This window comes from Paenibacillus sp. 2TAF8 (assembly GCF_052114825.1).
In the GTDB taxonomy this organism is placed as follows: domain Bacteria; phylum Bacillota; class Bacilli; order Paenibacillales; family Paenibacillaceae; genus Paenibacillus.
Genome location: NZ_JBFRFN010000002.1, coordinates 57,672 through 115,342 on the forward strand (window position 1 = coordinate 57,672; position 57,671 = coordinate 115,342).

Genomic DNA, 57,671 nt, shown 5'->3' on the forward strand with positions numbered 1-57,671 from the left:
TCGTTCAAGGCCCTGCTCTAGCTCATAAAGCTTCCTATGAAGCAAAAATTGCAGCAGAGGCTATCGCGGGGAAACCCTCTATCATCGACTATAAGGCGATTCCGCTAGTTGTGTTTTCCCATCCGGAGATCACTAGCGTTGGTCTTAGCGAGACGGAATGTAAGCAAAAATCCATTCCCATTGTTGTTGGAAAATCTGTTTTTTCCATCAATGGCCGTGCACTCGCTTTAAAGGAAACGGAAGGTTTTGTGAAAATTGTAGCTCACGCTACGACGGGTCTTGTATTAGGTGCACAGATTGTCGGGGCTGAAGCTTCTACGCTAATCTCCGAGTTGTCTCTTGCTATTGAAATGGGAGCAACGGTGGAAGATTTGGCCATGACCATTCACCCTCACCCGACGCTGGGGGAAATCATTATGGAGGCCGCAGAACAAGCTTGTGGGAAAATAGACAAAATGAAAACTAGGGAGAAAACATCATGAGATCTAAATGGGGCTTGTATATCTTAATCATGTTGATCATAGGTATGGCTTCATTAGGCATCGGATTCGTTCTCTGGCGAGAGTCGCGTAGGACTGCGGTGAACCTTGAAGTAGAAGCTGCATAGAATGAATAATCGCCGCAAACCTGTTTAAACAATAGGTTGCGGCGATTTGTACTGTGAATTTGTGTAGGATCTGTAACAACTTAAGCGCTCTAATTCAATGATCGAACCTGACTATTGTCACTTCGCTTCTCAGTTCTTTTGCGGTTCATTACCCTTATGAGTTTCTACAGCTTTTCCCCCCATGTTTATGGATAACTGTACACTAATCATTAGCATTACAATGACCAGCATGGCAACAATGGATACGTTAAAGCGTCCGCTGAGATCGAAGATCCATCCAATAATAAGCGGACCGAAGGCACCCATGATATAACCTCCCATCTGTGACATCGCTGACCACGAGCCTGCTTCCTCGGCCGTATTTGTTGCCATAATGGGTAGCATCAGCGCTAGCGGAAACAATCCACCAGCCCCGATACCGAGAAAAATAACGGCAAGTAGCATGGGCACAGGCGACAAGAGTAACACTAAACCGATGAGTTCAGAAACACTGCACAAGACAAGCCATAGTTTGATCTTGCCTGAGCGGTTTACAAGATTCGGTATCAGTAATGCGACAGGAACTTGAATTAATGTAAACACAGTCAGAAGCATCGCTGCGTTTGGTGAACTGTATCCAAAGCTAAGAGCGATCGGCGAAATCCAAGCTGTCAAGCTATAGAACATACTGGCCATGAAGCCAAAAAACAAAGTGAATTGAATCGCTTTTTTATTACCCAGCGGCAGTTTAACGCGCTGTGATCTGCTGCTGGAGGGTTTGTTTTTTCGAATGAGTAAGGTCCAAAAGATCACAGCAATGAAGCCAAAAGCGGCCCAACAGGACAAGGCTAGTGAAAGATTGTGTTGATTTTGATTATAAATCGGAATGGTTAACCCAGATGCCAGCGCTGCCCCAATCGTCATCGATACGGAGTAAATACTCACTATGCCTGGACTTGCCGGGAAGTACTTTTTAATAAAACTTGATAGTAGCGGTCCCGCGAAGCTGATGCCGATCCCTCCGACTAAAGCGGTAGCAAGTAGTACGGCAACAGATTGATCTACACTGCGAAGTGCAGTGGCGATTGTGATCAGAAGAAGCGAGATAAATATAGTGCGCTCCAAACCGATCCGCTGACTTAACGTTGTGGCGACGGGAGCAAATAATCCCATGCACAGGACAGGCAGTGTGGTCAGAAGGCTTGCTGTTAACGCGCTTATACCTAGCTCGGTTTGAATCATGCTCATCATGGATGCCACGGAAGTAATGATGGGTCGCAGGTTCAATGCCGCAATAAATAGTGCGAATAAATATAATAATTTTTTCATCGTTCTTTTCCTCCTGGTTCTTCTTGAAGTCACTTTGAGTATACGTCCGCTCTGTTCATTGATCAATCCAATAATTCGTATTATTATGATAGTAAAATACTATTATTGAACAAGGAGAAGAGATGGATACCCGAAATATAACGTATTTTATGGCCGTCTTTGAGCATCTTCACTTCACGAAGGCCGCAGAGATTCTCGGAATTTCACAGCCAACATTGAGTCAACAGATCCGTCTGCTGGAGGCTGAAGTAGGCATGCCACTTTTCGATCGGATTGGCAAAAAAGTAGTTGCGACAGAGGCTGGCAGGCTGCTCCATCAATACGGAATGAAAATGATTCAGGCTGAAATGGATGCAAAAAGTGCAATTCAAGAACTGGTATCGGAGAAGCGTGGAACGGTCCGGCTTGCTGTGTTACCCTCTGATCTTGATTTTCAACTTGTTCCGCTGTTTGTTGAATTCAAGACCCGGTACCCTCATACGAAGCTGCAGGCTTTTTCAACCATATTTGTGCGAGACGAAGTACTAACACACAAAGTGGACCTTGGCATTGGGCTACGTGGTTCTAAGGACAAGCGGCTCGTGCAGATTCCACTGGGAAGTGAGCCTTATGAACTGTTTGTTCATGCATCTAGTGATCTTGCGAAAAAACACGAAATAACCTTGGACGAATTGACACGGCTCGCGCTGGTCATGTATCCCAAAGGGTATATTGGCAGAGATTTGGTGGATGAAGTTTTTCGGGAGCAAGGCCTAGAGTTAACGACGGTGATGGAAGCAGGTTCTGCATCTTCCCTGTTGCAGCTAGTAGCTGCCGGCATTGGTGCAACGATTCAGCCAAGAGAACTATTAAAACAGCATTCAGGCTGGGAAGATATCGTAACAATCCCCATTGTAGGGCCTGCACCTGTTCGGCATATGGAGTTGACTTACTATGCGGATCGATTCATTAGCAAAGCGCAACACCAGCTAGCGGAGTGGTTAATTGAATTTTTTAAATCGAAAACGAACTAGTGAAAAGCGAAAATCCAAAGAGATGAGGTTTTTTAAAATGAAGAAATCGGACGAAGTATTTGCCGTTTCGGAGCGTCTCGTGATTCGAAAGTTCGGTATGCAAGATGTGCAGTCCTTCTATCAATACCGCTCTAATCCCGATATAGCTCGTTTTCAATCGTGGGAAAATTATACGCTTCAAGATGCAGAATCATTTGTCAGCCGTCAATTAGCAAATTCCCCTGATCAGCCAGGGACGTGGTTTCAATACGCGGTTGCTTTAGCTGGGTCTGATCAGATCATCGGGGATTGCGCGATTCATACACTTGGAGCCGAACCCAGAATTGTCGAGCTTGGATTTACGCTTGCGCCTGAGCATCAGGGGAAAGGATATATGCACGAAGCACTTTGTGCCCTGCTTGATTATGTTTTCGGTACACTGAACAAGCATAAACTGATCGCTTTTTCCGATGTACGAAACACAAAGTCCATCCACGCTCTGGAACGTTTAGGTATGAGACGCGAAGGACATTTGCTCGAAAATTACATGTCCAAGGGTCATTGGGTCGATGATTATCAATACGCGATTTTGCAATCGGAATGGTTAAATATGCGTAAGTAATCTGTTATAAAGATATTCCTCTTTTCAATATAAAGAAAGAGTCTGATGGTTATTGTTTTAATGGGGTGATGACTATATTGGGTACCCACCCCTTCTCACCTTCAGTCGTGTGCACAAAGCTCCATTCGTTTAACTCACGCTCTTTATGAACAATAGTACCCGGTATCACGTTCAGTTCGAGTGCGGAGTAATCCTCTTGTACTTCGGATTGTTGTTCTTCATTCGGTGTGCTCAGTATTTGCTTTGGCACCCAACCACGCTTTTTAGACTGAGCAGCTTCGCAAAAAATCCAGTTCGGAAATTCAGTATCTTCCTCTCCGTAATGAACAACATCTCCCTTAGCCAGAACAATAGGGTCTGGATAATTTGACTGATGCGGGTGAATCACTTTGTATTGCTTCATATGTACTCCCTCCAGAATGTGGTTCTTTAAAAAGTGAAACAATGATCAGGACAATTCTTCATTTTTATAATAAATGGTACGTTGTCCATAGGCACGAAGGAAGACACGTACCCCTTCAGTGATGATTCGCTTGGTTTGTTCATCTTGAGAATTCCCGATTTTTTTGGGTTGATTAAATACCATTAAAAACGTTAATGCGGCGAAATGCTTTGTAGCAAGTTCAGGATCGGGCACATGAAGCAGTCCGTTTTCTCCAAACTCGGTAAACCTCCTGATCAGCCCCTCTTCTGTTGCATTGTCTAACTTTTCTAAAAAAGAGATGGGTAGGTTGGCTTCTTCCTTTGTAATCAGACGGATCAAAGCACTGTAATCAGAAGAACCGTTCGCAGAAGCCACGAATTGTTCACAAAACAAAATAAGCGTCTGCTCCAAATCCTCGAATTCCGAGAGATAGTCTGTTATTCCTTGTTTGATCATGTCCAAAACCGCCCTACTGGTTTCTTCTATAACAGCAAGCAGTAAGTTCTGCTTGTCACCATAATAATCATAAACTGTTCGTTTCGAAACACCTGCTTTAGCTGCGACCGCATCGACGCTGGAACGATCAAACCCATCTGAGAGAAACAAATCACGTGCCGCCGCAATAATTTTCACTCTTTTGTCAGAAGAGCCTCTTCGTACTTTTTTGTTTTCCGTAGTATTCATCCTTAAGCTTCCCCCCTATAACTATACTATCAAAAAGGAGTTCCACTTTACAAATTACACTGCACGGTGTAGTTTAGTTAATGTAACCTATCCAAACCCATGATTAAGGAGGAATTTACTTATGAACATGCCACAGTCTTTTGTAGATGTTCTAATTGTTGGGGCTGGACCTACAGGGCTGACACTTGCCTGTGACCTTGCCCGTCGAAACGTAGACCATCGGATTATCGAACGAAGCACTTCTTATAACGCAGCATCCCGTGCCAAAGGAATTCAGCCCCGTTCACTTGAAGTCGTTGATGATTTGGAAGCCGTTCGTTACATTATGGACACAGGAGTCGTTGATTTGCCTGTTCGATATTACACCGAGGATGGCAGAAGTATGGTTAAGCCTTCTATTACCGTTGCGGCCAGCGCTGAACTGGGATCACCCTATCCAGATCCGGTCTGGATTGCTCAATTTGATGTGGAGAAGGCATTACGTGACCGATATGAGATGTTTGGAGGTAAAGTGGAGTTGGGTGTGGAAGCTGTAGAACTTGTTCAAGACTTGGACGGTGTACAGGTAACGGTGAATACAACAGAAGGAAAAGAGCAAATTCATGCCCGTTATGTGGTTGGCGCTGATGGTGGGAAAAGTAGTATTCGCAAGTTCATCCATCTTCCGTTAATTGGGAATACACACGATCATGAACGGTGGTATCTTGGCGATGTGCGTTTGGAAGGACTGGATCGTGATCATATCCATATCTGGACTTCTCCGGAGGGGATGGTCGGATTAACGCCATTACCGAAATCCGACATTTGGCAACTTCAAGCTACCATTCCGTCAGAAATTAAGGAACCGGAAAAGCCGTCGTTAGAAGTGTATCAGGATATGTTTAACCGACGAGCAGGTGCTGGGTATGTTCGGCTTATGGATGCCTCCTGGCTATCTATCTACCGGATCAACGTGCGAATGGTCGAGTCTTACCGCAACGGTCGGGTTTTTCTTGCTGGCGACGCTGCGCATGTTCACTCGCCAGCCGGAGGGCAAGGCATGAATACCGGGATGCAGGACGCCTACAACCTAGGATGGAAACTGGAATCCGTCATACGCGGAGCAAACACCACCCTGCTTGACACCTATGATGAAGAACGTCGTCCCGTAGCTCAAGCGGTGCTTGAGGATAGCACCAAAAAAATGGAAGCCATTTTAGGAACAGCGACTGAACGTGGAGCATTATCCCAATCCTTAAGCACCGTATCTGATGATCTAACGAGCGGACTTCTTATTTCCTATCGTTCAAGTTCACTTACCCACTCCACATCTCAAGCCAATGTTACCTGTTCTTTGCCTGGAGATCGTGCTCCTAATGCAGAGGGCCTGCAAGGTGCTGAGTTCACGGGAGATGTCTTTGACCTGTTGCGTGGCCCACACTGGACTCTTTTAGCTTTTGTAAACCGTACAGAYCACTTTTCTCTACAGAACTTCACTTTGGATGAACTCCATACGCACTGCATTGTGCCATCACATGTCGAAGGAGAAGAATGCATCATTGACACAGCAGGTAATGCCTATCAAATGTACGATGTTACAAGCGAAACGCTTATATTGATTCGTCCCGACGGGTACATCGCATTACGTACTTCCATTGAGGACAGTGCCTTGATTCTACAATACCTGAACTCTATGTATCGCGAAAACTAATTAAAACTAGGTTACACGTTGTAAGCTTCTGTCGCTCAACCTAAAGATGGCCCCGAGAAAACAGGAGCCATCTTCTTCATTATTTATGATGTCGAATAACGAAAATAATCAAAATCAGCATGTTTACGAGTTCCGCCGAGATCCTGCACACAGAGACCGATATAGGTTCCCGTGAACCGGATATATTCCGGGGATTCATCACACAGATGAGTGATATCCGTCCAATCACCAACCTGAATCCATGAATCTACATGATCTCCTAACGCATAGTAAAAGCAAGCACGATCATGCTGTACTATAGTCTTCAGCCGAATTTGACTCCCCGATAACATTGGGATATCCTCGACAAGTTCATCATATACCCCGTACATAGACTGGATGATGCCAAGAGACAGTCCCTTATCTTCATGAACCGTTACTCTAAGGTAGAGATAGTCCTGTGTATCGTAATAAAGAATCAGTCCTGCCATCTGCTGTGGATGATCCGGCGCAAATTCCAGGCATGTTTCGGCTTCACACTCAAAAGCTTGCAGTCTGCGAGCAACCATGCTTTGTCTATGGGTTGAACTCATGGATTCCATCCCATACAGGCGTAAATAGCCAGGACGTTCAGTCAGTGTAAGCCAAGTTGCGTCTGGTGGGATACGAAGGGTGTTCCAGTCGTTACGAAGCTCGGCTTGATCAAAGTGATCCGTCTCATCTAGTAGTTCAAACGGTTGCGGTTTAATTTTTGGTGCCTTCACTTGAAGCTCTGGATATCGATCTCCGCTGGCAAGCCTCAGCCATCCGTCCTCACTCCAGATGCAATGCTGCAGAGCCGTTTCACGTCCAAGGATGCAGTGTTTCTCCTGAACAGGTCTGCCCACCAGATGTGCCATATACCATTCGCCCGTGTGGGTCTCAACGAGACTTCCGTGCCCTGCCTTTTGCAACGTTAAATCCGGCTTGCCTGCTGAAGTGAGCATCGGATTACTCGGATCAACTTCATACGGGCCTTGTAATGTACGTGCACGTGCAACCGTCACCGCATGCTCATAACCAGTTCCGCCTTCAGCGGTGACTAAGTAATAATAACCGTTGCGTTTATACAGATGTGGCGCTTCTGTCAGTCCCAGTTCCGTTCCCTTAAAAATATTGACGGCAGTTCCGACCAGTTTTTGCTCCTGAAGCGAATATTCCTGAAGTACGATGCCTGCAAAGTGGTTTTTACCTTTTCGGTGATCCCAGATCATATTGACCAGCCACTTGCGCCCATCTTCATCATGAAACAGAGAAGGATCGAAGCCGCTGCTGTTCAGGTAGATTGGCTCTGACCATGGGCCTTCAATATCCGTTGTGGTCACAAGATAATTGTGAGTGTCTTTAAAAGCACCCACCCTGCTTTTCACATCGGTAAATATCAGATAAAACACACCGTTATCATAGCTTAGACAAGGCGCCCATACGCCTCCAGAGTTAATATTGCCCTCCATGTTTAACTGGGATATCCGAGTCAATGGTGAAGGTAACGCACGCCAGTGAACCAAGTCTCTGGAGTGGTGAATGCGTACACCCGGAAACCATTCAAAGGTGGATGTAGCGATATAATAATCTTCTCCAGCCCGGCATATGGAAGGATCGGGATGAAAGCCGGTGAGGATCGGATTGGTAACCATGGTTGTGGTTGTATTCATGAAAGCAACCTCCGGTAAAAAGTAATAGCTATAAAACATGACTGGCTAACATCGTAAAAGAATAGGTGGATTTCAGAGCCTCAGTTCCAACCGAGCGCCTTTTTGCCAGCCTCAAGTGCAGTTATGATGCGGTCTACATCATATACATTCCCTCTCCAGGTGCTTCCACTTACTGATTGTAGTGCTGCCCATAAACGTGTATCGTCTGGTAGAGCTTCATCTGGTCGCATACTCGGATGAAAGGGCCTCTGTGCCAGGATCAGTGCTCCTTCTTCGGGAGAAACCTCACGTCCTGCTTCTCCGACAAAATTAACACTTCCCTCCAGCGTGTTCCGATCCACGACAATGTTAATCAAATCCCCGTCTTGCAGCTTGCCAATCGGACCGCCAGCTAGCGCTTCGGGCCCAACATGACCAATACAGGCACCGGTGGATACACCGGAGAAGCGAGCATCAGTAATGAGCGAAACATATTTTCCAAAAGACAAATGTTTAAGCGCAGAGGTAAGCTGATACGTTTCCTCCATTCCCGTCCCGGATGGTCCACGTCCTAGGAGAACGATGATGTCACCCGCGAGAATTCCTCCAGTTTTGATTGCCTTAATCGCTTCACGTTCGGTGGTAAACACTTTTGCTGTGCCCTTATGACGGTAGACACCTTGCTCATCAAGTACATCCGGATCAATGGATGTAGATTTGATAACAGAGCCTTCGGGAGCGATATTGCCCGTTGGAAATGTCACGGTAGAGGAAATGCCCAGACGCTGGGAGTGTTCCGCACTCATAATAACACTGTCCGGATCGATACCATCCACCTCTTGCAATTGTTTCCGCATCACATGCCGTCGTTCAGATGCTTCCCACCAATCCAGTACATGACCGATAGAGGTACCCGTAACCGTCTGTACATTCTCATCTAATAAACCAAGACGTCTGAGGTGAAGCATGACTTCTGGCACACCGCCTGCCTGAAAAACCCGAATGGTTGGGTAAAAGATGGGTCCATTTGGCAATGCACTCACGAGTCTCGGAACATTTTTATTGACCTGAATCCAATCTTGTACATTGGGCAGTGTTAAGCCAGCCGCATGTGCAATGGCAGGGATGTGAAGCAGCAGATTGGTAGATCCGCCAAAGGCTGCATGCACGACCATGGCATTGCGAATCGACGCATCGGTGAGTATGTCCGCCATTTTCATCCCTTGAGTCTCCATCTGGATCAGTGCCCGTGAGGATTGCCGAGCCATCTCAAGCCAGATCGGTTGCCCTGAAGGGGCTAGAGCGGCATGAGGCACAGTCATTCCCATCGCCTCAGCTACAACTTGAGCCGTGGCTGCTGTCCCTAAAAATTGACAGCCTCCTCCCGGGGTAGCACAAGCCCGGCACCCTAACTCTGATGCCATCTCCAGTGAAAGCTCTCCGTTCGAGTATCTTGCGCCGATCGTCTGAATTTTTCCGGCGTCTTCTCCATCCGTAGGCGGCAGAGTAACACCGCCAGGAACAATAACACCCGGGAGTTGTGGCATACCCGCTAGAGCAAGCATCATCGCGGGTAGTCCTTTATCGCATGTTGCCACGCCTAACACACCTTTGCGTGTGGGCAACGACCGAATCAATCTGCGGAAAACCATTGCCGCATCGTTTCTGTACGGTAACGAGTCGAACATACCGGTTGTTCCTTGCGATCTTCCGTCGCAGGGGTCGCTGACATAACCAGCAAATGGGATTCCACCGCGGCTGGATAATTCATCCGCCGCTGCTTTCATCAGCAGTCCAACCTCCCAGTGCCCCGTATGATAACCGAGTGCTGTAGGACTGCCATCCTCATTCCGGATACCGCCTTGCGTACTTAAGATCAGGTACTGTTTTCCGTTTAAATCTCCAGGCTTCCAGCCCATACCTACATTCTGAGACATACCGAACAAGTCGCCACTTGGTGCGTTTCGCAGTAAATCATCGGTTAGAGGCAGACGTCCTTCTACCCCAGGAGCATGGGCTTGAATTTTGTAGAGATCAGACTGCCTTTTCCCATAATCAGAAGTCCATTCCTTCGGATCAGCTATCTCATCCCCTGATGTAGACTCTTTATTATTTTTATCAGGCGAATTTTCACCCATAATGGTTCGAATCTGTTCGTACATGATACCCTCCCCGCAGTTTATGACTTCACGAAGACTGTTTTGATTGCGGTGAAAAATTCAATAGCTGCCTGTCCTTGCTCTCTGGAATGGGAACTGGACATCTTCATCCCGCCAAACGGAGCTTGTAGCTCGACACCCGCTGTTTCCGCATTAATTCTTACAAGTCCGGCGTCCATATCACGGATAAACGAAAGCATAGACCCAACGTTCTGCGTATAGATTGAAGCACTTAATCCGTAGTCACTATCATTGGCCAGAGCTATAGCTTCTTCGATGGAATCTACAGGCATCAAGGCCAGTACTGGGCCAAATATTTCCTCTCTGGCGATCGCCATATGGGGTTCGACGCCTTCAAATACCGTTGGCTGTACATAAAATCCATCTGCAAGCTCAGGACTGTCCGGTCTATTCCCTCCGGTTAGCAGCACTGCGCCTTCGTCTTGCCCTTTTTGAATGTAACTCAGTACCGTATTAAGCTGTCCTTCACTAGCGCATGGACCCATCCAGCTCCCAGCAGACATCCCATCGGCCAAGCGAATTTCCTGAACCTGTGACAAGAGCTTTTCTTTGAAAGCATCGTATACTTTTCGTTCAATAATAACGCGGCTGGTCGCCGTACATTTTTGTCCGGTTGATTTCAGACCACCGCTGATCGTTCCCTCAACAGCCAGATCTAAGTCAGCATCCGCTGCAATAATGACCGGATTTTTCCCGCCCATTTCAAGCTGATATTTGGCCCCCCGAGCAAGTACGGCAGCACCGACACGTTTACCAACCTCATTAGAGCCTGTAAACGTAATTCCGTTAACATCCGGATGCTCCGCCAGTGCCGAACCGATTACCGAGCCTTTGCCGCATACAAGATTGAGAACCCCAGCCGGGAGACCTGCTTCCTCAAAACATTCTAGTACTTTGGCTGCCGTAACCGCTGTCTCCTGTGCAGGTTTCAAAACAACAGTGTTACCGTAGATTAGTGCAGGTGCTGCTTTCCAGATCGGAATAGCGACCGGGAAGTTCCACGGTGCAATAACCCCAACTACACCAAGGGGTACACGGGTCGTAAACATTAAAGCTTCACTGTCCGTTGACGGAATGACATCACCCGTTTTGCGCATGCCTTCACCTGCGTAATATCTCAAGATGGCAACGCCGCGCATCGTCTCTCCTTTGGCTTCGGGGAACGTTTTCCCCATTTCTCTCGTCATGGCTTCTGCGACTTCACTAGCTCTTCGTTCCAGCACGTTTGCTGCCTGAAAAAGAAAATTGCCTCGTTCAGCGCCGGTTAACTTGCGCCAAGTTTTCGCAGCTGCTTTTGCTGCAGCTACTGCTTGATTCAGGTCTTCTACGCCAGAGGAAGGAACATGCCCTACGATCTCGTTCCGATTGGCTGGATTGATGCTGGGTTCTGTTTTCCCAGACTCGGGCTTCACCCATTCTCCATTAATAAAATTGTTATAGGTCTGCTCTAACTGAAAAGTGCTCATCGTCTTCATCCTCTCTAATGAAATCGTTGGAACATATAATCAGACATGCCCTAATTCGATATAACAGGATTCATCAGTGTCCCGATCCCGCTGATAGATATTTCAATATGGTCACCTGGCTCCAGTGTAAAATCATTCGGTGGTACAATATTGGTACCCGTCAGGAGTACGGTTCCGTCAAACAAATCATTATCTCTTGCCAAAAAGGAAACCAAGTCATCCAGCTTACGATTCAAATCACTTGTGCTGGCATCACTTCTCACAACGACCTCTCCATTACGGTATATTTCGCAGACAATGTTAAGGTCATACGGATTCTTCACCGTTTCCGCCAGTCGAATCGCTGGTCCGATAGAGCAGGAATTGCGCCATATTTTGGCTTGCGGCAGATACAGCGGGTTTTCCCCTTCGATATCCCGGCAACTCATGTCATTGCCCGCAATATATCCTACAATGCTGCCATCTGATGCAAGTACAAGCCCAAGCTCGGGCTCTGGAATTTGCCATGTGGAATCACTACGGAGCGTGACTGCTTCATTTGGTCCAATCGTACGTGCAGCTGTGGATTTGAAGAAAATCTCCGGACGCTCTGCATCATAAACCTTATCGTAAAACGTATTTGCATCAAGCTTGCCATCCGTTGCTTCATAATTACGTGCTTCCCTGCTTCGCTGATACGTTACACCTGCTGCCCAGACTTCCGGTGCTTCGATGGGATTGACAATATGAAGGGTTGTCCAATCATCCGTTAGTTTGTTCACTGGTTTAAAAGCGCTTTCAATAAGTTGGACAGGCGTAACGCCTTGCTCCCTTGCTTGATAGATCAAAGTCATGAAATCTGCCTGTGGCAAACGATAGGCTTGTTCATCATCCGTCACGGCTGCCAGCCACTTCTGTTCTCCATCCAGAAATCGAATAATTCGCATGTAAGCGTGCCCCCTATTTCCCCTACCGGGTTGATAGTCTTACATTAGCATCAGCACTGTCTCATGACGATGTTCTAATCACTCCGACGATTTACCCTTTTCACGCATTTTTTTTCTGTTAAGATAAGTTTATACGTTTCACAAAAGGATGATTTACACGATTAGTTCAAACATAACCATCTTCAAAATTGTACAGGACAAGGGGGCTGAGCTGTTGTGACGAAGCATTCAGAAGAGATGTATTTAGGCCGTTTGCCCGACGTTCGTCTTTCGTTCCAACTCATGGGACTTCATGCTAGAAAGGCAGATTCGAATTGGACGTATCCATCTCATGAACATTCGATGTATGAAATTCACTGGATGATGGATGGTCAGATGGACATGGTCATCAATGGAAAGCTGCACCAGCAGTCCAAGGGAGACCTTTTGTTCATTCGTCCCGGGATAACGCATTCCTGTACAGGTGCCGGGCCGGAAGGATTCACGTATTTTTCGGTTCATTTCAGCGTACACGATACTTCCTTCTGTCGGGAACTTAATCGCTGCAAAGATACCTATTATCCGGCGGATTCGAATCTGGCACTGGCAATATCCCCTATCCTCTCTACCTTATATGAGCTGTCCAAAGAGAATTTGTCTGATTCATTGTCCTCCTCCAAACAAATGAAGGTGCATGCCGCCGTATTTGAGCTGCTCGGTTCGCTGGTAGGACAACTATCGCAGAACGCATCCGTTACTCTATCCAGAAAAGAGACGATTGCCCATCAGATCGCTGAGCACATTGAGGATTCGGTACGGTATATTCATTTACATAGTGAAATTCAGGATAATAACCGTACCTGGATTCAGGATATTGCGAAATCGTTAAGCTTGAGTACGTCACAGGTCAACCGGATTTTTCGAGAAGTATATGGTCAGGCACCACGCAAATATTTATCGGAAACTTTACTGAATGAAGCGCAGCGGCTATTAAAACAAACGGATCTGAACGTGGATCACATCGCGATGATGCTCGGGTACAAAACCAATGCGCATTTCAGTCGTCAGTTCAAACGGTGGACAGGTATCGCACCGAGCGAATTTCGCACTCATGCCCAGCAGAGCGTTACGAATGATGCACAAGATGGAGAAAAAGTGTAAAGTTTCCATTAAAATGCGATGGCAACATAAAAAGCAGCTCAGAGATGAGTGACCTCACCAGTGGCTGCTTGTTTTTTTTGCAGAAGGAATCTGATTTAATCCAATATAAATGAAGCCAGGCTCGCGCCTCCCGTTCCCCGGTATGTAAAATACAAAGCCTGCTTACCGTCTGGAATGCTTATTGTGGCTGTGTATGATTTCCATACATTGGTGAAGTGTACGGGAATTGTCCCCAGAACAGAGCCGTCCCATGAAGTTTTCACCTCAAAAGTTCCGTTGCAATATCCACGTACTCTAATCGTGACCTGCTTGATACCATTACAATCGAAGTATTTAAAACCGGCTGTCGCCGATTCAGTCATATTTGCAATATATCCGGGTTCTTTGTCACCGTCTCTGCCGTCCTGTGTGATTTTGGGAAAGCGGCTGTCCAGCCAAGCACCTGCACCGAAACCACCGGAATACATTTGATCATCTTGGGTAAAAAGGTTGCATGCAATATAAGCGGGGTACTCCCCTTTACCTTGTAGTAGTCCCCCATTCAGGCCCGAAGAAGTCATTTCGACTTGTGGGATGGAACCGTCTTTTTCAAATATAATCCTTTCGATACATCCCTGCCGGTTGAATGCATCTCCATTCGTATGTCTGTGATAGAAAATGTACCAGTCCATGTCGATTTCAACGATGCTGCCATGATTGTTGCCTCCATAATACATCGGCTTGCCAGCCGGCTTGTATGTATCGATATGAAGATCACAGTTGCTTATGATCACGCCTTGATATTCGAATCCTTGTGTTGGTGATGCACTCGTTGCATAGCACAGTTCATGCATTACGACGGAGGAGTATACCAGATAATAGAGCTCTCCTCTTTTGCGAATCGAAGGGGCTTCGAAAAATTCATGGCCTTCGTATCCGCTGCCATCGCTATACGGTTGACTTGGTGCCACAAAAACGGGTTCCTCTACAATAGTGAGCATGTCCGGGCCAAGCACTGTTGCCATTGCACCATGTCTGGAGCGGTCGCCTGGTGCACAGAAACCGGTATACAGATAAGTAACTTCTCCTTCGGTCATAACGCCAGGATCGAATTGCGGCTCATCCCCTTCTCGTTCGCCGAGCCGGGTACCGTCTGTATATTTTACATATCCATAGAATTCATATTTGCCCGCTGGTGTATCACATACTGCCACCGAAACTACCGGTACTTTATCGAGTACATAATATAAATAATAACGACCGTCTGGGCCCAATGTGACATCTGGGGCATAAAGACACATGTGGCCATCCGGGTTGAGTGGATCATCTGTTTTTTGGTAAATGACACCTTCATTGCGCCAATTCCCAAGGTCATCGACCGGTGCAGACCAGCATACGTAATCATTCAGGCAAAAAACATGTCCGTTAAAGCGGTCATGTGATCCATATACATAAACTCTGTCATTAAACACGTAAGGCTCTCCGTCAGGCACGTATTCCCAAGATGGAAGATATGGATTGAACCCTTGTTTTTTCATTCAAAATGCACTCCTTATCTAAAGTAATGTTCTATAAGAAAGGTGAAGAATGAACAATGAATACGATTTTTTACGTTGAATATGATGCCGTACATCACAGCCCGTTTATGTTTGATATTCCCGAAGGGCATGATTGCTGGTTGTTAGTTATTACGCATACTCCAGCACTGTTCTGGGTCAATGGTAAGCTGGAAGAATACCCCCCTCATTGTGCTGTTTTATATAAGCCATATCAGAAAATATACTACCGCGCTTGTACGGAACAATATGTGAACGACTGGATTCGTTTTGCCAGTGAAGAGCTGTATATAACGGAAACTTCTCTCCCACTAGGTGAGCCCTTTCCATTGGATGACCCCGAATACTGTCATAAGCTGTTTCAGTTACTTGTCGTGGAGCATTCTTTTCGGAATGGCTACAAGGAATCATCGATCAGTTATTTGCTTCGAACATTGTTTAACAAGCTGCTGGAATCTTGTGCTCAAGAGAACATTGGCCCACAGCACTATCCGCTCATGAAACTTCGGACAGCGATTCACAACAATCCGAGTCACGTATGGACGGTTGCTACAATGGCGGAAACCTTGAATATTAGCTCAGGGTACTTGCAACTAATATATAAAAAAGCTTTCGGATTATCCTGTATGGATGATGTCATTCATAGCCGAATTCGCTTGGCGAAAGAATTTCTCCGACATCATCGATATACGGTTGCAGAGATAGCTGACAGATGCGGATACCGCAATGTAGAGCATTTTTGCCGACAGTTCAAACAGATCACTGGTGTATCGCCTAAACAATTCAAGCAGCAGTTCTAACATGTATGCAATTTGGAAGTGAGTTGCCTATTTCAGGTTTTTCATAGATTGGTAGCGCTCTCTTATCATTAAAGTTAAAGTTTTGACCTATCGGATACAATGACTTATCCTGACCTGTTATTGATCAATCCTCATATGAGAAGTGGTTGTTGTGAAAAAAAGYCGCTAGTTAGCGGCTTCGGGTGGAGTGTTTCTCTTATGTTGATTCATCTGCTTTCTTTAAAAATATGTAGAATAACTCACAGTATATTTATTGTGTATAGCTATGGCTTGACATTCGTATCACGATACACAGGCTTAGACTTGCTAGGTTCATTCTTCCCGTTAAGCTTTTTTTGTTTTTGAATAGTCACATAGATCATAATAATTATAAACGCCGGAATTCCGATGTTAATCAGAATAAATAAAAAAATTGTTCCAAATACAAGAATGTAGCCAACCGAGGGGTCGCTATAAATACTGTTCTCCTCCTTACTAAATTGATCTTGTCTATGATACATATTATACAGACATTACATCTGAAATTCACTATTAATCAAGGGTGTTTCTCTGACCATTGCTATTGCTTTAATCCCTTTGATTCATAGGACAGTTTAGCTTCATCAGATATACATAGAATAATATAGTATGTAGAGGTTTCGGATCTTTTGAGATTTATGGTAAAATAAACAAAAAATGATACTTAATTAAAGGAGATATGACATGAACGAAAGACCTAATAAAGAAGAATATGCTGCTTTCTATGAAGGATATATCCATCTTGTTCCTGAAGGGAATGTCATTGAACTATTGCAAAAGCAAGCTGAACGAGTCGAGCTTTCGATGCGATCTCTGTCAGAAGAAAAAGCAAATTTTCGCTATAGTGATGAGAAATGGAGTGTTAAAGAAGTCTTTGGTCACCTCATTGATAATGAACGTATTATGAGTGGCCGTTTGCTTCGTATCGCGAGAGGGGATAAAACTTCTCTTCCAGGATATGATCAAGATACTTTTATGCAAAACAATCCTTTTAAAACGTATACTGTGGTTGATCTGGCTGAAGAATATGCAGCGGTAAGACACTCCACCCTTCTTCTGCTTCGCCGTCTGAGCCCCGAAGACTGGATGCGTACAGGATTAGTCAATGAGTATACGGCTTCTACGCGTTCTATCGCTTATGTAATTACAGGGCACGAGCTACACCACTTGGCTATACTCCGTGATCGCTACAATGTCCAAACATAATTCAGGGATGTGAAGTGAAATTGAAAGGATCTCCAGCCTATTTGAGGCAAATACAGCTTAAACGCAATCAAATTGCTACTTATGATGAGTATCCGTATGACTTGCCCGTTATTCGTAACCTGCATACGATGGATTTTCATCCCAAAGTTACGTACATTGTTGGCGAAAACGGGATGGGCAAGTCTACGTTAATGGAGTCCATTGCCGTGTCATGGGGATTCAATCCCGAAGGCGGCACCATGAACTTTACGTTTTCTACCCGAGCCACGCATTCAAACTTGTATGAGCATATTCAATTAGTCAAAGGCACACGGCGTCCCAAGGACGGTTTCTTTTTCAGGGCTGAAAGTTATTATAATCTGGCAACGACCATTGATGAGTTGGATCGTGAGCGTTCATGTGCCCCTCCAATCAAGGATTCGTATGGCGGAAAATCGCTGCATGAGCAATCCCATGGAGAGTCGTTTTTTTCCACGTTTGTTCATCGGTTTGGCGGTCATGGTCTTTATATTCTGGACGAGCCTGAGGCGGCATTATCGCCGCTTCGCCAGATGGCCATGCTTGCCCGAATTCATGAGCTAGTACAACAAAATTCACAATTCATTATTGCTACCCATTCTCCTATTCTGATGGCGTATCCAGACTCTCAGATCTTTAACCTGACACCCAATGGAATTGAGATTCAGACGTTGGAAGAAACGGATCATTATGTGATTATGAAGGAGTTTCTGAATAACAAGGATAAGATGATTCAGCAGTTATTTGAAGAAAACGATAGCTAAAAATGCAAATATGAATAGCTGTCAAAGCTTAGATTGACGGCTTTTTGGTTCCAATATCTCTATCTCTATTTCACATAATTAAGCATCTCTTCGGCAATCTTAACCAGATCCTCTTTACGTAGATTGCTGTCGGCATTATTAGATATTTCGTATAACACATGCTGTTGATTGTCTCTCCAACCAATCCGGTGGTAAGCAGCAGGATCCGTTTCGACATCTCTGGTATCGGATTTAATATAATATACCTCATGACCTTGAATGCTCAGCTTTTCAGATTGAGCTTCTTTTCCCTGAAATATAGTCACTTTTGAGTCAGGAAGCAGTCTGGTTGCCATAACAGTTATAGCATTTTTTCCTTGGACATAGCGTACCGAAGAGAAATCAGCTTTGTCCCATTTCAGCTTTTGCATAAATACTTTCTGTCCATCTGAAGAAGATTCCGCTTGACGTTTAAGATTTTCTGCTATCTTCAGGTATTCTGCATTTGCGAGATGCCGTGAAAACAGATCGGCAGGATATACATATCCATAATCAAATTGGTATCCTTGAGGAAGATGTGATAGTGATCCTAAAACCGGAGCCTTCGTCCGTGAGATCTCCGCTTGGAAACTTTTGAAATCAGTATATTTGATCCATTTATATTCGAATTTTACGGGGTTTAACGTATCAGCTTCGTTAATGAATTTATCTTTTACAAAGTAGGCTGCATAATCACCAGGCTGCAATTGACCTTTAATCTGATTCGTATACAAGGCCAGCCTGTCTGTATAGTGTGTAACAAAGTCAGTAGGTTCCTGAGCTGCGGCAGTATTCAGTACCACCTCGCCTTTGTTGTTAAGGAATTCAATATATTGGGAGGCTGCATAACCTGTCACCGATATACCAAGAATGAACATGGCTGTTAGTCCGGGAATAATGAACTTTTGACGCATGCGTGTATTACTACCTTTAATCCGCTTTTCAGCCGCCAGATTGTTTACCCGAGCCATGACTTTGTCCGTGACATCGATATCCTGAAACGCTTCTCCGTGCATAAGATCCATTTGTTTCAGATTTTCGTTTTGAGAAGGATGTTGTAATTTTGACATCGTTCTTCCTCCGTAGAATTCATCATTTTTTGAATTTTGATTTTGGTTCTGGCAAATTTCTTCTTGACAGCTTCCGGACTTTTGTTCAGTATTTCACCTATTTCTGCAAAAGATTTTTCTTCAAAAACACGAAGAACCAACAGGTTTCGTTCAGCTACATTCAATTTTTCAAGTGCCCGACTTAATGGTTCGTTAAACAGTCGCTGTTCCAGCATCTCTGCGGGACTGTTCATAGATTGATCTTGAGACAGCAAGCTGAATTTCCATTTCTGATGCATTTTCTTTCGACGGATGATATTTATGCAGTGATAATAAGCTATCTTGTACACCCATGAAGTGAAATTCACTTCAGGTTTGTACAGATTTATTTTCTCATAGGCTTTAACCAAGACATCCTGAACAGCATCTTCGGCCTCCTGTTTGCTTGAAAGAAGTCTCCAGCAGTACATAAAAATCTGTTTCTGATACTTCTGAACGATATAAACATAGTCTTGAATTTCACCTGCTTGAACTCTTCTAATTCGATATTCCGTTTCCTCATCCATTTCTCTTTAAGACACCTCCTGGTATTCGGCGTGAAGTTTATATATGTATAACAAACGAGAACACTAAAAAGGGACACTTTTCCCACTGTTACGAAAACTATTTTTATTAGAGTATATCTTTAAAATGTTTGTATGAGAAAAACAGCTAATTAACATCATCATTAGCTGCCTTCTCTGGTGTAACTGTATTTGCTTATATTATCATTCTTGCTTCTACATTAGCCTTTATAGTAAAAATCTGGTATGCTGGTCCAGCGTCTTTTAAGTTCATGTGCAATAGCTTTCGGTTTGCGATCCCGTGTGAAAATGCCTTTTTTATTGCCTTGTACACGAATAATTCCCTGACTGGTGGCAAAATCAGCAAAGTTCCATACTTGTTCACYGACAAAATGCTCGAATTCATCGAATACCTCATGGTTCGCTCTGTAAAATTCCACTTGGTATTCCTCCGTAAACATCACAGGTTCAACATCATGTAATCCGGCAACCGTGTCTGCCCCGTATTCGGTCATCATAAAAGGTTTGTTCGGGCATCGCTTTAGCCATCCATTGAATTCAGCACGAAGCTTTTCCTTGGCAGCGTCCAAATCCCCACCATCCACATACCATCCGTAGTATCGATTAAAAGTGAGAATATCCAACAGCTCCGCAATCTGATCCTTCTCAGGCGAGGATTCCATTTGAGTAACAATAGTCACCGGACGTTTCTGTGGATCTAATTCCCTCGTTAGATCAATCAACGGTTTAAAATATTCATAGGCTCCCTTTTCTTCAGAGGCAGGCTCGTTAGCTATATTCCACATGACCACACACGGGTGATTTTTGTCCCGCTCAATGAGTTCCCGAATGACGTCCTGATGATGTTCAAACGTATTAAGCTCTTCCCATGTGTTCTTCAGCACGCCCCCGCGATGCACAACCAGCATGTTCAGATGCATGCCAACTGCGGCTACCTCATCAATCACAACAAAACCTTCGCGATCTGCCAGTCTCATCACTTCTTCTGAATATGGATAGTGCGCAGTGCGGAAGGAGTTGGCTCCCGACCATTTCATCAGATTAAAATCAAGCACATTGGCGGCTTCATTAAAACCTCTGCCATGAATGGTCGTATCCTCATGTTTGCCATACCCTTTGAAGTAAAAGGGTTTATCATTAATCAGGAACTTGCCCTCCTTCACTTCGACACTTCTCACCCCGAATGGCTGTTCATAAACATCCATTGTTTCCCCTTCGGTTTCAAGTTCTACGCGCAACGTGTATAAATAGGCATTCAGCGGCTCCCAAAGACTAACATCTGAGATGATCATTGTGCCAGATTCGCCTTCAGATGTTGCAACCAAAGAGCCGGATTCATCGATAATTTTAGTTTTAACTGACGCAGTTCCAACCACATCAATGGAATACTGAACCTGTCCGTCCAATTTGGTTACGATCGTGACATCCTTAACATAGCTCGTTGGTGTCGTGTATATTTTTACAGGGCGATGCAGTCCGGCATAATTGAAAAAATCAAAGTTCGGCAGATTGTGCACCGTAGTGTTCCCGTTTGAATGATGTTTCTCAATGATGGAGCCAACGGGTAAAGTGGTTTCATCCACGATATTATTTACAGCGACGGTTAGGCGATTTTTCCCTTTGTGCAGGTAACAGTTTATTTCAGCTTCAAAAGGTAAAAAGCCGCCTTTGTGCTGTGCAACAAACTCCCCGTTCACATACACCTTGGCCAAATGAGTAACGGAGCCGAACCTTAATACAACTCTCTCTTCACTCAACACACTTGGCAAGGTGATCTCCCGCTCGTACCAGACCCAGCCGACATGGTCACGAATTTTGGCGCTTACTCCAATGTCGTTATATGAAGCTGGAACAGCCATGCGCATAGGATCTTGGAGTTTTGCCTTTTGCCAATTTTCCTGAAATCCCTCTCCGGTATCCAGCTTAAAATTCCAGATTCCATTCAGATCGATCAGATTACGTGTTTCGGTCAATATAGGGTATAACATATGAACATCTCCTTCATTCTCTATAAAATAGGCGCTTCCTCGACCTCCTGCCTTCTACACGTTGTGAAACGAGTCTCGGGTATCAGTTCATTCGTTTTGCTTTGATATCGCTTACAAGTTGTGCTGTACGTTTCTTGTTTAATGGATATAGGAAAGCAATGCAGATAAATACGAGAAACATACCCATAGCTGGAACAAGCGTTGCCAAGAAATAAATGCCTTCAAGTGTGCGTGGTGTTTGCACATGCAGTGCAGCATTATACCCGACAGCCGCCATGGCTACCCCGCCAATACCACCTGCAACGGCCTGCCCGACTTTACGTGAAAAGGAATAAATGGAGTAGATCGTCGCATCCTCTCGTAGTCCTGTAACATGTTCATGATAGTCAACCAGGTCTGTGATGAATGCCCAGCTGATCAGATTGAACAGAGCGTATCCTAATAAGCCAATGAACAAGATCGCCATGTATTGAACAGCGGAAAGATTCGGAATGAAATACAGCAGCAAGTAAACAAACGTTGAGAGTAAAAAGCCTGCAGCGGCGACTTCTTTTTTTCCAAATTTCGCTACGAGCGGTTTGATTAACGGCATTCCAATAAAAATCGGCGCAGCTTGCACCAGACTGAACACACTAAGTAATTGCGCATTACCAAAATAGTCTTTGAACAAATACGTATTAACCGTGCCAAGCAACATTAAATTGATTAAGAAAATGAGTGATCCGATCAGGAAGACGATGAGTGGTTTATTTTTCAAAAGGCCATATAATGTTTTTCTCAAATTGGTATTTGGTTTCCCATTCGTATCCGGGATAACACGTTCAAGCGATAATTTATAACACGCCAAATAAGAAGCAATGGACAATATTCCAAAAATAACAGCTCCCAGTAAAAAACGGCTTGCACTCGCTTCGTTATTTACAAACAGCAGCAATGGGCCCACCACGCCTACAAATAATTGCGCCAATGTTGCTCCGAGCGATCGCCATGTAGACAGTACGGTACGTTCTACTGGGTCAGCAGTAATGACCGAAGCCATGGAACCGTAAGGAATGTTAACCGTGCTGTAAAGCGTTCCCCAAAGAATATAAGTAACATAAGCGTATGCGAGATAAAATCCATTCGACATTCCGGGAATGTAAACAAACATGAGTACCCCAGAGATCACAAGCGGAAATGACATGCGATAAATCCATGGTTTGAATTTACCGTGTTTGCTTGCTTTCCGCGTATCAACAAAACGTCCCCACGTGACATCGGCTACGGCATCCCACAAACGGGCTAACAGGAATAATCCTCCGACCGCTGCAGGGTTAATGTGAAATACGTCGGTGTAATAAACCATTAAAAATGAGCCAACTAGCGCGAAAAAGAAATCGTTTCCAAAATCACCAAACAAATAGCCGAATTTATCCTTATATCCGAAAGGACGCATAAAAATACACCTCTTTATTCAAAATTTGAAATACTATTATCGAATTTTATTACAAGATGAATCTGATCATTTGATAACGCTCTCAATTCAGGGTGTAGGTCGTGTATTATAATTGGCTGAGTAGCTGATCCCCCTTAAATCCATGCTTGAAATCGATTTCATGACAAATTATAATCGGTCTTGTAAGGTTTCATATGGTAAGTTTCACAGGTAAATAGGAATATTCACATGTGTTTTTACTTCTTAGACTAGAACGGAGGCTTGGTGATGCATAAATTTTGTGATGAAAATGTTGAATATATATGTAATGTGACACATCATTTATACAATGTACCCGTCTACTATTTTGATAACGAATACAAGCTAACCTATCAGGCCACCCCTGTGGATTTCCAGTGTAACCCCTTATATCCCTCTGACGATAAGATCATGACAGACCTGTTTTCCAGCATGCCACTCGAGCAGCTCCCTGTCCTTCGTGAAACAATCTATTTGGAGAAATTTTTCGCAATACGTATTCATGCGGATCATCAGTGGAAAGGAATCATTATTGTAGGCCCAATTATCAATTTTAAAATGACAGAGGAGATCATTCGTGTGACTCTAAGTGATTTGTTAGCCAAAGCGGATCATCACGAAATGAAGATGTATTACGACGGAGTCCCTGTGATGAGTACGTTTAAATTCATTAATCTCAGTATGGCAATGTATTTCATGCTCTATCAGAAAAAGCTAACGTTGGACGAAATCTTAATGAAAAATGAGGATGAGCGTTGGAGAAAAACGCTGGAAATCGAGCAACCGTATAAGCAAATCATAGACGACCGTCAAAATAATCTCATTCACACGGAGATCGATAAAGAGAAGAAAGTATTTGATTTCATTCGATTGGGTAGAACCGATAAGGTGTTGGAATCCTTTCATACCATTCACAAACAAGGCAAAAAGAGTGTGTTGTCCAAGACGAGTTATCTGCGTAGTCAAAAGAATCTGGCGATCTCCCTGATCACGCTTGCAACAAGATCAGCGGTAGAAGGGGGTGTTTTTCAAGAGATTGCTTATAATCTTAGTGATTTTTATATTCTTAAAATTGAGGACTTAACCGACAGCCAAGCGGTAGAGGATTTAATGGAGGTTGCTCTGCTTGATTTTGCGGAACGTGTAAAGCGTAGTAAAAAACACAAATACTCGAAACCGATTAACGTATGTCAAAACTATATCTTCAACCATTTAAATGAGCGGATTACGATCTCACAACTGGCTGAAATCACTTCGTTGAATCCGAATTATTTGTCCAATCTGTTCAAAAAAGAAGTAGGTATCTCCATTTCGCAGTTTATTTTGAAAACAAAAATTGAAGAAGCTCAAAATCTGTTGACGTATTCTCACTATACGTTAGCGGAGATTTCTACCCTCTTAAACTTCTACGATCAGAGTTACTTTGCGAAAGTGTTCAAAACGTATACGGGATGTACACCGAAACAATTTAAAGATCAAAGAAAAAAAGATTAAACAAAATTGGATCAGAAACAACAAAAAAACCGCTGTAAAAGCGGCTTTTGAAGGTTTGTTTAGTAAAGCTTACATTCCAGTGTTCGAAAGTAACCTGTGATTCGCATATGCGGCGGCACCGATCATGCCCGCTTGTCCGCCCAGTTTGGCTTGCACGATGGTACACGCTCCCGAAGCGAGCTTTAATGAATGATTTTGAACGGTATTACGGACGGTGTTAAGGAGCCGATCACCTGCTGCGGACATGCCGCCACCAACGATAATCATTTCCGGATTCAACATATTTATCACATTGGAAAGGCCGAAACCTAATATCTCTCCTGTTTCGTGCATGACTTCAATTGAAAGTGCGTCGCCAAGGTCATACGCATTCGAGATCATATGAGCGGTAATTCTGGACGGATTTCCTTCTATCCACTCCGTAATCATACTGGATCGGCCTGTCTCCAGCTTTTCCGTGAACGTTCGAACCATTCCAATAGCAGATACATATCTGCCCAGGCATCCTGAACTCCCGCAACGACAAGCACGGCCTTCTCTATACATATTCATGTGTCCAATTTCCCCTGCACTTGAGGTTGCTCCGTAGATTACCTTCCCGTCATTAACGATTCCAGAGCCCAGACCGGTTCCTAAAGTAATTAATACCAAGTTGCGGCAACCGACACCGGCACCAAACAGCCATTCACCATATAGATTCACGCGTACATCATTGTCGATAAAAACAGGGAAATCAAAGTGTTTGTTCATGTGATTCACTACATGAATATTCTCCCAGCCGGGGAAATTAGGCGAAAAGGTAGATAAGCCCGTTTGTGGATCTAGCAATCCAGGCACACCTATACCCATGCAATGTACCTCATCTGGATGGATTCCTTCGGCCGCCATCATTTCTTGCGTGATGTTCACTATTCTATTTAACACATGGATCGGGCCTTTATCGGCTTCCGTGATATCACTTCGTTCGTGAATTTTCTTAAATGCTGTATTAAATACAGCGGATTTAATATTGGTACCGCCCAGATCTATTCCGATTATATATTTGCTCATATATTAACATCCTGACCTTAAATGATATAGACACATCATTATTAAAACACGAAACCGGGGAAAAATCTAAAACACAAAAGTCGCCATGTCGGCGACTTGTTTAGGAAAGATTATTTACATGAGTAAGAAACGATACCCTAAGGTTGTTTATTCAAATCAAATCGGTTTATCTGAACATTATCGGTCATTACATAAATAATGCCTTCCCCCTCATATACAAATGTGGGATCAGATTCCTTTAGTTCAGAAGTATTAACGGTGTGAAGTAACTTCAGTTTGGTCTTTGCCGACGCACTAGTCTGATAGATGGATATTTTTGAGTTCTCAACCAGCATGACAGTTCCATCTGGCGCAGTCTGGTACATTTTGGCTGAAGCAGTGACAGTTTGCATGATGCCTTTGGGGTCAATAATGAAAAAATTTCCATTCGATTGAATTCCTGTGAATCCATTAGAAAACACGTTTCTTTTCACGGTCATGGATGTCTCCATGTCGTCATAGTAGCTCACATTGCTGATTTTTTTAGTCCATACTTCCTTCCCCTTCGTTGTTTTAGCACTGAAACTTATAACATTGTTTCCGTGATTCTTCTGAAAATGAAGTAAACCATCGGGACCGAACCCTGAAAAAATGCCTTCTTTGAAGTCAAAATGGTATTGAAATTGCTGCTTCATTTTAAAATCAAAATATGTCATGCGGCTGGACGTTTTGCTTGTGCTATTGATGGTTTCGAGTAAACCATTGACAAAACCGTAAAGAATGGATGCGTTCCAATTGTTTTTACCCAAAAACTTGCCTTCCGGACTATACCGATAACTAGTCACCCGCTCAGAAGCTGTTTCCAGATAAACAAACAAATTACCATCAGGCATGATGGATACTCCAGATATGGAACGGACTTTTTCGTCAAAGTACTTCATCCACAATACTTTTCCGTTAGGATTGTATGCGGTTAGACGTTGTTTAATAACGCCAGAACTATTTTTTATCGAAGTGAGGATATAAACATTACCGTTTTGCGCGACTTGTGCATATGTACCAAAAAAACTAAAAATCAGGTTGCTTCCAGCAGTATAATCGGTTTTGGATAATTGTTTTCCTGTCTTCTTGTCAAAAATGTACATCTGATTGTCCATACTCATAAAGTTCAATGTTTGATTGGTAATCCGAACATTACTGTCGGACAAATACTCGTGTCCATCTGGAATGGAGAAGGTCCAGTCTGGTTTGGGCAGGCTTTGAAAGTTGTTTGCAGAAACCGTTCCGGTAAAAGCACTGCTGAGCATTAGGATGATTACCAGAGATATTAATCTTTTGATGTGAAGCAACATATCACCTTTTTCTTTTTATTTTTTTATAGATCCATTATCGTCATTTATGTGTATAGAATGAATAGCAGCCTTCAATTGGAAGACTGCTGGATCTGGTTATTTAGGCTAGCTTATTTTAGATCAACCAGACAATTGATTTTTCGTACAGCAAACCATAATTCGACGAATTGCAGTCCATCCTTACTTCCTGTAACCTCAAATTCGAGACCCTCGACTTGCTCATAACCTGCTGTTGGGAGCCATTCTGAGAAGAAACGTTTATATAACGTGTCCATAACCTCACCCAGTTGATCCCAGGCAAATGGCTCAGATGAAAAGATAGCCCACGTATGCGCAGGTATAGTCATAACCGTGTAACCAGCAGTTGCACTTGTCTCCTTTTTAAATGCACACAACATATACGGGAAGGTTTCTCCTTCCGTTGGTCTGTAACTGCACACCGCGTGTACAGGATGATAGTCACGATCTAAATGCTCAGGCAGTCCTTTTGCATGAAGGGCAAGGCTTTGAACCTCACCATTCTCATGACTTTGTTTCCATAGGTCGGCAGGGGTTTCTTTTCCATTAAAATTGAATATTTTTTCTATTCCGAACACTTCAAAGCTTTCTTTTGTTTCAATGCGATAATTCATTGGCTCAGCCCCTTTAATAGAGATAAGAAAGGAAAGCCGTGGATAGGCTTTGAGCGCCGTACCTTTTTCTCTTGCTTGTGAAGGGTTCACTCCATGCAACGCATGAAATGCCCTTGCAAACGATATCGGAGATTCATAGCCATATTTAATTGCAACATCAAGCACTTTGGCATCACTGTTCTGTAATTCGATGGCAGCCAGTGTAAGCCGTCTTCTTCGAATATATTCAGCCAGTGGCACATTCGTAATGAACGAGAACATCCTCTGAAACTGATATGAAGAACAGCAAGCACACTGCGCAACGTCATTTAAACTGATTTCGTTGGATAGATTCGTTTCAATATGATCCAGAGCACGATTCATTCTCATCAGCCAATCCATCTGATCCCTCCTCTCAACTAAGGTAAAGTATAGCGTTATGTAACCCAAGTTTCGCAACGATTTGTGCACTCAGAAGTTTCATCATCCCTCACCCATCTCTGCACTAATATTGTCTACAACACCTTTTCTTTAACAATCATTTGTGATCTTGCACAAATCAACCTTCTGATGTCATGTTATTTGACATTCTTGTTTGACTCTCCTTCACAACCATGTTACATTTTCAAACATAAGCAATGATTGGAAAAAGATTACATGAAAACCGTCCTGTTATTCCTACTCATTTTAACTCAGCGAAGGAGTTGCTGACTATGCATTTAACGGTTCAGGAACGCGAAAAATTATTGATGTATATAGCCGCAGATATGGCCGAAAAAAGGCTGAAACGTGGCGTTCAGCTGAATTACCCGGAAGCCGCTGCCTATATTTCAGGTTTTGTCGTAGAGGGTGCGCGGGATGGGAAAACCGTAAAACAACTGATGGAAGAAGCTCGTCACCTTTTATCAGCTAATCAGGTGATGCATGGCGTAGCCGAGTTGCTGAGCGAAGTTCAGATTGAAGCCACATTCCCCGACGGAACGAAGCTCGTGACTGTGCATGAGCCTGTTGCCCGGATCGATGGTGCGATTATCCCCGGTGAATATGAATTTGCGGAGGACCCCATTGTCCTGTTACCTAACCGCAAACGAATTACCCGTTCAGTGACCAATACAGGTAGCCGTCCCATTCAGGTCGGATCACACTTTCACTTTTTTGAAACAAACCCCGCTTTATCATTTGACCGCGAAGGTACTAAAGGATATCGACTGGATATCGCTTCAGGCCTTTCCGTCCGCTTCGAACCGGGAGAAATTCATGAAATTACGCTGGTCGAAATCGGTGGAACGAAAGAAATCCATGGATTCGCCGGGTTGACTAACGGGAGGGTTGAGTCATGAATACGATTGATCGCGCGACGTATGCAAGCATGTATGGTCCGACGACCGGAGACCGGATTCGGCTCGCGGATACCTCGTTAAAAATTGAGATCGAAAAAGACTTTACCGTTTACGGAGATGAGTGCGTTTTTGGCGGAGGTAAAACGGTCAGGGACGGCATGGGACAGCACCCTCTGGCAACGCGTAGCGAAGGTGTCTTGGATACGGTCATTACCAACGTTGTAATTGTGGATACATGGGGAATTGTCAAAGCCGATATTGGCATTAAGGACGGACTGATTCGGGGAATCGGCAAAGCGGGAAATCCATTTGTGATGGATGGTGTCGATCCTGACATGTATATTGGGGTAGGCACAGAAGTGATCTCTGGTGAGAATTTGATTGTGACCGCTGGCGGTGTAGATAGCCACGTACACTTCATCTCTCCTCAGCAAATTGAAATTGCGCTTCAGAGTGGGATTACGACGATGGTTGGTGGAGGCTCCGGCCCGGCCACGGGCACGCTCGCCACTAACTGTACCTCAGGGGTATGGCATATTGAACGCATGTTACAAGCGCTCGATTCCCTGCCAATGAATTTTGTGATGCTTGGTCGAGGCAACAGTTCCAGACCCGAAGCGTTGATGGAGCAAGTACTTGCAGGTGTCGGCGGGCTGAAAATTCATGAAGACTGGGGAAGCACGCCTTATGTTATCGACAAATGTTTAAGCGTGGCGGAACAGTATGATATTCAGGTCAATATCCATACCGATACGCTGAATGAAGCCGGATATGTGGAAGACAGTTTACGTTCATTCAATGGTCGTGCCATTCACACCTACCATACGGAAGGTGCGGGCGGTGGTCATGCGCCGGACTTATTACGTGTCGCTTCCATGCCGAACGTTTTGCCTTCTTCCACCAGTCCAACCATGCCCTATACCCGAAATACCGTCGATGAGCATCTGGATATGCTGATGATCTGCCATCATCTCGATCCCAAAATTCCGGAGGATGTCGCTTTCGCCGCTTCGCGGATTCGGGAGACAACAATTGGTGCGGAAGATATTTTACATGATATCGGTGCCATCAGTATGACTAGTTCGGATTCACAGGCGATGGGCCGTGTAGGTGAGGTGGCCATCAGAACATGGCAGACAGCGGATAAAATGAAGAAACAACGCGGTTCCCTTGCCGATGATATCCAGGCGGATAATAATCGTGTGAAACGTTATATTGCGAAATATACCATTAACCCTGCAATTACGCATGGTATTTCCACATATGTAGGCTCGATTGAAGTTGGTAAAATGGCGGATCTTGTGTTATGGAAGCCCGCTTTCTTCGGAGTTAAGCCAGAGTTGGTACTTAAAGGCGGTATGATTATCCATAGTGTAATGGGTGATCCGAACTCGACGATCTCGACACCGCAACCGTACATGTACAGACCGATGTTTGGAAGCTATGGCAAAGCACGTTCAGCTATTTGTGCAACCTTTGTTTCTCAGGCATCTATTGATGCCGGCACGCTTTCCCCTCTGGGGCTCAGTAAATCATTAAAACCTGTGACAGGCTGTCGTGCAGCCAGTAAAAAAGATATGATTTTGAATGGAGAAACGCCAACGATTAGGGTTGATCCGAAAAATTACACCGTATCCGTGAACGGTGAAACGCTACGTTGCCTTCCGGTTGACGAACTTCCCATGGCACAAAGGTACTTCTTGAGTTAATATGATGGAATAATTGTTGCCTTCATTGAATGGCTCCGTTTAAATCTACAAAAAAGCCCAGCTAACCTAGCCGGGCTTTTTATGATTCCAATCATATTCTTGCCAGTCCCGTTCGATTATTCTCGAATGAATCCACCTTCCGAATGAATAACTTGTCCAGTAATCCAAGCTCCGGCTTCACTCACGAGAAAATCAATAATGTTCGCTGCATCCTCAGGTGCTCCAATCCGTCCCAGCGGGAACTTTGGCATCAGATAATCCCGAATGGAGTCATCCATCCACGTTGTATCCGTTGGCCCAGGGTTTACAGCATTCACTGTAATTTTCAATGGTGCAAGTTCACGGGATAATGATGTAGTAAAAGCAGAGATCGCACCTTTGGTCGCAACGTACGCTAGCTCACCTGGCATCGGCGATATGTCCTGTCCCGAAGTCATATTGATAATTCTGCCTGAGGTTAGATTGGATTTTTCGAATTCACGGGCAAATATCGTACACAGTAGAAACATCGATCGCATATTAACAGCATAGTGGTTATCCATGAGTTCGGCATCAAAGGACTTGTAATCGGTGTTGACACAATAAGCCGCATTGTTTATAAGTATGCAAGGTTGCCCTAGTTTCTCGACTGTATTTTCGTATACTCGTTGTGCTGCGTTACGGTCGGTTAGATCGATCTCAATTGATGCACAGCGAACACCCATGTCTTCAATTTCCTTGTGAAACGCAAGGGTCCACTCCGGATCAGCCTTATAATGTGTGAAGAAAATATCAATATCTCTGGAAGCTAGTTTGCGACAAAAAGCACTTCCCATTTCTCTGGGACCGCTGGCACCTGTGATAATTGCTATTTTCCTCTGATTTTGAGTCATCATTCTACCTCCACTTATGAAAATTGTTTATGAAAAAATTAATTAATCTTCATCATAATAGATAATAGGGTTAATGAACATCACCTTTGTTGATCTGACCAAAGTTTTCTAATCTGCTCAATTAAGTTATTTAATGTTATTCCATCGGTCTGATTGGTGAAGTTGCTCATCTCTTCCGTTTTCCCATGATAGGCAGATAAAACATACTTTTCATCCACCACATAATACGTGGCATACCTGGTAAAAGAATAACTTCCTTTTTGTTCAGGGGCTGTTCCCTTTTTTACGGAAGCGACAATGGTCATGCCAGGTTTTAAATCAGGTTCAATCCCTACGAAATCAGCGTTATAAAATAAGTTGGTGGTTTCCTCAACCACTTCTCCCACGATGATTTCTTTCACTCTAACTTTATATGAAACAAATGTGGGTCTGTATGGTTGTACACCCCGTTCTTTGTCCTTATCTGAAAAATCACCCTCTGGTGTTCCTGGTTCCACAGATAAAGTCGATTGGAAATTTTCGTTTTGCTTCACAACTTCAGCGATGATGACGGAATCTGACCTCTCCAAAATTTGTTCAAAAGGAACATCTATGCTTTGAGCATAATCAGAGTGACCATCGGAAAGCGGGTATTCTTTGCGAAGTTCTTTGATTCTTTCTTCGCTAAGTCTCAAGCTGGATTGTTGATCCGTTGAACAACCCAATATAACCAATGTTAAACTAAGTAATAGAATTATCACTATMATTTTTTTCAACGCTCTCTCCCCCATTTCAGTACTTATAGTTGACATTATTCAGATCATGTTGTCTAGGTACATAAGTGATTTTTCTATCCAATTATTTGATACAATCGATTAGATCCGTCTATTTTACCTATGAGGTGATACCCGTTTGATGAATTTATATGGCGCGCAGCATCACATTCTTGTGCATTCCAATGCCATCGATGCCGAGGCACATCAACATACGTTTATTCAAGTTACTATTGGTTTAGAAAATCATTTTCAGATTGAAGTTCAGGGAGAGAGTATAAGTACAGCCGGAATCATACTTAACTCCAATGTATCTCATCGATTGCAGGTCTCAGGGCAGCCCGTAGTATTGCTTTTAATAGATAGCACATCCCAGATAGCAACAGCCTTTAAACAATTAATGGGCAAGAGGGATTATGCGAGTTTTCCCGAAGAGCTTAGTAAAGAAATCGCCGAATATATCGGAACGTGGTTACCGCTAATCCATGATGAAGAGACTTACCGTGTATTTTTACAAGAACTTATGTTGCTTTTTCACCTAGATTACACGCAACCTGTAATCACGGATTCACGAATCAAGGAACTAATCCAACATATGAAGGATTGCACGGATTCGGAGCACTCTATTCGTAAATACGCAGAACACTTCGGTCTTTCGAGCAGTAGGCTCTCACATCTGTTTAAAGAGAATACAGGAATATCCCTTAGTGGTTATCTCGTCTTACATAAGCTGCAGAAGGCATGTTATCTGATTTTCCAAGGAACGAGTATCACAGACGCAGCCATGGCAGCTGGTTTTGATACCCCCTCTCATTTTGCCAATACCAGCAAACGATTGCTTGGTATGACGGCCAAAGATATTCGTAAAGATAGCGTGTTTTTGCAAGTTTCTTCCCTGCGCTGACGTTACAATGTTTGCAGGAGGTGCTCATCATGAACAACTATCTCGAGCAAACACAATTGTTAAATTACAACCATTCAGCCATTCAGAGTCTCATTCGCAGTCGTAATTGGGCCTCACTCCCTGTAAAGGAACAGATTCTTCACGCTTATAATTACGTTCGCGACGAGATTGAATTTGGTTATAATCGCAGTGATGATATTCAAGCTTCAGAAGTGTTGCAAGACGGCTACGGTCAGTGTAATACAAAAGGCATTCTGTTCATGGCCCTGCTCAGAGCACTGGGTATCCCTTGCAGGATTCACGGTTTTACGATTCATAAACAATTGCAAAAAGGAGCAATGAAAGGCTGGTACTATAAGCTTTCTCCGAAAGAGATCATCCATAGTTGGATTGAAGTGTTATATAACGACAGGTGGTTAAATATCGAGGGATTTATCCTGGATCTTGCTTATCTGACCAAGCTTCAACAAAAGTTCGAGCAATGTACAGGTTCATTTTGCGGGTATGGCGTGGCCACGGATGATTTTCAGAACCCGGCTATTTTCTGGAATGAAAATGACACCTATGTGCAGAAAGAAGGCATTGTCCAGGATTTCGGTACGTTCGACAATCCGGATCAATTCTTTTCTCTCCATCCGCAAAAGTTAAATGTAATCAAGAGAATGATATTCAGCCATGTGGTTCGGCATCTAATGAATAGGAACGTGAGACGCATTAGGCAGGGATGATCGTTTATTCTTTTGAAGCAGCTCATAAAACAAAAAAACACGGAACGATGCCGAAGGATTCTCCGTTTCGTTCCGTTTATGCAACTTTATCGTAACCATGTAGAATAGATTTGGAATGGAAGCTGCTTTTTGGGGATTTTCCCTCCCCTCTCTGCTTCCTCTTTACTGGATGTAGAAATAATCAAAGTTGGCCACAAGTCCTGTGCCTGCACAGGCAATAAGACCGATTTTAGGATCTTCCAGCTGGGCTGTTTGGATATCTCCAACCTGTGTATAGTTCGTGCCATCGGCAGAGTAATATCCGGTATACGTATTCCCCTCTTTTACAATGCGCAGATACGCTATTTCGGATGAGAGGGTGTCCGGAATTTCGGTGTGGTTGCGAACACCATTGATTTTTGTGTCCAATTGAAATTGATTGCCTTGCCCATACAACCGTGTCATTCGAATATACGTCTGATCATTCACGTACACAACCAGTCCGCCCTGTGACCACCTTGAGGAAGGTTTTCCCTCCAGCCTGGTTTCAATCGTCCAGTCACCTGTAGGCGCACCGGTCAATAAAATATTTTTGGCATCCCCTGTTGCACCGGAGATATCGCCCTGTTCACTAGTAATTTGCATATATCCTGGATTTGCTTCAAGCGACCATTTGGCCGGGGTTTCTCGAACCCAGCGCCATTGCTCATCTAAAGTTGCGGAGTCAAAATCATCATCTGTTCCTGCCGGATATGACACAGGCGGTTCACCTTGTCCGGGGGAAGCGCTGTACTGAATTAACTCCAGATCATCAAAGTACACATGGCCGTTTCCACCAGCTTTATAGAGATAGATCGTTGCACTGGTGTTCGTGCTTCCTGTGGTGAAGATCTGCTCTACCCTCTTATATTCGGTTGAATTGATATGAGAGTCCTTGGCACTTCCACCGTAGTTTTTCACACCTAAAACGGCACGACCGCCATCCACACTCTTCGCCCATCCAATCAATTTGTACATTGTATTCGGATATAAACCTTCTACCGTCTGCTCTGCACCTGCCGTGCTTCCGGTCAGTTTGGCCGCATAGGTGCCGCTGTGAGCATTGGTGTTTTCTATCGATGCTCCATTGTAATGGATGGGCCAGTCGGAGAAATCTCCCGTTTCGAAACCTGGATTCGCCAGCAAATTTTCACCCGAAGGTGCTTCCGGCAAAGGAGGCAAGTTGTTCGGATCAAGCCCCGGACCTTGGTATGCTCCGATATTTGGTGCGGTGGTGGTGGAAACCGGATTCCCGAAGTAGTCCCTTCCTCCGTTATTGGTAATAATTTTGCCTGCCCCGATGGCTGGTGATGTATTCAGCAGTTGGTAACCGGCAAGTGTATCCCGGCCTATACCGGCAGAGCCGGGTGAAGCCAGCTGTGGGTCAGCAGTAATTTTGTAGGGATCAGCTGGTTCGTTCGTTGGATGTGAGCCGAAGAACAGGTTGTTTTCAAACACATTATTGGTACTGCTCGCAAAATTATACCCTCCAGAGCCCAGATTGTAGATCAGGTTATTATAGAAAAACGTATTCTTTGCATAACCGCCCCAGTCGAGGGTATCTATAATTTTGGTATTCGAGTGTGCAGGCAAATAAATCGTATTGTTGTAGATCGTGGTGGTATCCGGTGATCCGCTAAAATTAAACACTGCACCGCTGTCATTCTGACTAATGTTATATCGTATCGTTGTATTGGTGTTTTTGTTGGCGGCCTGGGTTCCGTTATTCACAACGAGAAAAGCGCCACCTGCATTATGATGACTGTAATTATACTGAATAATGGTTCCGTCACTGTCATAATCTGCATCATAGGCCATGGCATCGCCGCCAGGTGCTGTGTTGTACACCTCGTTAAATTGAATGATATTATTTTTGGCGGAGAAAACCCACAGAGGAACATGGTAGCCGCCTGCTCGCACATGGGTATCATGAACAACATTGTTTTCAATGAGTCCATCGGTCGTATTTAAAATAAACGCACCATCCGCTGCCACATCGTAAATCAGGTTGTTGGTCACTTTCAGATTCGAGGAATATTTGGTTTGAGCACCATTTAGATAAATACCCACGCTATCCAGGGAATAGATTTTACAATTGTTCACGACCACATCAGATACATGATAATCCCACGTTGTGCCCCAAACGATGATCCCCCCATTGTGTGCATAATCGTTGGATACATCACCTTTTACATGATGAATGTCCAAATTTTCAAACACAAAATGTTTATAGACCTTCGGATTAGACCAGGTCCCACTGCTACCATCAACATGAACCCCTCGTCGTACTCCTTTTTCAGGCGCATCGTTCGTGATTTCCATATTTCGAACTTCCCATTGCTCCTGATTATAAAAATAAACCGCTGCGGGAGCACCAGCCCCCGAAATTAAAGGTTTGCTTCCTTCCCCATACCGATCGATCTTGATGGGATTTCCCTCTGTACCTGAACCTTTGGGGTGAAGGGTTCCCGTCCATACTCCGCCTGCCTTGAACATCAATGTATCGCCAGGCTGAAATTCAGTCGCATTTACTTTATCAAGGGTCTGCCAAGCTAACTGTATACTTTTACCGTTGTTATCATCACTACCAGTCATCGAATCCACATAATACACATTTTTCTCTGCATACACCGTCGCCCCTGGCAGAGGCATAACGCTCGATACCATAATCATAAGAACGACAACCCAGCTAAACCAATGTTTAACCCTGACATTTCTCAATTGCATACGAACCTCCTTAATATTATGTGATTTATCCTAATAGCAAGTTACCGTTCCTGTATAAGTTGAGTCCAGAAGAATTGTTCAACTTACACAGCCTAAGTAACCGCTTTCAAGATCAACTGGAAGGAGTTAATCGATGGAGACACGATGGTATGCTTCAGACAGAATATCAATCTGAGCATGGGAAGTAAGTTTGAGGATGTAACGAGCGTAAGCTTGGTTCAGGTAACTTTGCCGGATGAGATTTTGTTCTTTTGCTGTTAGTTTATTTGTTATACGTTCACTTAACTGTTCTCCGAAGGTTCTAATCAGAACATATTGGCTCAGTGCTGGTTCATCGATGATAAAACTCGTAAGTTCAGCATTCAAATGGTTTTGGAGTTCCGCGTACAGTGCAGGTTGGGATTTGAAATATGTGCTCGCTGTCTGAGGGTTGAATTCTTCTATGGTATGGTGAAGGATTGTGCTGTTGAATTTGTTTTGCAGGACTTTGATGATTTCAGACATCTCGCTTTTGTCTCGCTGCTCCAAAAGCGACTGTGCAACTTCAATGACCTTTTTGGCAGTCTGTTTGTGTAATTGAGTCTGGTTCAAATCCAGATCAGTATGCTTATAGGATACCGATATTTTATCGAACTTTATCGTATTCTCTCTCACAAAAAGTTGTCCTTGAACCTCTTTATAGTATTCTTCAAGTTCCTTGTCTGTGGGCTTTAATTCGTTCAAGGATAAGGCCTCTTTAAGCCTGTTTCGTACTCTGCTCGTAAAATAATTCATGAAGGAGATCTCATCCAATTGTTTTGGCCCATAGATAGGCTGATTAGAAGCTAACGCTTCCCTTCTATGCTGATTCTCCATTTCCATTTCGTGCATCAGATCATCATGGCTTGAGCCACGAATAAGCCCTTTGTTTTGTGCAAGATCCATTTCAACTTTAATCTGGGTGATCTCCTCCATGGCGAGTTGTTTCAAAAACTGTTCGGGATTTTCACCTTCATAATCAGCTTTCCAGAAATCCTTGTTGTATAGCGCCCCATATGTCGATTGAAAATAATGGATGACCATTGCCCTCTGCTGCTGCATTTCACGTTGCAATTCATGCACAGTAATCCAGCTTTCGTTGACCTTGGCAACGTAGGTGTTCTCTGAAGGCGTATGACCTGAAATAGCAAAATAAGTGGAGCTTGCAATAATCAAAATGATGGCAACGAAAGTGAACCGCTTCATTCTCATTATTATTTTCAAGTTCAATACGCAACCCCTCCAGCATCATCCGAAGTTTTTCTCCCTTAGATTGAAGCTTGATTACGCTTGCTCCAAGTAAAGCTCATTTAACGCTTCCCCCAGCCACGCCCCTTGGCGGACAAGCCTGCTCTGCAAAGCACTTACATCGATACTTCGTGTCTCATTGGACCCATTCTCTCGAAGCATCGCAGCAGCCGTCCCGGCAGCTTCACCCATGGCAAAACAATTCGGCATGACTCGCGCGGAGCCTTGTGTTGCTCTGTCGGTAGAGATGGATCTGCCCGCTACAATTACATTTTGAATACCTGCAGGAAGTAATGAACGATAAGGAATCCCGTGTGACTCCCCTGCTGGCAGATGAATCATTGTCATACCACTTGTCGGTTTTGCCATATGAATATCGATAAAATAAGCATTACGTGCGATGTCATCGGGGAATGAACGGCAAGCCATGAAATCGTCAGCTGTAATTGTATAGTCGCCCACAATTCGCCGAGTCTCCCGGATGCCAACCTGTTCACCGGTCAATGTCAGGAAAGCGTTCTCAAATCCGGGGATAGCCTCACGTAACCATTCGGTAATATGCGCGGCCAGTGCCCTGCCTTCGATCGCCCCACGTGTTAAATCCTCCGCATTTGTGCCGTCGATCCCGAAGACATGACCAAAATTAAGACCTGCTGTATGGCTGTTCAGCCATGAAATCCCCGCCCACTCTCGCGCTACATGCAGACGTCCTTCTTTTTTAGCTTGAAGGATGGCATGTTTCAAATCCTTGCCGTGCACCTCCACGCTGGACAGGAATTGGCTTCGATCCAGATGGGTAAGCACAAAACACATCGTGCCCGGCTGCAGTTCTCCGTTCTCACCACCTTTGAGGAGCTGTCCCCCGGCAAGATAGGTGATATCCGCATCACTGGTGGCATCAATATAGATATCACCCTTCACTGCATGTGTTCCACTTTTGTTATGAATAATGACAGCTTCCACATATCCATCCTTATGCAGCACATCTCCAACGAACGTATGGTATAGCACTTGCACGCYCGCTTCCATCATCTTGTCGTCCARCACTCTCTTTAACACTTCCGCATCAATTGGAACCCAATCGAGTATATCCTGCCAATCCTTACGGAACGTTTCCTCCATATTAAGCTTCATATCATTCAAAATCTCCAGTCCAATCCCTCGAATCACAGGTTTAACCTGATCGGTGTATGGGCAAAAGGCTGGAACCTGGGATACCGTCGCCATGCCTCCAAGGTAACCTCGCTGCTCAATTAGTAATACCGATGCTCCGTTTCTTGCAGCGGCCAACGCTGCGGCTACACCAGAAGGTCCTCCTCCAGCGACCACTACATCCACTTCGCTGTATAACGGAATATGACGTTCCGGAATTCGTATCTCTGATTTGGGTTGAGTCATGTGAACCACCTCCATGAATTACTTTCATTTTAACTGCCATCGAACCTTATTTTTAGTTACACTTTAGTTTCACTTTTGGTTGGTTTTATCTATAATGATAGAACATTGATCGTTAAGGTGGTTCATATGCCCATTCCCAAGAAGGTTACGCTAAAAATGATTGCGGATCAGCTTGATCTGACCGTACACACGGTGTCCAAGGCTTTACGCGGTCTGCCGGGGATGTCCGAGCATACACGTAATGAGGTCGTTGCCCTTGCTACCCGGTTGGGGTATCGAACCAAGGAGCAGGAGCGCAGCTTGGCGGTTGAGCAGATCCCTATCTATTCTTCCAAGCCGCGAAGGTTCGCGTTTATCGTTCCGAACACAGAACTGCCGTTCATTCATCACTCTTTGTATGAGGGTATCAAGTCTCGGCTTGCCGAGTTTGGGCACAAACTGGAAATCCTTTTTGCACCACAGGGTACAGTTTCAGAATCGCAATTTTTGGATTGGATGGAAGAGAATAAATTACTTTATCTGGACGGTTTCTTTATTGGACCGATGATTCTTCCGCCTATGGAGGCCAGATTGATGGAGCTTGATCTCCCCAAGATTTTGCTTAATTATCCGCCGCCTGTTGCACAGGTGGATAGTGTCATATGGGATGTTTCGTCGGCGGTGCACCAGTCTGTTCGTTTTCTCGTTAGCAAGGGCCATTCACGTATTTTGTACATTGGAGACATACGAATGCATCGCGGCTTCCGGCTGCGCTGGCATGCTTTTCAGGAAGCGCTGCAGCTCGAAGGGATTCCCGTGAATGAAGAGCAACATTTGACAAGACTTCAGTCCAAAACGTTGTATATCCAGCAGTTGACGAATCTATTGGAAAAGGAAAAACCAACCGCGATTCTGGTTGGCATGGAGCATGATTTAGCGTGGATTTATTACGGATGCAGCTTGCTGACCCGGCAAATCCCTCAAGATTGCTCTCTGATTGGTTTGGAGCATGCTGCTTCAGAGCTAATCCCTGATTTGACACGGCCAAAACTGCCTGTGAAAGAGGTGGGGGTGCGCGGGGCGGATCGGATGTTATGGAGAATTTCTAATCCGAGCCTGCCCTATGAGCATATCCGCCTGCAAGGAGCATTTCATTCTGGCGCGACGGTGAGTGATATTACGAAACGACGAGCGTGAGAAGCGTATCCGATAGTGGTGGCCCTAATCCGGGGTCAGTTCAGTAGAACGTTCCTGACGTTTGAATTCGCTCGGCGCGACTCCCCAATATTTGCGGAACACTTTGGCAAAATAACTAACGTCACGATAACCAGCTGCTTCAGCAGCATCATAAACTTTAACCCCGTTTAATAACAGTTCTTTGGCGTATTCCATACTTCGTTTTAACACGTATTCTGAGAACGACTTCCCCTCTTCTTTTTTGAAGAGGCGGCTGAGGTATGAAGGGTTGACATATAAACGCTCGGCAAGCGTGTGCAATGTCAATTCTTCTTTTCCCAGCATGAGTTCGACCGTATCGAGCATCTTTTTAACAAGCTCATGGCTCGAATGTTTCCGTTCCTTCTCCCGGTAAAGAATGATTCGACTGGCAACTCTTTTCGCCCATGTCACGATCTGATCTTTGGACAGCAGTGATCCGAAGGCAAGGAATGCGGAATAGTCTTCTTGCAGCACTTGCTGCATCGACCAGCCTCTGGATTGAATGATTCGAGTAAACACACTGCTTAGATACAACAGATGTTCATATACACGTTGAGTAGATACATCATAGGCATATAGCTGCTCAAAGTAGTACTCAATCAGACGGATGACTTCCAGTGAATCGTCGGTATGAACCGCAATCTCCAGCTGCTTTTCAAAATCAGAATCGAATTGTACGGGTTGTCTGCTGCTTGCCACATCCAAATATGGAATGAACATATCATTCCCATAGATGGCCCGCTCTTGTATTGCACGGCGCGCTTGACGGTACGAAAGCGATACATGATCCCATGAACCGAAGGTTCCTAGTCCGGCACTGGCTGTGATTTTCAGGCATTCCTTCACGATGTTCAACAACCGTGCTACATTTACGTTGATCCGTTGGATCACTTCCTGCTCCGATTCTTCCGGTTTCCCCACAAACAGCAGAATTGTTGCTCCGTCCGCATCCGTAAACACCCGGCAATCCTCGTCCCGAAGACATTCGGAAGTGATGCATTCCAGCGAAAACTGCAATAAAGATTGATCAGAGGATGTGAACCGTACGTCTTGCTCCGAAAGCGGATCTATTTCACACACGGCGACGACAAAGGTTGAGAATACGTTCAAGGATAGATTTAACTCCTGCATATGCTTTTGCAATTCCCATTCCGCATAACGATCCATCATCCAGTTTCGGTAAAAGTCATCTTGAAGCTGAGGCAGCCGATCCTGCCACTTCCGCTTTAATTCCAGCATACTATGCTTCTCCATGAGTTCTTTGCGAATCTCACCGGCAGCTTGCAAAACAGCATCCATAATCTCTTGATCGCCTGCAGGTTTAAGTAAATACTTCATTACGCCAAGTCCCACCGCCGCTTGGGCATAGTGAAAATCATCATGGCCACTGAGCACAACCAATTTAATCTGTGGTTCCAATTCTCGAACGAATTTTGCCAAAGTCAGACCGTCCATTTCGGGCATTTCAATATCAAGCAGTACAATATCAGGTTTTTTACGTTCGATGAGACTTAACGCTTCGAGCCCGTTCTCGGCTGCGGCCACCACCTCGATGCCATACTCATTCCATGGAATATTGTTAACTAGACTATTCATAATGCGAATCTCATCTTCAACAATCATTAGGTTCATGTTCTTACTCCCTTCTGTCCATACTACAGCGGTTGACGGGTAATTTCATGGTGGCCGTTGTGCCTTGGCCTTCTATGCTTTCAATGATTAGATCAGCTGTCTCTCCGTAATAGATGCCTATACGTGCTTGCACATTGAGCAAAGCGAAAAACGATGAATTTCGTTCCGAAGGTGACGTTATATTCCCCTTCTTTATGAGTGCGAGTGCTTCCTGAATTTGGTCTAACCGTTCTTTCGGAATCCCGCGCCCGTTATCTCTGACTTGAATGACCAATCGATCCTGAATGACGTTTGTACTTATGTTCAAAGTGCCCCCTTTTTTTCGTTTTTCAAGCCCATGCAAAATCGCATTTTCAACTAACGGTTGAAGCAGTAATTTCAAAATATGCAAATGTCTGCTATTTTCAGAGGCATGGTAAGTGATAGTGAACTGTTCGGAAAAACGGATTTGCTGAATGCGTACATAATAATGCAGATGTTTGAACGTTTCCTCTACCGTAAATGTTTCTTGCCCTTTGCTCAGGCTAAGTCTGAAAAAACTCGACAGATTCAGTACCATGGTACTGATTTCTTCGGCATCATAATTTTTGGCTGTCCAATAGATGGAATCAAGTGTATTGTACAAAAAGTGCGGATTAATCTGCGCTTGCAGCAACTTCAGCTCTGTTTTGGTCATGCGCAGCTGCTGCTCATAGATGTCTTTAATTAAATGCCTTTGTTGCGTCACCGTCTGATTAAATGAATCTATTAAAAAGCCTAACTCATCTTGTCTTTTATTCTCAAGCTGGATGTTTAAATTCCCCTTTCGCAGCTGTCTCATGCCTGAAACCAGACCGGAAATGGGAGAAGATATTCCACTGTATACCAGCCRAGCAATCCAGAATGCAAGGATTACACTAAGAACGATAATACCGTACGTAAAGATTTCCAGCGGTTTTGATTTCATATATACTTCTTTTTCAGGCTGCACCAGTAAAATGGACCATCCACTCCGGGGCGAGGTCACTCGTAATAACATGTTTTTTTTGTTACTCTCCAGGCTGTCCTGTACAATGATTTGATCTGCCTGAACTTCATGAAGCTCAAAAGATTGCGGTTCATCTGCAGCATTGGAGACAATCATTCGATCCTGATCATCGTACAGATAGAGCTTGGATTGATTCTTTTCCGCTAACGATGACAGAGCACGTAGCAGCTTACTTTTGGATATGGACAACATCAGTACGTTTTCACCTTTATCTACACGATAAAAATCCAGCAGTCTCATCATGATGAGGTCGTTACGATTATAGATGGAGTCTGCTCTCCCTGCCATGGTCTCTTTGTAACGATCTGGCAAGTAGTAGATACTTGCACCATTTGCTTTTAGGGCATCCGCGTGCCATCGCTCCGAATCGGAGGAATCGAGATGTATCAAGCCAAGCTTGGTAGTCATCAAGGAACTCGAAGCATGATGATAGATCATGACGTTACTCAAATAATCATTCACCGCAGTGATATCTGTAATTCGCTCAATCACACGGGAGAAATCCATAATAGCACCGGGGCTCAGCGTTTCTTCTTCATGAGACAGTAAAGATAATAAATTGGAGTCGGTCGAGATGAGCGTAGATAGGTTTTTGATGCTTCCGAGCGTCAGATCCACAAACTCCAGACCCGAACTCATCGCACTGATTGTCCGCTCACCAAGCTCCTGCTCCAGAATCTGCTGGGATCTCACGTTAGCATAGATGCTGAATGCAACCAGTGGCAACAGAATCAAGAGAAAATAACAGGTCAGTTTCACTTGAATAGACTGGGAATAATGTTTTTGGAATCGTTTGAGCCATTTCATTTGTTGCACTCCCCCAAAGACAGATACGTTATGTTACGTTTTTTTATACGCTTAGCAGGGGTGTTACTTGTTGAACCAGCTGAAACAGCGCCCATTTGAGCGCTGTTTCGAAATTGCCTTCTCCACCTATACTAATTAAACTTTTTAATTACTCTGGTTCACTTCATTTGTAATTTCTTCTCCACCGTTCTTCTTCCAATCTTCGACAAACTGGTCGAAAGCATCCAGTGGCAGATCACCCATAATGATTTTGGTGAATATTTCGTTTTCCATTTTGCCTAATTTCGGGCCGTATTTACCCATACCTGCTGTCGGAACTCCCAAGTATTGATTACGAATGGCAACCGTATTGATCTGATCAATAATTTCATTGAGTTTGAACTCCATCCCTAGTGAATCCAGACGGTCTCTGGAAACTTCGGCTTCAAATGGTACAATGGCTTCACTCAGTGTCTGACGGTAAATATGTTTGTTGTGTTCATCAAAGTTGGTGACAACTTTTCCGTCCTGCGTGTTCCACACTTCCCCTTCGAAGCCGAGAACAAGCGTACGATATCCATCACCAATCATGAAATCAAGCATACGAATGACAGCATCCGGGTTTTTACTAGTGATCGGCACAACATTGTAACCGGATACATAATTGTTGCCCCAAGTTCCTTGTTTACCATCCGGTCCAGTTGGGTACTCCAGCGTGATCCATTCGGCCTTTTCATCATTTTTTTGATTGGTTAAAATAGGTCCCCTCGTATCATACCAGTTTCCTGAGAACAGTCCGACTTTACCACTCGCAACTTTTTCATCCACATTCGCCATTTTGTTCAAAGCCCATTCGGGATCTATTAATTTTTCCTTATACAGGTCAGCAAGATACGCCAGAGCTTCTTTCATCTCAGGTAAAGTGCTTGACATCACCAACTTACCGTCCCGTTCTGTCCATTGACCCCGTTGAATGCCCCATGCACCGATGAACGGAGCTGTTTTCCCCAGATTTTCTTGCAGGATCAGCCCGAAGGTGTCATTTTTACCGTTTCCGTCTGGATCATCCTGTGCGAAAGCACGCATTACGTTTTTATATTCATCAAGCGTTTTAGGTGCATTCAACCCCAGTTTATCAAGCCAGTCTTTGCGTGCAAAGATAATTTCATTTCCCGGAATCGGATTTAAACTTGGAATGGCATAAATTTGCCCGTCGACCGTTACTGTTTTCCAAGCCTCTTCAGGAATGTTCTTTTTCAGATTCTGTCCGTATTGATCAATTAAATCGTTTAATGGAGTTAGCGCTTTTTGTCGAACATAACTCTCAAACCAGTTCGGATCGTAGGACAAAATCATATCGGGCAGATCACCGGATGCCATAATGACGTTCAGTGCCTCCCCATAACCGTCTGCCGGCGGAGTGGTTAGCTTAATATCCATCTTCGTATTTTCCCGAATATAATCGATGTACGGATTTTTATTTTCATCCATGCCTTCGGGGAACTTCCGACCTGCATTATTTAATACAATCTCGATGGACGGTTTCTCACCGGCTCCATCTGCTCCGTCTTTTGCATCGGAAGAACATGCGGTAACGACGAACAAGACGGCCAGGGCCACTACAGTTACAGACCATTTCTTATAGATTCCCATTTTTGATCTCTTACTCGTATTTTTATTCATATGACAATCCCCCTCCTTATGATCAGTTGCATGTTATCCTTTTACAGAACCAAGCATAATGCCTTTGACAAAATGTTTTTGCAAGAAAGGATAGACCAGCAATATTGGAAGTGTGCTCGCGATCAATGCAGCTGCTTTTAAAGATTCCAGAGCAAGCAAGGTACTGTCGATGTTGGCTGAATATCCATTATTATTGCTGATGTTGGATTGATTGAACATCACTAATTCTCGCAAATAGACTTGAAGTGGGAACAACTTGCGATCTGTCACGTATAATACGGTGTCAAAAAAGRCATTCCAATGCCCCACAGCATGGAATAATGTAATCGTTGCGATCACGGGCATGGATAGTGGAACGACGATTCGGATTAACGTCCCGACATTGGACGTACCATCGATTTTGGCGGATTCCTCAAGTTCCAGAGGCACACTCTGAAAAAAGTTTTTCATAATAATCACATTAAACGCGCTGACAGCTCCAGGTATGATATACACCCAGAAGGAGTTCAGCAGTCCCGTTGCTTTGACAACCAGAAACGTCGGAATCATGCCACCGCTAAACAGCATCGTAAATACAATCAGAAACATAATGATCGAACGACCCTGGATATAGGACTTCGATAACGGATATGCAAGCATACAGGTGATCACAACATTTACCGCGGTGCCGATAACTGTACGAAGCAAACTGACTTGAAAAGCATTCAGGAACGCCTGCTCTGCCAGCACTTTTTGATAGGCTTCAAAACTGAAATCCACCGGCCATAGGTGTACTCGCCCTGATGTGATCGCCTGATGACTACTGAAGGACTGGGCAACAACATGCAGAAAAGGCAGCAAGGCCAGCACAGCGAAGAGGCCAAGGAGTACAACATTCAGATGGGATATCATTCGTTCTCCCCTTGTTAGTCTCACATGATTTCCTCCTTCTCTACCATAAACTGTTCTGCCCGAGTTTTCTGGCTGCCTGGTTTGCGAATACGACTAGAATGAGGCTGATAACGGATTTGAACAAACCAACAGCTGTTGTGAAACTGTACTGAGCTTGTGTGATCCCCGTTCGGTACACATAGGTTTCAATGACATCAGCGACGTCGTAGACGAGCGGATTATAAAGTACGAAAATTTGCTCGAACCCGACATCCAGCACACTCCCCAAACGAAGAACGAATAAAATAACAATCGTTCCCATAAGGGATGGCAACGTAATATGAATCAATTGCTTCCATTTGTTTGCACCGTCGACAACTGCGGCTTCGTATATTTGAGGATCAATCGAGGACAGTGCCGCCAGGTAGATTATTGCCCCCCAGCCTACTTCCTTCCAAATATCGCTGGCTACAAGTATAGTTCTAAACCACTCCTTGCTCCCGAGGAAAAAAATGGGTTCCAGCCCGATCATGCCCAGGAGCTGGTTGATGATGCCTGTAGATGGGGACAAAACATTAATCAATATGCCGCCGATAATGACCCAAGATAGGAAGTGCGGCAGATAAACCAGAGTCTGAATGGATCGTTTATACATCATGTTACGAATTTCATTCAACATCAAAGCTAGAATAATTGGTCCTGGAAATCCCCAGACCAGTTTATAGAGACTGATCAAGAGGGTGTTTTTGAAAACGGAATAGAATTCACTATCCATGAACATGTTTCTAAAATGGGTGAGTCCTACCCACTCACTGCCGCTAATGCCGGCAAAGGCGCTGAAATCCTGAAATGCAATGACGATGCCTCCCATCGGCAAGTATTTAAAGATGATAAAATACGCGAGCCCTGGCAGCATGATCAAATATAAGTCCCAATATTGTTTAAAAGATCTGAATCGCTCGGGTTTGACCTTATGGGGTACGGGGGATTCGGGTTGTTCCAGCGCTGCCATATTTGAAGCCACGTGCATACCTCCTTTTCTTCGAATGCGTGTTCTTTGTATACCTGTTCTCGTTGAACTCTTTGTTGAACACTCTCATTGTAACTTCTGAACACCAGCTGTTTTAAGACCAATCTCATGACCTCATAGGTGAATTTGATGACTATTTGCTTGGAAGTCGATATGCCAACGGTTGCTTAAAGCCACTTCAGATACATGAAAGGAGATAATCTCCACGAAAAGAAGAGGAGTGTACTCTGGTGGTGCAAAAAAAGGAATATCGTAGGCAGACTTGCGTAGCGCTTACGTGGGACTAGACAGGCAAAGATGGATATAAAGTAGGCATAGTCATGTCCAATTTGAGGGAGTTGTCCACTTGAAGAGTAAGTCGTATCATTTGTTGCTAGAATAAAAAGTGGATACCCGTTAACGGGCGGAAGGATAATAATAGAACGGAGGTGTGTCCGCATGGGAGAACATCGGCAACGTTATAACGAAGAATTTAGAAACAAACAGTAAAATTTATTCAAGAACAAACGAAGACGCTTGGAGATCTCGCGGAAGAGTCAACATTCCGAAAAGATCCGCAAGCGAATGCATGGTACATTAAGCTATCTTTCCCCTGCTCGATTTACAATGAAGTTTACAGACGAAACCGTAGCCTAAGTGTCCACTTTCTTGACATAGCTCCAAAGTTCGTATTAATCCATATTCACAGGCTCGATCACTTCGAATAAAAATCGATTACCGTTTAAATATTCTCTTATGTATGCTTGGGCATATTTCTGTTCTTCGATTAAACTGGCTGTTTCTCTTGGATCAGAGGCGTGATGGCAGTAATTTTCGATCAGGATCATAACGAAAAAACATTCCAGATCCCGAGTATAATCCGCTTCGAGCTTCCCAATACTCTCATAACCTTGGATAAGCATCCATCGATGCTTTGGCCAAAGCTCCAACATGGTGCCTGCCATATCGTAGAGATAATATCCGTACCCACATCTTCCAAAATCAATCGGAGAAGGTTGATTATCGTTAAAAACCATATTACCAGTATGTAAATCAGCATGAATGAGCCCATAGTTATGTTCACTTGGACGCATAGTGGTAAGCTGAGATACAACCTTCTCAGCTGCGTCTTGATACAGCTTCCATGCCTCTTCGGATAAAAAACGTTCATGGTAACGTTCCAACTTAGCCAGTTCACGTTTAAAATTTTCTACTCCCCAAACAGGTCTTACAAAATCAGAAGGTGGATTGAAATCCTTTGTTGCTTCATGGAGCCTGCTTATTAATACACCCATATGATATGCATGACTATCCGTAAATTCCCCTGTTGCTTTTTCACCCTCGACCCACCGCATCATCGTTACATAAGGGCTTCTATATCCTATCTCTGTTTCGATGTCCAATACATAAATACCATCACGACTTGCAATCCCTTCGGGTACACTTAGATCATTCCATGTATTCAGTGCTTGTAACAGTAAAAGTTCGGAACGAATTTCCTCTTTGCTCAATCGGTCCGAATGAATACGAAGTAAATAATGGTAATCTGTACTGGTTTCAATTTTATATGTGATCGTATCAGAAAGTTGAATAAACCGGATGTTATCCCACTCTATATCATACTGTTGAATTGCTGATAATGCGACTTTCCTTGCTCTGATGAATAACGCTCGCCGTTCTTCATCCGTATCAAATCTAAAAAAATCATTCATATGTTATCCCCCTGCAGTTTTCACAAAGTAAAAATTAACTACTTTTCTTATATCTTATTGTAACGATAGTAAAAGCGTAAAAATATGTAATAAACATTTTAAACTATGTTCTACACAAAAAAGGAACGAAGCGTCATCAAGCGATGCCTCGTTCCATTTGAATCGGGTCTACTGAATAGAGAACACTTCTTTTTTCAACAATTCTTCAGGTTTCTGACCGATGGGATCGCTGTGGAAATAATCACGGATGACTCCATCCTCCAGATAGTTCGCAATAGATACCATAATCATGCCTTGATCCAATGCCAGATAAGCTTTGGCGATTTCTTTGGTCTCCAGATTGATAGAGTCGTATAAACCATATTTACCCATCATGTTTAACTTTTTCAATGTTTTGATGTTTTTGCGTGCCTCTTCAGGCGCATAGTCCAGGGCAAGGAATGTTGCATGCGCAGTTACCGTTGCTCCGTCTTTGTAACCTGAGATGCCAAGCGGTGTCGCTGCAAACTCACTATATCCGGTAGCTGTTGCCGATGGCGAGAATCCCCAGGCAGCATACCCTTTTTCTTTGGCATATTCGATTTGCAGATCGACATGACGTTTATTGTTTAGACCTAACGCCTGAGTACCCAAGTTTTTTTCCTTGATCACCAGACCTGGCATAAGCCCTTCAAACATACTGCCTCCCCAGCTAGGAACGAATTTTTTACCTTGATACTCATAACTTCCTTCGAAGACATCCACGCCATCATAATTCACCGTTATACCCTGTGGAATCTGAGACTGCCAGTCCCATTCAAGAGGCATGGTTCGATACATCTTCCACCAATGCTCTTTCGGTACGTCTCCTTTACCGATGGCAATATAACTACCAACACGAGGTTCCGTATAAAAGGAGCCATAATGATGCTCGGTCAGTGCGCCTTTGGCAACGTCATAACCACCGCGGAATTGGCCGACTTCCGGATCGTATAACGTTGTATAGTTCATCTGGTTAACGAGTGTGCTGGTTTGTGCATTCAATTCCTTATAGGCTTGTCCAACGACGATTAATCCTGCGGATAACCAGCCGTTATCTACTTGTGATATAAATTGCCCCCAATCTTTTTTAACGGAACCATCGTCCGTGTTATACCAGTTATAAAAGAGTCCGTTCCACTTATCCATTTTTTCCAGCGTGTTTAGTGTTATTTTCAAGCGGGATACGGCTTCTTTCTTCGAAAGCAGTCCCATTTGTTCGGCAGAAACAGTACTCATCATGTACATCGCAATGTTTGTGGGTGAGGTACGCTTGGCTTCTTCCTTTCCTGTTTCCTTCATTCGGACTTCATCATACGTCAACCCGGTTTGGGGATCGGTGAAATCTTTGAAGTACTTGTACGTTTTTTTGGCAACCGCTTTCAATTCGGGTTTGAAGCCTGGCGGTTTGCCTGAATCATGTGCAGATATGACAGGAGTGAAAGCTGTACTGGCAAACAGACAAAAAGTTAAAATGAATCCTAACCTTTTTACAATGTTCATCTCTTTTCTCCCTTCAAAAATGAATTCGAAACGTTTCGCATTTATGATATCATGAATGTCCACATTTGGTAAATATCAAAATGAAAACCCTTACTTTTATAAGTTCAATTCAAGTTTTCTTTTTGTTTTTCAGTTCGAAACGTTTCATATAAAAAAATGAATTCTTAACGCATTCAAACTCTCTCTTCCGTAATAACAATGCTTCGACCCAGATACATACATAAGCAAAATCTAAAAAAGCCGCTATGGTTAGCGGCTTCCATAAGAAATACTAATAATGAAGATCGGTCACGATACTCTATTCGAATTGCATCGGTCTGTATCGTGATTGTTCGCTTCAATGCTGTTCAAACCATCCCATCATTTCACAAAATAACAGGCTTCATTCGCCCATCCGTTCCAAACTGAATCGGGTCAATACACATTTCCCGGTGGTACCCTTTCCCCTCGGAGAACCGCGATAAAGGAGTGACAAAACGATGGTAAGCCACATGGTACTGGTCCGTTTCAGAATCACGGAATATACAGTGATGGCCTGTTCCGAGCATGTCTTTTTCTACATTTTTGCTTAAAACAGGGTAGTGATAGGTAACCGGGCCATAGAGGCTTTCCGACGTGCCGTAATTGACATGGTAGTCCTCACTTCCCGTATCATCACAAGACCATGTGAAATGGTACAGGCCCTCCCTCTTTAACACGGTTACGGCCTCCCTGAAATCATGCAATCCTGCAAGGTTACGCATTGTTTCTTCAACAACAGTGATCATGTCGTCACCAAGCTCAACAATAGCAGCATCTCCGTTGCCAAACAACAGATACATCTTGCCATCCTGCTCTGCGTAGATTGAAGGATCAATAGCCTGCCCCATCGTGATCTTAAGACGTCTTAATTGATCCATTGTAATCAAAGGCTGAGGCTCCGCCCGGAATGGACCTGTTGGGGAATCGGCTACAGCGACACCGATAGCACTTTCCTGATTAGGCATTTTGCCGCAGAAATAATAGTAATATTTGTTGTTGCGGCTGGCAATCGCTGGTGCCCATGCATTTCCGATGGCCCAAGGCACATCATCCGTTGCCAGATCAAGAATGATCCCTTCATCCTGCCAATATTGCAGATCGCTGGAGGAAAACACCTTGAACTGCGTACCTGACCACCCGTCGAAGCCATCACTAGTTGGATACATATAGTAGCGGTCGCCAAACTTCGCCACATCAGGGTCAGCATATTGACCAGCCAGTACCTGGTGACCGTCTCCATAAGCGGCCAGCAGTCGATTACCTTCTTCCGCGGTGATTGGCAGAATGCCGCCGTGCCGCTTTTGGGTTTTTCCCATATCAAACTCATCATCTGAAGCTATTCGGAAGTTTCCGCTATCCAAATCAGTCGTCAACAGCGGTAGATAACCTTTTCCCTCAGCGAAACGATCAACAATGAGACACCACTCATCCCGGTCGTTGAATTTGAAAATCTGCGGCCCTTCTACTCCCATCAGAGCTTCCAGCACAGGCGCATGCAGCGGAGTAAATGCATCCTTATCCAGAGAGTTTCCCTTTTCAACACGAACGTTTTTGGTTGTTTCATCTTTGGAGTATCGGTAGTATGAACCCGAAGAAGCAAGAATGGTCGTATCAATGATGTGATTTTCACGCTGGATATACTTTTCCGATGGAGTGAATGAACGGAAGTCTTTGGTGCGTGCGCTGTAAATCTTTTGTTTACGTTCAGATTCATCTGCATCTTGTGTCGCCGAGGCCCAGAATACAAGAAACTCATCGGCCGCTTCATCATAAACGGCTTCAGGTGCCCACACACACCCTGCACCCGGAGTGCCAAGTGTAACTGTCCAAGGAGAAGACCAATCCATGAGATTACTGGACTCCCATACGACAATATCACGACTGCCTTCGTTTACAGCAACACCCCAGCCTTTGCCGTTTGCGATTCGCAGATCGGTTGCAATCAGATAAAACTTGCCCTCCTTAACGGAGCGAATGATAAACGGGTCGCGTACGCCCTGTTCCCCTAGATTGGAGCGCAATACGGGCTTACCCCCGTTTAAATCCTTCCAGTGAAGGCCATCCTCGCTATATGAAAAATAAACCTGCTCCCCATCGGGCTGTTCACCGATAAAATGCACAAAAAGATATCCTGCGTAATTGGTGTTTGTATTCAACAAGTTTGGTAGCCTCCTAAGTATGTATACTCAATTTGATTTAAAAGAAAGCGCTTAACCTAATATATATCATACTTCAGATCAGGGTTTAGGAGTAGGGAAACTTCCTGCTTATCCTCATTTACCGTTGCGTTGTACGGTATGTTTATCTTAAGCAAAAAAATGAATGTAGCCCCTCGGAAGAGAGGGGCTACATTCATTTTCAAACTATTAGTTTAGATCATTCAATGCTGTGGAGTGTCCTTTTAAGCATCTTTGGTTCAACTTACATTTTATTTCGCTTGCTGCTTCTTTAGATTCTTCCCTTCTCTTCCTGCGCCATGGAACGAATGTAGAACGCCCCAAGTACGGAACAGAGCAAGAAAGAGAAAAATGCAATCGCTGCGGCCTGTTCGCGCTCCTGAAATACACTGAACACCTGTTGCATAGATACGCCGAGCATTTGGGGAGAGTTGGCTCCGATCAGAAACGGCGCGGTGAACGAACCGATCACTCCCATAAAGACAAAGGTGATAGCAACAAGAAACGTTTTATAGGACAATGGGAAAATAAACCGGGTAAACAGTGTCAACCTGCCTACACCTATGTCCTTTGCACTTTCGATCACCGATGACGGGATGCCCGACAGTGCTGAACTGAGCAGCATCGTGGTAAACGGTATGTTGAACCAGAGGTTCGCAATAATAATTCCTTTTTCATCAAAAATGATGCGTGGTAACGTTAACCCCACCACTTCCAGCATTCGTGCCAGCCAGCCATGGTTTCCAAGCAGATTAATCAGACCATAGGTTGCGATGACCCCTGGGATAAAAAGCGGAATCATGTACGTTTTACGAATCAGATTCACAATCGAACCTTGATTGAAACGCATGTAGATCGCCAGACTATAACTGATAAGCATAACGACGATGCAAGTTATCACTGTGATTCGCAGCGTAAAAACGATATTGTCACGCATGCCTTTATCGGTAAACAAATACATGTACCTGCTCAGATCATAACCGCCTGAGTCATTGCTCAGACTCATGATAAACGATTGAATAATGGGAATGATGACCACAATCAGCAGGATTGCGAAGGAGGGGAGTACCATCGCTATGCCTGTAATTGACTGCCTGATTTCCTTACTCATTGGGCCGCAACGTCACTCTGCCAGCGTTTATTAATCTCTGTGCCCAGATCCCCGATGTTGAATGTGCGGAAGCCCTCAGCTACTCCRTCAAATTTGCTTTGTACTTCACTAGACATGTTAGAAAGCTCGATTCCCGGGAATCCATTCATTTTGTTTACAATCACTTCTTGTGCTTCTGGAGAAAGAACAAAATCCAGGAAAGTGTTGATCGCTTCTTTTTTGTCCGACGCTTCATTCACCATGAGGTATGTTGGACCACCGTTAAAGCCTGGCGTAATCTGTTGCATTTTGATTGTATCCGGCAGCAATCCTTCGTTCAATTGTTGCAGTACCATATCAGACCAAGCTGGAATCATGGATACCTCTCCATTCATGAGCAAGTCCAGGGTGCCCTGATTTTTCTTCGGATAGATCCCCTTGCCGTATACGAATGGTCCAATTTCTTTAAGGGTATTAAAACCGGCACTCCACTTCTCCATAACCGATGGATCGGAGTTGTGAATGTCTTCTTCCGGCAGGTCTTTATACACGATCGTTTGCACAAAAGAGCTTCCCGAACCGCCAGTTGAAGGGTCATTATAGGCAAATTGCTCAGGGTTTGCTTTGATCCATGTCAGGAGTTCATCCAGTGTTTTGGGCGGATTGCTAATCTTACTGCTGTCATAGGCTAGCACCACTGCGGATGAACGATAGGGAATCGCATAATTGTTAACATCCTTCATCGTGTTTGCGTTAACTTTGCTCAGATTAGGAATGTCCTTTGTATCCAATTGTGCCCATACGCCATCTTTCGTCCCTTGAGAAACAGTGACGATGCTATCCTCATACAGATCGATATCTCCTGAACCTTTGCCTGCCTTCTTGGCAGCAACGATCCGGTCATATGTCGGCTCTGCTCCGGTTCCTGATGGAATGTAGACCATCTTTACGTCGATATCCGGGTGTTCTTTTTCAAACATTGGTTCGAGGGAATCCCACAGATCCTTAACATTTTGTGATCCGGTAAAGTAGAAGTTAAACGATGTCGGTATGCTTGACGCGGTTGTACTGCTCTCACTTGAAGCCGTCTTGGCATCACTTGCACTGCCACAACCAGCTAATAGGGACATCGACAATCCAACGACCGTCAACAATGATAAAAATGGTTTTTTCTTTAACATATTTTTCATCCTCCTCAGTATGATTCCTCATGTGCATATGCAATCATTTTGCTGATCGAAACGTTAACGTTCTTACCTGTATGAAGCTCTTCTACTCGATCCTTGTTAAGAAAAGCACGGATGACACCTAACTGGGCCAGATCAACGGTAACTTCTGCATAATGCCCCAAGATCATCACTTGTTTGATCTTACCTGCCAAGGACGGTTGATCCCCTGCGATTAATTGCAACTGGACGTCTTCCGGACGAACGGCTGCGATCACCTGTCCATCCAGATTTTTTTCATTCGGGAGATGGATATCTCCGATTTGAATACTCTCCTGTGCTGCCACCCCTCTCAGGAAATTCATTTTGCCGATAAAACTGGCAACATATAATGAAGCAGGCTCATCATAAATCCGTTGAGGCTCTGCGATTTGTTCAATACGCCCATGATTCATAACGATGATACGGTCGGATAAGGACAAGGCTTCCTCCTGATCATGCGTAACAAATACCATCGTGAGTCCGGTTTTCATCTGAATCTCACGCAATTCCTCACGCATCTCATGTCTCAGTTTGGCATCCAATGCTGAGAATGGCTCGTCCAGTAAGAGCACCGCCGGATTAAGCAGCAAGGATCGTGCAAGAGCAACCCGTTGCTGTTGTCCACCGGACAGCTCGGCCGGATATTTTTTGCCAAAGCCTGATAACCGAACCAGCTTGAGCGCATCCTCTACAGCGGATTGAATCTCGGCCTTGGATTTTTTACGAATCTTAAGACCAAACGCCAGGTTATCGTACACCGACATATGGGACCACAGATTATAGCTTTGGAACACCATGGAAGTTGGCCTTTTCTCAGGTGGCAGCTGTATTACACTTTGGCCTTCGATCAGAATGTCCCCAAAGTCCGGTTCGAGGAATCCACCGATGCTCCGTAGCACCGTTGTTTTCCCGCATCCTGAAGGTCCAAGTAGCGTAACCAGCTCTCCCTTTTGAATATCGATGTTGATCCCACTGACCCCATCACCGGTTTTGTAACGTTTGGATAACTCGCGTACAGACAACTGCATGTTACTGACTGCCTCCCTTTTGCCCGGTTCGTGACCGAAACGTTGTTATTTCATCTGAAAACCACTTGCCAGTACATCTGCGCTCACGAGTCGCTGGGCAGCCACCAGCAAAATGATGGTTGGTAGCGTGAGAATGATCGAGAATACGGCTCCAGCGCTGCTTGGAAAATCGGAAATGATTGAATACATCACAATAGGCATCGTCTTATAATCGGGGATCCCGACCAGAAACGTTCCCTGCGCTTCATCAAGTGAATTGAGAAAGGTGAAAATGGACGCAACCATGATGCCAGGCATCGCCATAGGCAGTGTGATGCTGCGGAACACTTTGAATGGGCTCGCTCCAACATCCCGCGCGGACTCTTCCTGTGCCCTGTGTACATTACGGAAGGCCGAGGTTGGAATCCAGGTCATGAACATCAGTACGTTGATCATATGGATCAGCACAACACCAAGCAGGGTATTCATCAGACCAAGCTGATAGAAAAGCACAGCGATGGACACGTACAACCCCATTTTGGGAAAGGCGTGTGTCAGAAGAAAAGAAAACAGAAACATACGCTTAAGCGGAAACTGCAGTCTGGCAAAAGCATACGCAGCCGGAATACAGATCACGATCGACAGCAAGGTTACGAGCGTCGCAATCAGGAAGGATAAAGAGATCGACGAGACAATGTCGTCCTTAGCCAGTACGAATTTCCACCATTTGAACCCCCAGATCTGAGGTAGAATGTCCGGGTAATTCCATTTTTCAGTAAATGCAAGTACCAGCAGATTAACCAGAGGCCCTGCAAAAAAAATGGCGAATAGGGTCAGTAACACGAATTCAATGATTCTCCTTGGTCCAACATGTTTCCAATACCACAACATCGCTATTCCTCCTTTCTTTTCGTTGATTGACGAACCAGTACGTGGCTTTCATATTCGGTCAAACGAGGTACATTCTCTTCCCCACGAATCAGGCGATCCAGAAGGGATACGGCATCCCGTCCAATGCCTGTAGCATCCACGCTGACGGTTGTTAGTGAAGGGTGAACCATTATCGATAACTCTGTGTTATCGTAACCCATAATCGCTACATCTTCCGGGATTCGTATGCCACGATCTAATATGACCTTCATTGCTCCCAGTGCCAGCATATCGTTTGTACTGAAAAGAGCACTGTACTGTCCTTCCCGGAAGGCTTCATAGTGTGCTTCCATCAACTGGTGCCCGGATTCAAAACTCGATTCCGAAGATTGAACAATACGAACCTGTCCTTCAGATACGGATAAACCAAACCTTTGCAAACGTTGGCAAAAACCTTTCAGCCGTAACGAGTGGCTCCGATGTTCGCCTGGCCCGGCAATGATGAAGAATCGGCGGTGTCCACATGCAACCAGATGT

General features: G+C 44.3%; 48 protein-coding genes (2 of these 48 cut by a window edge). 15 read left to right on the forward strand and 33 right to left on the reverse strand.

Going from position 1 to position 57,671, the window contains the following annotated elements:
- Both lpdA and AB4Z30_RS02415 read left to right on the forward strand, forming a co-directional pair.
- On the forward strand, nucleotides 1–482 hold the end of the coding sequence (lpdA, locus tag AB4Z30_RS02410) for a dihydrolipoyl dehydrogenase (RefSeq protein WP_441922950.1). The gene continues 925 nt to the left of window position 1, outside the view; the window shows 482 of its 1,407 coding nt (coding positions 926–1,407); its start codon lies off the left edge, out of view; it ends in the stop codon at nucleotides 480–482.
- Nucleotides 479–607 carry a hypothetical protein gene (locus AB4Z30_RS02415; protein WP_441922952.1) on the forward strand — a complete coding sequence of 43 codons (129 nt, stop codon included), beginning with the start codon at nucleotides 479–481 and terminating at the stop codon, nucleotides 605–607. Before lpdA ends, AB4Z30_RS02415 begins: the two co-directional genes overlap by 4 nt.
- Nucleotides 608–736: 129 nt before the next feature.
- On the opposite strand, the gene AB4Z30_RS02420 is transcribed toward AB4Z30_RS02415, so the two are convergent.
- Complete coding sequence (locus AB4Z30_RS02420) at nucleotides 737–1,915, reverse strand: MFS transporter (RefSeq protein ID WP_441922954.1); 1,179 nt, start codon at nucleotides 1,913–1,915, stop codon at nucleotides 737–739.
- A 122-nt stretch (nucleotides 1,916–2,037) separates the two neighbouring features.
- Here AB4Z30_RS02420 and AB4Z30_RS02425 point away from each other — a divergent pair, with 122 nt between their 5' ends.
- Nucleotides 2,038–2,928: a LysR family transcriptional regulator gene (locus AB4Z30_RS02425; protein ID WP_441922956.1), complete on the forward strand. Its 891-nt coding sequence runs from the start codon at nucleotides 2,038–2,040 to the stop codon at nucleotides 2,926–2,928.
- Nucleotides 2,929–2,965: 37 nt separating this feature from the next.
- Entirely contained in the window at nucleotides 2,966–3,529 is a 564-nt protein-coding gene (locus tag AB4Z30_RS02430; RefSeq protein ID WP_441922958.1) for a GNAT family N-acetyltransferase, read from the forward strand.
- Between the two features lie 49 nt (nucleotides 3,530–3,578).
- Here the strand turns inward: AB4Z30_RS02430 and AB4Z30_RS02435 are convergent, their stop codons facing one another.
- A complete protein-coding gene (locus AB4Z30_RS02435; protein WP_441922960.1) occupies nucleotides 3,579–3,932 on the reverse strand; it encodes an SH3 domain-containing protein in 354 nt (117 codons plus the stop codon).
- 45 nt (nucleotides 3,933–3,977) lie between these two features.
- A complete protein-coding gene (locus tag AB4Z30_RS02440) occupies nucleotides 3,978–4,637 on the reverse strand; it encodes a TetR/AcrR family transcriptional regulator (protein ID WP_441922962.1) in 660 nt (219 codons plus the stop codon).
- 121 nt (nucleotides 4,638–4,758) lie between these two features.
- On the opposite strand from AB4Z30_RS02440, the gene AB4Z30_RS02445 reads away from it, so the two are divergent.
- A complete protein-coding gene (locus AB4Z30_RS02445; RefSeq protein ID WP_441922964.1) occupies nucleotides 4,759–6,327 on the forward strand; it encodes an FAD-dependent monooxygenase in 1,569 nt (522 codons plus the stop codon).
- A gap of 83 nt (nucleotides 6,328–6,410) precedes the next feature.
- Here AB4Z30_RS02445 and AB4Z30_RS02450 read toward each other — a convergent pair whose 3' ends face one another.
- The 4 genes from AB4Z30_RS02450 to AB4Z30_RS02465 all read right to left on the reverse strand — a co-directional run bounded on the left by AB4Z30_RS02450 (nucleotide 6,411) and on the right by AB4Z30_RS02465 (nucleotide 12,551).
- Nucleotides 6,411–8,000, reverse strand: a complete 1,590-nt coding sequence (locus AB4Z30_RS02450) for a glycoside hydrolase family 43 protein (protein WP_441922966.1) — start codon at nucleotides 7,998–8,000, stop codon at nucleotides 6,411–6,413.
- 80 nt (nucleotides 8,001–8,080) lie between these two features.
- Nucleotides 8,081–10,141, reverse strand: coding sequence for a YjhG/YagF family D-xylonate dehydratase (locus AB4Z30_RS02455; RefSeq protein WP_441922968.1), 2,061 nt, complete (start codon nucleotides 10,139–10,141; stop codon nucleotides 8,081–8,083).
- Between the two features lie 17 nt (nucleotides 10,142–10,158).
- Entirely contained in the window at nucleotides 10,159–11,625 is a 1,467-nt protein-coding gene (gucD, locus tag AB4Z30_RS02460; protein ID WP_441922970.1) for an alpha-ketoglutaric semialdehyde dehydrogenase GucD, read from the reverse strand.
- Nucleotides 11,626–11,675: 50 nt separating this feature from the next.
- Nucleotides 11,676–12,551: a fumarylacetoacetate hydrolase family protein gene (locus tag AB4Z30_RS02465; protein WP_441922972.1), complete on the reverse strand. Its 876-nt coding sequence runs from the start codon at nucleotides 12,549–12,551 to the stop codon at nucleotides 11,676–11,678.
- A gap of 216 nt (nucleotides 12,552–12,767) precedes the next feature.
- Between AB4Z30_RS02465 and AB4Z30_RS02470 the strand changes: the two genes are divergently transcribed.
- Entirely contained in the window at nucleotides 12,768–13,691 is a 924-nt protein-coding gene (locus tag AB4Z30_RS02470; protein ID WP_441922974.1) for an AraC family transcriptional regulator, read from the forward strand.
- A 95-nt stretch (nucleotides 13,692–13,786) separates the two neighbouring features.
- On the opposite strand, the gene AB4Z30_RS02475 is transcribed toward AB4Z30_RS02470, so the two are convergent.
- A complete protein-coding gene (locus AB4Z30_RS02475; protein ID WP_441922976.1) occupies nucleotides 13,787–15,208 on the reverse strand; it encodes a family 43 glycosylhydrolase in 1,422 nt (473 codons plus the stop codon).
- A gap of 56 nt (nucleotides 15,209–15,264) precedes the next feature.
- Here AB4Z30_RS02475 and AB4Z30_RS02480 point away from each other — a divergent pair, with 56 nt between their 5' ends.
- The 3 genes from AB4Z30_RS02480 (at nucleotide 15,265) to AB4Z30_RS02490 (ending at nucleotide 18,032) form a co-directional block, all read left to right on the forward strand.
- On the forward strand, nucleotides 15,265–16,026 hold the full coding sequence (locus AB4Z30_RS02480) for a helix-turn-helix transcriptional regulator (protein ID WP_441922978.1): 762 nt from the start codon (nucleotides 15,265–15,267) through the stop codon (nucleotides 16,024–16,026).
- A 702-nt stretch (nucleotides 16,027–16,728) separates the two neighbouring features.
- Nucleotides 16,729–17,250, forward strand: a complete 522-nt coding sequence (locus AB4Z30_RS02485; protein WP_441922980.1) for a DinB family protein — start codon at nucleotides 16,729–16,731, stop codon at nucleotides 17,248–17,250.
- Nucleotides 17,251–17,321: 71 nt separating this feature from the next.
- The gene (locus AB4Z30_RS02490; RefSeq protein ID WP_441924159.1) at nucleotides 17,322–18,032 is read left to right on the forward strand and encodes an AAA family ATPase; all 711 of its coding nucleotides are present in this window, start codon (nucleotides 17,322–17,324) and stop codon (nucleotides 18,030–18,032) included.
- A gap of 65 nt (nucleotides 18,033–18,097) precedes the next feature.
- On the opposite strand, the gene AB4Z30_RS02495 is transcribed toward AB4Z30_RS02490, so the two are convergent.
- The 4 genes from AB4Z30_RS02495 to AB4Z30_RS02510 all read right to left on the reverse strand — a co-directional run bounded on the left by AB4Z30_RS02495 (nucleotide 18,098) and on the right by AB4Z30_RS02510 (nucleotide 23,106).
- Nucleotides 18,098–19,120, reverse strand: a complete 1,023-nt coding sequence (locus AB4Z30_RS02495; RefSeq protein ID WP_441922982.1) for a DUF4367 domain-containing protein — start codon at nucleotides 19,118–19,120, stop codon at nucleotides 18,098–18,100.
- Nucleotides 19,081–19,665 (reverse strand): RNA polymerase sigma factor, encoded by a 585-nt coding sequence (locus tag AB4Z30_RS02500; protein ID WP_441922984.1) that lies wholly within the window; start codon nucleotides 19,663–19,665, stop codon nucleotides 19,081–19,083. The genes AB4Z30_RS02495 and AB4Z30_RS02500 overlap by 40 nt, the downstream gene beginning before the upstream one ends.
- A 218-nt stretch (nucleotides 19,666–19,883) precedes the next feature.
- Nucleotides 19,884–21,671, reverse strand: a complete 1,788-nt coding sequence (gene uidA / locus AB4Z30_RS02505) for a beta-glucuronidase (protein ID WP_441922986.1) — start codon at nucleotides 21,669–21,671, stop codon at nucleotides 19,884–19,886.
- Between the two features lie 82 nt (nucleotides 21,672–21,753).
- Complete coding sequence (locus AB4Z30_RS02510; protein ID WP_441922988.1) at nucleotides 21,754–23,106, reverse strand: MFS transporter; 1,353 nt, start codon at nucleotides 23,104–23,106, stop codon at nucleotides 21,754–21,756.
- 267 nt (nucleotides 23,107–23,373) lie between these two features.
- Here AB4Z30_RS02510 and AB4Z30_RS02515 point away from each other — a divergent pair, with 267 nt between their 5' ends.
- Complete coding sequence (locus AB4Z30_RS02515; RefSeq protein ID WP_441922990.1) at nucleotides 23,374–24,618, forward strand: AraC family transcriptional regulator; 1,245 nt, start codon at nucleotides 23,374–23,376, stop codon at nucleotides 24,616–24,618.
- A 69-nt stretch (nucleotides 24,619–24,687) separates the two neighbouring features.
- Here the strand turns inward: AB4Z30_RS02515 and AB4Z30_RS02520 are convergent, their stop codons facing one another.
- From AB4Z30_RS02520 to AB4Z30_RS02530, 3 genes are all read right to left on the reverse strand, one after another.
- Nucleotides 24,688–25,668 (reverse strand): ROK family protein, encoded by a 981-nt coding sequence (locus tag AB4Z30_RS02520; protein WP_441922992.1) that lies wholly within the window; start codon nucleotides 25,666–25,668, stop codon nucleotides 24,688–24,690.
- 137 nt (nucleotides 25,669–25,805) lie between these two features.
- Nucleotides 25,806–26,954, reverse strand: a complete 1,149-nt coding sequence (locus tag AB4Z30_RS02525; protein ID WP_441922994.1) for a hypothetical protein — start codon at nucleotides 26,952–26,954, stop codon at nucleotides 25,806–25,808.
- A gap of 155 nt (nucleotides 26,955–27,109) precedes the next feature.
- Nucleotides 27,110–28,012, reverse strand: a complete 903-nt coding sequence (locus AB4Z30_RS02530; protein ID WP_441922996.1) for an AraC family transcriptional regulator — start codon at nucleotides 28,010–28,012, stop codon at nucleotides 27,110–27,112.
- Nucleotides 28,013–28,323: 311 nt separating this feature from the next.
- Between AB4Z30_RS02530 and ureA the strand changes: the two genes are divergently transcribed.
- On the forward strand, nucleotides 28,324–28,950 hold the full coding sequence (gene ureA / locus AB4Z30_RS02535) for an urease subunit gamma (RefSeq protein ID WP_441922998.1): 627 nt from the start codon (nucleotides 28,324–28,326) through the stop codon (nucleotides 28,948–28,950).
- A complete protein-coding gene (ureC, locus tag AB4Z30_RS02540; protein ID WP_441923000.1) occupies nucleotides 28,947–30,659 on the forward strand; it encodes an urease subunit alpha in 1,713 nt (570 codons plus the stop codon). Before ureA ends, ureC begins: the two co-directional genes overlap by 4 nt.
- Nucleotides 30,660–30,775: 116 nt before the next feature.
- On the opposite strand, the gene AB4Z30_RS02545 is transcribed toward ureC, so the two are convergent.
- Nucleotides 30,776–31,531: an SDR family oxidoreductase gene (locus tag AB4Z30_RS02545; RefSeq protein WP_441924161.1), complete on the reverse strand. Its 756-nt coding sequence runs from the start codon at nucleotides 31,529–31,531 to the stop codon at nucleotides 30,776–30,778.
- Between the two features lie 80 nt (nucleotides 31,532–31,611).
- A complete protein-coding gene (locus tag AB4Z30_RS02550) occupies nucleotides 31,612–32,286 on the reverse strand; it encodes a hypothetical protein (protein ID WP_441923002.1) in 675 nt (224 codons plus the stop codon).
- A gap of 139 nt (nucleotides 32,287–32,425) precedes the next feature.
- Here AB4Z30_RS02550 and AB4Z30_RS02555 point away from each other — a divergent pair, with 139 nt between their 5' ends.
- Nucleotides 32,426–33,187 carry a helix-turn-helix domain-containing protein gene (locus AB4Z30_RS02555; protein WP_441923004.1) on the forward strand — a complete coding sequence of 254 codons (762 nt, stop codon included), beginning with the start codon at nucleotides 32,426–32,428 and terminating at the stop codon, nucleotides 33,185–33,187.
- 29 nt (nucleotides 33,188–33,216) lie between these two features.
- The gene (locus AB4Z30_RS02560; protein WP_441923006.1) at nucleotides 33,217–33,915 is read left to right on the forward strand and encodes a transglutaminase-like domain-containing protein; all 699 of its coding nucleotides are present in this window, start codon (nucleotides 33,217–33,219) and stop codon (nucleotides 33,913–33,915) included.
- A 162-nt stretch (nucleotides 33,916–34,077) separates the two neighbouring features.
- Here AB4Z30_RS02560 and AB4Z30_RS02565 read toward each other — a convergent pair whose 3' ends face one another.
- From AB4Z30_RS02565 to AB4Z30_RS02575, 3 genes are all read right to left on the reverse strand, one after another.
- Nucleotides 34,078–36,660: a right-handed parallel beta-helix repeat-containing protein gene (locus AB4Z30_RS02565; protein ID WP_441923008.1), complete on the reverse strand. Its 2,583-nt coding sequence runs from the start codon at nucleotides 36,658–36,660 to the stop codon at nucleotides 34,078–34,080.
- A 126-nt stretch (nucleotides 36,661–36,786) separates the two neighbouring features.
- A complete protein-coding gene (locus AB4Z30_RS02570; RefSeq protein ID WP_441923010.1) occupies nucleotides 36,787–37,908 on the reverse strand; it encodes a hypothetical protein in 1,122 nt (373 codons plus the stop codon).
- 54 nt (nucleotides 37,909–37,962) lie between these two features.
- Nucleotides 37,963–39,324, reverse strand: a complete 1,362-nt coding sequence (locus AB4Z30_RS02575; protein ID WP_441923012.1) for an FAD-dependent oxidoreductase — start codon at nucleotides 39,322–39,324, stop codon at nucleotides 37,963–37,965.
- 126 nt (nucleotides 39,325–39,450) lie between these two features.
- Between AB4Z30_RS02575 and AB4Z30_RS02580 the strand changes: the two genes are divergently transcribed.
- Nucleotides 39,451–40,500 carry a LacI family DNA-binding transcriptional regulator gene (locus tag AB4Z30_RS02580; RefSeq protein WP_441923014.1) on the forward strand — a complete coding sequence of 350 codons (1,050 nt, stop codon included), beginning with the start codon at nucleotides 39,451–39,453 and terminating at the stop codon, nucleotides 40,498–40,500.
- A gap of 24 nt (nucleotides 40,501–40,524) precedes the next feature.
- Here the strand turns inward: AB4Z30_RS02580 and AB4Z30_RS02585 are convergent, their stop codons facing one another.
- The 13 genes from AB4Z30_RS02585 to AB4Z30_RS02645 form a co-directional block, all read right to left on the reverse strand.
- Nucleotides 40,525–42,153 carry a response regulator gene (locus AB4Z30_RS02585; RefSeq protein WP_441923016.1) on the reverse strand — a complete coding sequence of 543 codons (1,629 nt, stop codon included), beginning with the start codon at nucleotides 42,151–42,153 and terminating at the stop codon, nucleotides 40,525–40,527.
- Between the two features lie 4 nt (nucleotides 42,154–42,157).
- Nucleotides 42,158–43,987 (reverse strand): sensor histidine kinase, encoded by a 1,830-nt coding sequence (locus tag AB4Z30_RS02590; protein ID WP_441923018.1) that lies wholly within the window; start codon nucleotides 43,985–43,987, stop codon nucleotides 42,158–42,160.
- A 144-nt stretch (nucleotides 43,988–44,131) separates the two neighbouring features.
- Nucleotides 44,132–45,649 carry an extracellular solute-binding protein gene (locus AB4Z30_RS02595; RefSeq protein ID WP_441923020.1) on the reverse strand — a complete coding sequence of 506 codons (1,518 nt, stop codon included), beginning with the start codon at nucleotides 45,647–45,649 and terminating at the stop codon, nucleotides 44,132–44,134.
- A gap of 33 nt (nucleotides 45,650–45,682) precedes the next feature.
- Nucleotides 45,683–46,564, reverse strand: coding sequence for a carbohydrate ABC transporter permease (locus tag AB4Z30_RS02600; protein WP_441923022.1), 882 nt, complete (start codon nucleotides 46,562–46,564; stop codon nucleotides 45,683–45,685).
- Between the two features lie 16 nt (nucleotides 46,565–46,580).
- Nucleotides 46,581–47,549: an ABC transporter permease gene (locus AB4Z30_RS02605; RefSeq protein WP_441923024.1), complete on the reverse strand. Its 969-nt coding sequence runs from the start codon at nucleotides 47,547–47,549 to the stop codon at nucleotides 46,581–46,583.
- Nucleotides 47,550–48,220: 671 nt separating this feature from the next.
- The gene (locus AB4Z30_RS02610; RefSeq protein WP_441923026.1) at nucleotides 48,221–49,240 is read right to left on the reverse strand and encodes a phosphotransferase enzyme family protein; all 1,020 of its coding nucleotides are present in this window, start codon (nucleotides 49,238–49,240) and stop codon (nucleotides 48,221–48,223) included.
- A 168-nt stretch (nucleotides 49,241–49,408) separates the two neighbouring features.
- Complete coding sequence (locus AB4Z30_RS02615; RefSeq protein ID WP_441923028.1) at nucleotides 49,409–50,761, reverse strand: glucoamylase family protein; 1,353 nt, start codon at nucleotides 50,759–50,761, stop codon at nucleotides 49,409–49,411.
- A 365-nt stretch (nucleotides 50,762–51,126) separates the two neighbouring features.
- Nucleotides 51,127–52,941: a family 43 glycosylhydrolase gene (locus tag AB4Z30_RS02620; RefSeq protein WP_441923030.1), complete on the reverse strand. Its 1,815-nt coding sequence runs from the start codon at nucleotides 52,939–52,941 to the stop codon at nucleotides 51,127–51,129.
- A gap of 289 nt (nucleotides 52,942–53,230) precedes the next feature.
- Nucleotides 53,231–54,070, reverse strand: coding sequence for an ABC transporter permease (locus AB4Z30_RS02625; RefSeq protein WP_441923032.1), 840 nt, complete (start codon nucleotides 54,068–54,070; stop codon nucleotides 53,231–53,233).
- Entirely contained in the window at nucleotides 54,067–55,230 is a 1,164-nt protein-coding gene (locus AB4Z30_RS02630) for an extracellular solute-binding protein (RefSeq protein WP_441923034.1), read from the reverse strand. The genes AB4Z30_RS02625 and AB4Z30_RS02630 overlap by 4 nt, the downstream gene beginning before the upstream one ends.
- Before the next feature lie 14 nt (nucleotides 55,231–55,244).
- The gene (locus AB4Z30_RS02635; RefSeq protein WP_441923036.1) at nucleotides 55,245–56,285 is read right to left on the reverse strand and encodes an ABC transporter ATP-binding protein; all 1,041 of its coding nucleotides are present in this window, start codon (nucleotides 56,283–56,285) and stop codon (nucleotides 55,245–55,247) included.
- 45 nt (nucleotides 56,286–56,330) lie between these two features.
- Nucleotides 56,331–57,155, reverse strand: a complete 825-nt coding sequence (locus AB4Z30_RS02640) for an ABC transporter permease (RefSeq protein ID WP_441923038.1) — start codon at nucleotides 57,153–57,155, stop codon at nucleotides 56,331–56,333.
- Nucleotides 57,156–57,157: 2 nt separating this feature from the next.
- A protein-coding gene (locus AB4Z30_RS02645; protein WP_441923040.1) for a LacI family DNA-binding transcriptional regulator crosses the window boundary here: on the reverse strand, nucleotides 57,158–57,671 show its final stretch. Its footprint extends 524 nt past the window's final position; the window shows 514 of its 1,038 coding nt (coding positions 525–1,038); its start codon lies off the right edge, out of view — the gene reads right to left on this strand; its stop codon occupies nucleotides 57,158–57,160.

Coding starts and splice junctions, on each gene's coding strand:
- AB4Z30_RS02415 (WP_441922952.1), top strand. CDS start 479: ATGAGATCTAAATGGGGCTTGTATATCTTAATCATGTTGATCATAGGT.
- AB4Z30_RS02420 (WP_441922954.1), bottom strand. CDS start 1,915: ATGAAAAAATTATTATATTTATTCGCACTATTTATTGCGGCATTGAAC.
- AB4Z30_RS02425 (WP_441922956.1), top strand. CDS start 2,038: ATGGATACCCGAAATATAACGTATTTTATGGCCGTCTTTGAGCATCTT.
- AB4Z30_RS02430 (WP_441922958.1), top strand. CDS start 2,966: ATGAAGAAATCGGACGAAGTATTTGCCGTTTCGGAGCGTCTCGTGATT.
- AB4Z30_RS02435 (WP_441922960.1), bottom strand. CDS start 3,932: ATGAAGCAATACAAAGTGATTCACCCGCATCAGTCAAATTATCCAGAC.
- AB4Z30_RS02440 (WP_441922962.1), bottom strand. CDS start 4,637: ATGAATACTACGGAAAACAAAAAAGTACGAAGAGGCTCTTCTGACAAA.
- AB4Z30_RS02450 (WP_441922966.1), bottom strand. CDS start 8,000: ATGAATACAACCACAACCATGGTTACCAATCCGATCCTCACCGGCTTT.
- AB4Z30_RS02455 (WP_441922968.1), bottom strand. CDS start 10,141: ATGTACGAACAGATTCGAACCATTATGGGTGAAAATTCGCCTGATAAA.
- gucD (WP_441922970.1), bottom strand. CDS start 11,625: ATGAGCACTTTTCAGTTAGAGCAGACCTATAACAATTTTATTAATGGA.
- AB4Z30_RS02465 (WP_441922972.1), bottom strand. CDS start 12,551: ATGCGAATTATTCGATTTCTGGATGGAGAACAGAAGTGGCTGGCAGCC.
- AB4Z30_RS02475 (WP_441922976.1), bottom strand. CDS start 15,208: ATGAAAAAACAAGGGTTCAATCCATATCTTCCATCTTGGGAATACGTG.
- AB4Z30_RS02480 (WP_441922978.1), top strand. CDS start 15,265: ATGAATACGATTTTTTACGTTGAATATGATGCCGTACATCACAGCCCG.
- AB4Z30_RS02485 (WP_441922980.1), top strand. CDS start 16,729: ATGAACGAAAGACCTAATAAAGAAGAATATGCTGCTTTCTATGAAGGA.
- AB4Z30_RS02495 (WP_441922982.1), bottom strand. CDS start 19,120: ATGTCAAAATTACAACATCCTTCTCAAAACGAAAATCTGAAACAAATG.
- AB4Z30_RS02500 (WP_441922984.1), bottom strand. CDS start 19,665: ATGGATGAGGAAACGGAATATCGAATTAGAAGAGTTCAAGCAGGTGAA.
- AB4Z30_RS02510 (WP_441922988.1), bottom strand. CDS start 23,106: ATGCGTCCTTTCGGATATAAGGATAAATTCGGCTATTTGTTTGGTGAT.
- AB4Z30_RS02515 (WP_441922990.1), top strand. CDS start 23,374: ATGCATAAATTTTGTGATGAAAATGTTGAATATATATGTAATGTGACA.
- AB4Z30_RS02520 (WP_441922992.1), bottom strand. CDS start 25,668: ATGAGCAAATATATAATCGGAATAGATCTGGGCGGTACCAATATTAAA.
- AB4Z30_RS02525 (WP_441922994.1), bottom strand. CDS start 26,954: ATGCTCAGCAGTGCTTTTACCGGAACGGTTTCTGCAAACAACTTTCAA.
- AB4Z30_RS02530 (WP_441922996.1), bottom strand. CDS start 28,012: ATGGATTGGCTGATGAGAATGAATCGTGCTCTGGATCATATTGAAACG.
- ureA (WP_441922998.1), top strand. CDS start 28,324: ATGCATTTAACGGTTCAGGAACGCGAAAAATTATTGATGTATATAGCC.
- ureC (WP_441923000.1), top strand. CDS start 28,947: ATGAATACGATTGATCGCGCGACGTATGCAAGCATGTATGGTCCGACG.
- AB4Z30_RS02545 (WP_441924161.1), bottom strand. CDS start 31,531: ATGACTCAAAATCAGAGGAAAATAGCAATTATCACAGGTGCCAGCGGT.
- AB4Z30_RS02555 (WP_441923004.1), top strand. CDS start 32,426: ATGAATTTATATGGCGCGCAGCATCACATTCTTGTGCATTCCAATGCC.
- AB4Z30_RS02560 (WP_441923006.1), top strand. CDS start 33,217: ATGAACAACTATCTCGAGCAAACACAATTGTTAAATTACAACCATTCA.
- AB4Z30_RS02565 (WP_441923008.1), bottom strand. CDS start 36,660: ATGCAATTGAGAAATGTCAGGGTTAAACATTGGTTTAGCTGGGTTGTC.
- AB4Z30_RS02580 (WP_441923014.1), top strand. CDS start 39,451: ATGCCCATTCCCAAGAAGGTTACGCTAAAAATGATTGCGGATCAGCTT.
- AB4Z30_RS02585 (WP_441923016.1), bottom strand. CDS start 42,153: ATGAACCTAATGATTGTTGAAGATGAGATTCGCATTATGAATAGTCTA.
- AB4Z30_RS02595 (WP_441923020.1), bottom strand. CDS start 45,649: ATGAATAAAAATACGAGTAAGAGATCAAAAATGGGAATCTATAAGAAA.
- AB4Z30_RS02605 (WP_441923024.1), bottom strand. CDS start 47,549: ATGCACGTGGCTTCAAATATGGCAGCGCTGGAACAACCCGAATCCCCC.
- AB4Z30_RS02610 (WP_441923026.1), bottom strand. CDS start 49,240: ATGAATGATTTTTTTAGATTTGATACGGATGAAGAACGGCGAGCGTTA.
- AB4Z30_RS02615 (WP_441923028.1), bottom strand. CDS start 50,761: ATGAACATTGTAAAAAGGTTAGGATTCATTTTAACTTTTTGTCTGTTT.
- AB4Z30_RS02625 (WP_441923032.1), bottom strand. CDS start 54,070: ATGAGTAAGGAAATCAGGCAGTCAATTACAGGCATAGCGATGGTACTC.
- AB4Z30_RS02635 (WP_441923036.1), bottom strand. CDS start 56,285: ATGCAGTTGTCTGTACGCGAGTTATCCAAACGTTACAAAACCGGTGAT.
- AB4Z30_RS02640 (WP_441923038.1), bottom strand. CDS start 57,155: ATGTTGTGGTATTGGAAACATGTTGGACCAAGGAGAATCATTGAATTC.